At 37.1% G+C, this 42,997-nt stretch carries 42 protein-coding genes and 4 tRNA genes; 37 read left to right on the top strand and 9 right to left on the bottom strand.

Going from position 1 to position 42,997, the window contains the following annotated elements; genetic code table 11:
• Positions 1–794 precede the first annotated feature (794 nt).
• From rpmH to BAOM_RS23790, 11 genes are all read left to right on the top strand, one after another.
• Positions 795–929: a 50S ribosomal protein L34 gene (gene rpmH, locus BAOM_RS23840; RefSeq protein ID WP_019243402.1), complete on the top strand. Its 135-nt coding sequence runs from the start codon at positions 795–797 to the stop codon at positions 927–929.
• An 81-nt stretch (positions 930–1,010) separates the two neighbouring features.
• Entirely contained in the window at positions 1,011–1,367 is a 357-nt protein-coding gene (gene rnpA / locus BAOM_RS23835; RefSeq protein ID WP_127762389.1) for a ribonuclease P protein component, read from the top strand.
• A gap of 163 nt (positions 1,368–1,530) precedes the next feature.
• Complete coding sequence (gene spoIIIJ / locus BAOM_RS23830; RefSeq protein ID WP_127762388.1) at positions 1,531–2,319, top strand: YidC family membrane integrase SpoIIIJ; 789 nt, start codon at positions 1,531–1,533, stop codon at positions 2,317–2,319.
• A complete protein-coding gene (gene jag, locus BAOM_RS23825) occupies positions 2,316–2,936 on the top strand; it encodes an RNA-binding cell elongation regulator Jag/EloR (protein WP_127762387.1) in 621 nt (206 codons plus the stop codon). The genes spoIIIJ and jag overlap by 4 nt, the downstream gene beginning before the upstream one ends.
• A 517-nt stretch (positions 2,937–3,453) precedes the next feature.
• Positions 3,454–4,839: a tRNA uridine-5-carboxymethylaminomethyl(34) synthesis GTPase MnmE gene (mnmE, locus tag BAOM_RS23820; protein ID WP_127762386.1), complete on the top strand. Its 1,386-nt coding sequence runs from the start codon at positions 3,454–3,456 to the stop codon at positions 4,837–4,839.
• Between the two features lie 23 nt (positions 4,840–4,862).
• On the top strand, positions 4,863–6,749 hold the full coding sequence (gene mnmG / locus BAOM_RS23815; RefSeq protein WP_127762385.1) for a tRNA uridine-5-carboxymethylaminomethyl(34) synthesis enzyme MnmG: 1,887 nt from the start codon (positions 4,863–4,865) through the stop codon (positions 6,747–6,749).
• Positions 6,750–6,899: 150 nt separating this feature from the next.
• The gene (rsmG, locus tag BAOM_RS23810; RefSeq protein WP_127762384.1) at positions 6,900–7,616 is read left to right on the top strand and encodes a 16S rRNA (guanine(527)-N(7))-methyltransferase RsmG; all 717 of its coding nucleotides are present in this window, start codon (positions 6,900–6,902) and stop codon (positions 7,614–7,616) included.
• Positions 7,617–7,763: 147 nt separating this feature from the next.
• Positions 7,764–8,624 carry a nucleoid occlusion protein gene (gene noc / locus BAOM_RS23805; RefSeq protein WP_127762383.1) on the top strand — a complete coding sequence of 287 codons (861 nt, stop codon included), beginning with the start codon at positions 7,764–7,766 and terminating at the stop codon, positions 8,622–8,624.
• Positions 8,625–8,853: 229 nt separating this feature from the next.
• Positions 8,854–9,615 (top strand): ParA family protein, encoded by a 762-nt coding sequence (locus BAOM_RS23800; protein WP_127762382.1) that lies wholly within the window; start codon positions 8,854–8,856, stop codon positions 9,613–9,615.
• Positions 9,608–10,471: a ParB/RepB/Spo0J family partition protein gene (locus tag BAOM_RS23795; RefSeq protein ID WP_127762381.1), complete on the top strand. Its 864-nt coding sequence runs from the start codon at positions 9,608–9,610 to the stop codon at positions 10,469–10,471. The genes BAOM_RS23800 and BAOM_RS23795 overlap by 8 nt, the downstream gene beginning before the upstream one ends.
• Before the next feature lie 20 nt (positions 10,472–10,491).
• Positions 10,492–11,196, top strand: a complete 705-nt coding sequence (locus tag BAOM_RS23790; protein ID WP_127762380.1) for a DUF554 domain-containing protein — start codon at positions 10,492–10,494, stop codon at positions 11,194–11,196.
• 152 nt (positions 11,197–11,348) lie between these two features.
• Here BAOM_RS23790 and yyaC read toward each other — a convergent pair whose 3' ends face one another.
• Positions 11,349–11,978 (bottom strand): spore protease YyaC, encoded by a 630-nt coding sequence (gene yyaC, locus BAOM_RS23785; protein ID WP_127762379.1) that lies wholly within the window; start codon positions 11,976–11,978, stop codon positions 11,349–11,351.
• A gap of 278 nt (positions 11,979–12,256) precedes the next feature.
• On the opposite strand from yyaC, the gene BAOM_RS23780 reads away from it, so the two are divergent.
• The 24 genes from BAOM_RS23780 to rlmH all read left to right on the top strand — a co-directional run bounded on the left by BAOM_RS23780 (position 12,257) and on the right by rlmH (position 31,851).
• The gene (locus tag BAOM_RS23780) at positions 12,257–13,111 is read left to right on the top strand and encodes a mechanosensitive ion channel family protein (RefSeq protein ID WP_127762378.1); all 855 of its coding nucleotides are present in this window, start codon (positions 12,257–12,259) and stop codon (positions 13,109–13,111) included.
• A 2-nt stretch (positions 13,112–13,113) separates the two neighbouring features.
• Positions 13,114–13,311 carry a DUF951 domain-containing protein gene (locus BAOM_RS23775; RefSeq protein ID WP_119118368.1) on the top strand — a complete coding sequence of 66 codons (198 nt, stop codon included), beginning with the start codon at positions 13,114–13,116 and terminating at the stop codon, positions 13,309–13,311.
• Between the two features lie 116 nt (positions 13,312–13,427).
• Positions 13,428–14,528 carry a redox-regulated ATPase YchF gene (ychF, locus tag BAOM_RS23770; protein ID WP_127762377.1) on the top strand — a complete coding sequence of 367 codons (1,101 nt, stop codon included), beginning with the start codon at positions 13,428–13,430 and terminating at the stop codon, positions 14,526–14,528.
• A gap of 224 nt (positions 14,529–14,752) precedes the next feature.
• Complete coding sequence (gene rpsF, locus BAOM_RS23765; protein WP_119118357.1) at positions 14,753–15,040, top strand: 30S ribosomal protein S6; 288 nt, start codon at positions 14,753–14,755, stop codon at positions 15,038–15,040.
• 71 nt (positions 15,041–15,111) lie between these two features.
• Entirely contained in the window at positions 15,112–15,636 is a 525-nt protein-coding gene (gene ssb / locus BAOM_RS23760; RefSeq protein WP_127762376.1) for a single-stranded DNA-binding protein, read from the top strand.
• A gap of 39 nt (positions 15,637–15,675) precedes the next feature.
• The gene (gene rpsR, locus BAOM_RS23755) at positions 15,676–15,915 is read left to right on the top strand and encodes a 30S ribosomal protein S18 (RefSeq protein ID WP_119118359.1); all 240 of its coding nucleotides are present in this window, start codon (positions 15,676–15,678) and stop codon (positions 15,913–15,915) included.
• Between the two features lie 166 nt (positions 15,916–16,081).
• Positions 16,082–16,174 (top strand): YjcZ family sporulation protein, encoded by a 93-nt coding sequence (locus tag BAOM_RS23750; RefSeq protein WP_127762375.1) that lies wholly within the window; start codon positions 16,082–16,084, stop codon positions 16,172–16,174.
• Between the two features lie 227 nt (positions 16,175–16,401).
• Entirely contained in the window at positions 16,402–17,343 is a 942-nt protein-coding gene (locus BAOM_RS23745; protein WP_127762374.1) for a YybS family protein, read from the top strand.
• Positions 17,344–17,378: 35 nt separating this feature from the next.
• Positions 17,379–19,349, top strand: coding sequence for a DHH family phosphoesterase (locus BAOM_RS23740; RefSeq protein ID WP_127762373.1), 1,971 nt, complete (start codon positions 17,379–17,381; stop codon positions 19,347–19,349).
• On the top strand, positions 19,346–19,795 hold the full coding sequence (rplI, locus tag BAOM_RS23735; RefSeq protein ID WP_127762372.1) for a 50S ribosomal protein L9: 450 nt from the start codon (positions 19,346–19,348) through the stop codon (positions 19,793–19,795). The genes BAOM_RS23740 and rplI overlap by 4 nt, the downstream gene beginning before the upstream one ends.
• A gap of 360 nt (positions 19,796–20,155) precedes the next feature.
• On the top strand, positions 20,156–21,520 hold the full coding sequence (gene dnaB / locus BAOM_RS23730; RefSeq protein ID WP_127762371.1) for a replicative DNA helicase: 1,365 nt from the start codon (positions 20,156–20,158) through the stop codon (positions 21,518–21,520).
• A gap of 244 nt (positions 21,521–21,764) precedes the next feature.
• Complete coding sequence (locus BAOM_RS23725) at positions 21,765–23,051, top strand: adenylosuccinate synthase (RefSeq protein WP_127762370.1); 1,287 nt, start codon at positions 21,765–21,767, stop codon at positions 23,049–23,051.
• Between the two features lie 183 nt (positions 23,052–23,234).
• A tRNA-Lys gene (locus tag BAOM_RS23720) sits at positions 23,235–23,310 on the top strand.
• 13 nt (positions 23,311–23,323) lie between these two features.
• A tRNA-Glu gene (locus tag BAOM_RS23715) sits at positions 23,324–23,398 on the top strand.
• Between the two features lie 20 nt (positions 23,399–23,418).
• Positions 23,419–23,495, top strand: a tRNA-Asp gene (locus BAOM_RS23710).
• 134 nt (positions 23,496–23,629) lie between these two features.
• Positions 23,630–23,702, top strand: a tRNA-Phe gene (locus tag BAOM_RS23705).
• Between the two features lie 385 nt (positions 23,703–24,087).
• On the top strand, positions 24,088–24,795 hold the full coding sequence (gene yycF, locus BAOM_RS23700; RefSeq protein ID WP_127762369.1) for a response regulator YycF: 708 nt from the start codon (positions 24,088–24,090) through the stop codon (positions 24,793–24,795).
• A 6-nt stretch (positions 24,796–24,801) separates the two neighbouring features.
• On the top strand, positions 24,802–26,634 hold the full coding sequence (gene walK, locus BAOM_RS23695; protein WP_127762368.1) for a cell wall metabolism sensor histidine kinase WalK: 1,833 nt from the start codon (positions 24,802–24,804) through the stop codon (positions 26,632–26,634).
• Complete coding sequence (locus tag BAOM_RS23690; protein ID WP_164853324.1) at positions 26,631–27,953, top strand: YycH family regulatory protein; 1,323 nt, start codon at positions 26,631–26,633, stop codon at positions 27,951–27,953. Before walK ends, BAOM_RS23690 begins: the two co-directional genes overlap by 4 nt.
• On the top strand, positions 27,940–28,734 hold the full coding sequence (locus BAOM_RS23685; RefSeq protein WP_127762366.1) for a two-component system regulatory protein YycI: 795 nt from the start codon (positions 27,940–27,942) through the stop codon (positions 28,732–28,734). Before BAOM_RS23690 ends, BAOM_RS23685 begins: the two co-directional genes overlap by 14 nt.
• A gap of 8 nt (positions 28,735–28,742) precedes the next feature.
• Positions 28,743–29,537 carry an MBL fold metallo-hydrolase gene (locus BAOM_RS23680; RefSeq protein WP_127762365.1) on the top strand — a complete coding sequence of 265 codons (795 nt, stop codon included), beginning with the start codon at positions 28,743–28,745 and terminating at the stop codon, positions 29,535–29,537.
• A 163-nt stretch (positions 29,538–29,700) separates the two neighbouring features.
• Positions 29,701–30,933: a S1C family serine protease gene (locus BAOM_RS23675; protein ID WP_127762364.1), complete on the top strand. Its 1,233-nt coding sequence runs from the start codon at positions 29,701–29,703 to the stop codon at positions 30,931–30,933.
• Positions 30,934–31,116: 183 nt separating this feature from the next.
• Positions 31,117–31,278 carry a CxxH/CxxC protein gene (locus BAOM_RS23670; RefSeq protein WP_127762363.1) on the top strand — a complete coding sequence of 54 codons (162 nt, stop codon included), beginning with the start codon at positions 31,117–31,119 and terminating at the stop codon, positions 31,276–31,278.
• A gap of 93 nt (positions 31,279–31,371) precedes the next feature.
• A complete protein-coding gene (gene rlmH, locus BAOM_RS23665) occupies positions 31,372–31,851 on the top strand; it encodes a 23S rRNA (pseudouridine(1915)-N(3))-methyltransferase RlmH (RefSeq protein ID WP_119119023.1) in 480 nt (159 codons plus the stop codon).
• A 153-nt stretch (positions 31,852–32,004) separates the two neighbouring features.
• Here the strand turns inward: rlmH and BAOM_RS23660 are convergent, their stop codons facing one another.
• From BAOM_RS23660 to BAOM_RS23625, 8 genes are all read right to left on the bottom strand, one after another.
• On the bottom strand, positions 32,005–32,325 hold the full coding sequence (locus BAOM_RS23660) for a heme oxygenase (RefSeq protein WP_127762362.1): 321 nt from the start codon (positions 32,323–32,325) through the stop codon (positions 32,005–32,007).
• A gap of 19 nt (positions 32,326–32,344) precedes the next feature.
• A complete protein-coding gene (locus BAOM_RS23655) occupies positions 32,345–33,043 on the bottom strand; it encodes an ABC transporter ATP-binding protein (RefSeq protein ID WP_127762361.1) in 699 nt (232 codons plus the stop codon).
• Positions 33,043–34,164, bottom strand: a complete 1,122-nt coding sequence (locus BAOM_RS23650) for an ABC transporter permease (protein ID WP_127762360.1) — start codon at positions 34,162–34,164, stop codon at positions 33,043–33,045. The genes BAOM_RS23655 and BAOM_RS23650 overlap by 1 nt, the downstream gene beginning before the upstream one ends.
• A gap of 185 nt (positions 34,165–34,349) precedes the next feature.
• Positions 34,350–34,871: a PadR family transcriptional regulator gene (locus BAOM_RS23645; RefSeq protein ID WP_127762359.1), complete on the bottom strand. Its 522-nt coding sequence runs from the start codon at positions 34,869–34,871 to the stop codon at positions 34,350–34,352.
• Positions 34,872–35,310: 439 nt separating this feature from the next.
• Complete coding sequence (locus BAOM_RS23640) at positions 35,311–36,126, bottom strand: ABC transporter ATP-binding protein (RefSeq protein WP_127762358.1); 816 nt, start codon at positions 36,124–36,126, stop codon at positions 35,311–35,313.
• Complete coding sequence (locus tag BAOM_RS23635; protein ID WP_127762357.1) at positions 36,126–37,157, bottom strand: FecCD family ABC transporter permease; 1,032 nt, start codon at positions 37,155–37,157, stop codon at positions 36,126–36,128. The genes BAOM_RS23640 and BAOM_RS23635 overlap by 1 nt, the downstream gene beginning before the upstream one ends.
• Positions 37,154–38,188, bottom strand: a complete 1,035-nt coding sequence (locus BAOM_RS23630; protein ID WP_127762356.1) for a FecCD family ABC transporter permease — start codon at positions 38,186–38,188, stop codon at positions 37,154–37,156. The genes BAOM_RS23635 and BAOM_RS23630 overlap by 4 nt, the downstream gene beginning before the upstream one ends.
• Position 38,189: 1 nt before the next feature.
• Positions 38,190–39,263, bottom strand: coding sequence for an iron-siderophore ABC transporter substrate-binding protein (locus BAOM_RS23625; protein ID WP_127762355.1), 1,074 nt, complete (start codon positions 39,261–39,263; stop codon positions 38,190–38,192).
• Between the two features lie 342 nt (positions 39,264–39,605).
• Here BAOM_RS23625 and BAOM_RS23620 point away from each other — a divergent pair, with 342 nt between their 5' ends.
• The gene (locus BAOM_RS23620) at positions 39,606–40,292 is read left to right on the top strand and encodes a response regulator transcription factor (RefSeq protein WP_127762354.1); all 687 of its coding nucleotides are present in this window, start codon (positions 39,606–39,608) and stop codon (positions 40,290–40,292) included.
• Positions 40,267–42,351: a HAMP domain-containing sensor histidine kinase gene (locus tag BAOM_RS23615; protein WP_127762353.1), complete on the top strand. Its 2,085-nt coding sequence runs from the start codon at positions 40,267–40,269 to the stop codon at positions 42,349–42,351. Before BAOM_RS23620 ends, BAOM_RS23615 begins: the two co-directional genes overlap by 26 nt.
• The last annotated feature ends 646 nt before the right edge of the window (positions 42,352–42,997 follow it).

Here is a 42,997-nt window from a genome sequence, read left to right as displayed (position 1 = left end):
AGGACAAAATAAATGTATCGATTGCCGTGTCCTTCAAATAATTTTCGACATAGCAATCGATCATAACTAATCTCCGAAACGCTACATATAGTGTTGTACAACCTTTGTCCACCCTATATGTAGAATGAGAGAATTTATACGTATATTTATTCATCAACAGGCATTAAGCTATATATATTAATAAGGAAGAAAAGAAGATTTTCTACAATATCCACGCGTTGTGGATAACATTATATACACAGTTGGAATAAACTATCCACACTTTATCCACATTTTGTGGATAAGTCTAATCTGTTGATAAAGTTATTCAGAGTGAAAACACATATATAATATCAAAACTTTAGGCTTTGTGCAATGGTTTTCAAAACTTTATCCACAACTATATCAGACTGTGGGAAAAACTTTTCCACAGGGTATTATTATGTGTAAAAGTGTTGAAAAAAGTTGTGGATATTGTTAGAAACGCGAAAAAACTATCCACAATCATTATTAGGACAGGCACTGAAAGATTGACGCATCATTTTGTCTTAGTATTCGACAAATGTCTTTTCTTAATCTGTTATATTTCAATCATTTATTTCCATGAACAATACTTTTTAAGGATTTGGGCAAAATTTTCTATGTCGATTATGAGGAAAATGATTTACAATGGAGAAGAACGTTTAAAAAGACTCACTGGACAAATAGGTGTAAAAAGAAAAATTCAAAGGATGAGGTTGACATTTACTATACCTCATCTATATAATCATAAGGACTGTCTTTAACTGTTATTCCTCAGGGAGGTGTCATAGAGAATGAAACGTACTTATCAACCGAATAAGCGCAAGCATAGTAAAGTTCACGGATTCCGTGCCCGCATGAGCACAAAAAACGGACGTAAAGTATTAGCTGCACGTCGCCGCAAGGGCAGAAAAGTATTATCTGCATAGACCACTGAAAAGTCTCAGTGGTCTTTTTTCGCAAATAGACCGTCACTTAGGGATCCAATTCGTTTATTGAAGGTGTAGAAAATGAAAAAAAAGTTAAGGATAAAGAAGGATAAAGAATTTCAACTTGTGTTTAAAAAAGGGGAATCTTTTGCAAACCGTCAATTTGTAGTTTATGTCCTTGAAAAACCTGACCAAGATTGTTTCCGAATTGGCCTTTCTGTCAGCAAAAAAGTAGGCAATGCAGTCGTCCGGAATCAAGTGAAAAGATACATACGACAAACGTTTTTGGAATTAAAGAATGAAATTGATGTCGGAAAGGATTATGTCATTATTGCTCGTAAACCAGCCGCAGATATGGACTTCTTTCAAGTAAAGAGCAGTTTAATCCATGTGCTCAAACGTTCCAAATCACTAACTTTTAAACTGAAAAACAACTAGGGTATATATGAATAGATAGATGAAACAAGGATGCACTAGGAAGAATGCGCTTTCTTAAGGTAAGATATGAATTTCTGAATTGGATAATTTTTACTTGAAGTCTGCGTCTAAACAGTTCAAAATTGTTTCATAGAGATTGATTGTAGTCAGGAGGAAGTTACGGTTGAAGAAACGAATATTACCTATTATTGGATTGGCCTCGATTATGATGCTACTAGCGGGTTGTACAGAAATTAATGAGCCGATTACCGCAGAAAGTGAAGGATTTTGGAATTCCTATATTGTTTATCCGCTGTCATTGTTAATTATTTGGCTCGCTGAACATTTAGGCCATAGTTATGGATGGGGTTTAATTGCTGCTACATTAATTATCCGTACAGCTATTCTTCCACTTATGATTAAACAAGTAAAAAGCTCAAAAGCAATGCAAGCAATTCAGCCCGAAATGAAAGAACTTCAAGCGAAATACAGTTCGAAAGATCAGGCTACGCAACGACAATTACAGCAAGAAACAATGGCGTTATTTCAAAAGTATAATGTCAATCCGCTTGCTGGATGTTTACCAATAGTAGTGCAAATGCCAATTTTAATTGGTGTTTATCATGCGATTAGTCGTACGGGGCAAATCGCAAATGACAATTTCCTTTGGTTTGACCTTGGTTCACCAGATCCATTTTTTATTTTGCCAATTGTGGCAGGGATTACGACATTTATTCAGCAAAAAATGTCAATGGTTGGTATGAATACAAATCCACAAATGCAAGCGCAAATGACAATGATGCTGTATATTATGCCAATTATGATTATGATTTTTGCTTTTAATTTCCCAGCGGCTCTTTCGTTATATTGGGTAGTAGGGAACATCTATGGTATTGTTCAAACTTATTTTATTAAAGGCCCAGAGTTGAAAAAAGCAGCTGCAGAAAATGCAGGGGGAGCAAAGAAAAAGTGAAAAAGATAACTGCTACAGGACAATCTGTCGAAGCAGCAGTTGAATCAGCTTTAGCTCAGCTTAACAGCACAAGAGATCGCGTTGAAATTGAAATTGCAGATGAAGGCAAGAGAGGGCTATTTGGTTTATTTGGTTCTAGACAAGCTATCGTCCATGTAACGTTGTTAGCGGATCCTATCGAGGAATCTCTTCACTTTTTGAAAAAAGTAAGTGAAGAAATGGGAGTACAAGCTGATATAATGATTCAGCGACAAGGAAAAACAATTACGTTTCTTCTATCCGGAGAAAAAATTGCTTTAGTAATTGGAAAACGAGGTCAAACATTAAATGCTCTTCAATATTTGACTCAACTTGTGGTGAATCGACATGCTAAACAATATTTGAATGTTGTCGTTGATGCAGAAGGTTATCGAGAACGTCGAAACGAAACACTCATTTTGTTAGCAACGAGAATGGCTGATAAAGCAGTTAGAACAGGGAAAGCCGTGTCACTAGAGCCAATGCCTTCATATGAGCGAAAGGTGATTCATACTGCTCTTATGAATGACCGAAAAATTAAAACGACATCTCATGGTACTGAGCCTTATCGCTATTTAGTCATTACACCAATCCAATAAAGATAGAAAAAACCCTTCGTATGAATGAGACGAAGGGTTTTTTCTTATGCCGGGAGGAAACGATAAGAGATTTGGAATGATGAAGAAAAAGAACTAGCGCTGACTGATAAAGGATTTGTGTTTTTTTCAAAGATTAAAAAGGATAATAGCTTCAATAATCTAGTTGTTCTCTTCTTATATTGTTATTCACATGTGGATAAGTTAAAATAAACGTTACAGAATATAGCTTTGAAAGCTTGTGGATAACGGAAGGCAGGGAATAGTCTCTACTTTTTTTCACCTCTTTCCTGTGGTATTGTAGGTATTTAGGGACTTTATTGCAGATGAACGGGCCATAAGCCTTTCACTTTAGGACGGAGAGGAATCAATCACAGATAAGTGGGGAATAACTGCCCGTAAAGGCCTAATTCATTCAACGAACCATCAGTGGGGGAAACGGCCCATCCGTTGATGAAAGTTTCATTTTATTAGAATAGAACAATACACATAGAACGATTTCTAGGTAAGAGGTGAAAGCATGGAATTTGATACAATCACCGCTATTTCAACGCCGCTTGGCGAAGGAGCAATTGCTATTGTTCGTATAAGTGGGGATGAAGCAATTAAAATAGCTGATGGGATTTTTCGAGGTCCAAGCGGAAAAAGTCTTCTTCAAGTGAACTCTCATACGATTCATTACGGCCATTTAATAGAACCGAAATCAGGGGAGATCGTCGAAGAAGTCATGGTGTCCGTTATGAAGGGGCCAAAAACATTTACAAGAGAAGATGTCGTGGAAATCAATTGTCATGGAGGCATTGTTTCTGTGAATCGGGTATTACAGCTCATTTTATCACAAGGAGCTAGACTTGCAGAACCTGGCGAGTTTACGAAGCGTGCCTTTTTAAATGGGCGTATTGACCTTTCACAGGCAGAAGCTGTAATGGACTTAATTCGTGCCAAAACAGATAAGGCGATGAATGTTGCTTTAGGACAGATGGAAGGACGTTTATCAAAACTCATTCAAAAATTGCGACAGGAAATTTTAGAAACACTCGCTGTTGTCGAGGTTAATATAGATTATCCAGAGTATGATGATGTGGAGGAAATGACGCATCGTTTATTTTTGGAAAAAGGGAATTATGTAAAGCAGGAAATTGAAAAGCTATTAACAACATCACAGCAAGGAAAAATCTTACGCGATGGATTAGCAACGGTTATCATTGGCCGTCCGAATGTTGGAAAGTCTTCACTATTGAATAGTTTAGTTCAGGAAAATAAAGCGATTGTTACCGATATACCTGGTACAACCCGTGATGTCATTGAAGAGTATGTCAATGTTCGTGGTGTTCCTTTAAAGCTTGTTGATACAGCTGGCATTCGTGAAACAGAGGATATCGTCGAGCGTATTGGTGTCGAACGGTCACGTGCTGTTCTAAAAGAAGCAGATTTAATTTTACTTGTGTTGAATTATTCAGATGAATTAACAGCAGAGGATGAAAGTCTGTTTGAAGCGGTTAGTGGTATGGATGTTATCGTGATTGTGAATAAAACTGATTTACCGCAAAAAATTGATTTGGAACGTGTTTATGAATTAGCCAGATCGCATAAAGTTGTCACAACTTCCTTATTGGAGGAACAAGGTATTGATGAATTGGAAGAAGCGATTGCTGATTTATTCTTTGAAGGCTCACTAGAAGCAAGCGATTTAACGTATGTATCCAATACTCGTCATATTGCCTTGTTAGGGCAAGCTTTACAGGCTATTACGGATGCAATTGATGCGATTGAAATGGATACACCGATTGATTTAGTCCAAATTGATTTTACAAAAGCATGGGAATTGCTAGGTGAAGTTATTGGAGAAAGTGTTCAAGATAATTTAATTAATCAGTTGTTCTCACAATTTTGTTTAGGAAAATAAAAGTTAAGAGGAGACGTTTTTAAATGCAATATGAAGCAGGTAGTTATGACGTAATTGTCGTTGGAGCAGGGCATGCGGGCAGCGAAGCCGGTCTTGCAGCCGCTCGGGTCGGTGCGAAAACTTTAATGCTAACAATCAACTTGGATATGGTGGCGTTTATGCCTTGTAATCCTTCCGTTGGCGGTCCTGCAAAAGGGATTGTTGTGCGAGAAATCGATGCATTAGGCGGAGAAATGGGACGCAATATCGATAAGACGCATATTCAAATGAGAATGTTGAATACGGGGAAAGGTCCAGCTGTACGTGCTTTGCGTGCTCAGGCTGATAAATTTCTATACCAGCATGAGATGAAAAGAACGATTGAAAATCAACCTAATTTGACACTAAGACAAGGTATGGTTGAGCAGCTTATTGTTGAAGACGATATCGTAAAGGGTGTTATTACACAAACGGGCGCTATTTATCGTGCAAACACGGTCGTGATTACGACAGGGACGTTTTTACGAGGAGAAATTATTCTCGGAGAATTAAAATACTCGAGCGGTCCGAACAATCAACAGCCTTCGATTAAATTATCTGAGCACTTAGAGGAATTGGGCTTCGACTTAGTTCGTTTTAAAACAGGTACACCGCCAAGGGTTAATAGTTCTTCGATTGATTATAGTAAAACCGAAATTCAACCTGGGGACGATGTACCACGTGCATTTTCTTATGAAACGACGAAATATATTACCGATCAACTACCATGCTGGTTAACGTATACGAGTCTAGAAACGCATCAAATTATTGATGCTAACTTGCACCGCTCACCGATGTATTCAGGGATGATTAAAGGAACAGGTCCGCGTTACTGCCCATCCATTGAAGATAAAGTTGTTCGTTTTAATGATAAACCGCGTCACCAAATCTTCCTTGAACCAGAAGGCCGTAATACACAGGAAGTTTATGTACAGGGTTTATCAACGAGTTTACCAGAAGATGTTCAACGTAAAATGCTTGCTTCCATTCCTGGTTTAGAAAACGTTGAAATGATGCGTGCCGGTTATGCCATTGAGTATGATGCGATTGTTCCAACTCAACTTTGGCCAACATTAGAAACGAAAAAGGTGAAGAACTTATACACAGCTGGTCAGATTAATGGTACGAGCGGATATGAGGAAGCTGCAGGTCAAGGTCTTATGGCTGGTATGAATGCCGGATTAAGAGCCATCGGTAAAGAAGAAGTTATTTTAAGCCGCTCTGATGCTTATATTGGTGTTCTTATTGATGACCTTGTTACAAAGGGGACGAATGAACCATATCGCTTATTAACGTCTCGTGCAGAATATCGTTTGCTGCTTCGTCATGATAATGCTGATATGCGTTTAACGGAAATTGGCCATAAGATTGGCATGATTAGCAATGAACGTTATGAGCGTTTCTTAGCTAAGAAAGCGGCCGTTGAAGCGGAAAAAGAACGATTACAATCCATTATTTTAAAGCCATCTGAAGAAGTTCAATCAGTGATTAGAGAGAATGGCGGGACAGAGTTAAAAGACGGAATTCGCGTTGCTGATTTATTAAAGCGTCCTGAGATGAGTTATGTGCATATTCAACAATTAGCACCGAGCGAAATCGAGCTAGACGATGAAGTAATGGAACAGGTGGAAATCCAAATTAAGTATGAGGGCTATATTGCAAAATCCCTGCAACAAGTCGATCGTCTGAAGAAAATGGAGAACAAAAGAATTCCAGAAGATATTGATTATGATGCAATCGGTAGTTTAGCTACAGAAGCTCGTCAAAAATTGAAGCAAGTTCGCCCGCTTTCTGTCGCACAGGCCTCTCGTATCTCAGGAGTAAACCCAGCCGATGTTTCTATTCTGCTTGTGTATTTAGAGCAAGGTAAAATTGCCCGTATTTCACAATAGTCGAAACAAAAGTAATATTATTAAAGGCGGCGTGAACGGAGCGTGCACGAATAAAAGCCTTAAGTTTGATAAAGTAGTTCTCAAACTCAAGGTTAATCAAAAAAGTGTGCGGAGTTCCGCCCCTTTTCCTATAAAGGATGGAATAAATAGATGAATATTGAACAATTTCAGCAAGCATTAGAGGGGAAGGGGATTACCCTTTCGACACAACAGCTTGAGCAATTTGAAACATATTACAAATTGCTCGTGGAATGGAACGAAAAGATGAATTTAACGGCTATCACAGATAAAGAGGAAGTCTACTTAAAGCATTTTTATGATTCAATTAGTGCTTCTTTTTACTTTGATTTTAACAAGCCTTATCATCTTTGTGACGTAGGAGCTGGAGCAGGGTTTCCGAGCATTCCACTTAAGATTTGTTTCCCTAATATTCAGGTATCAATTGTCGATTCACTGAATAAACGTATTTCTTTTTTAGACCATTTGGCCAGTTCTTTAAAGCTAACAGGTGTGAAATTCTATCATGATCGTGCAGAAACGTTTGCCCAAAAAGCAGAGCAAAGGGAAACGTACGATATCGTGATGGCGCGCGCTGTTGCTCGAATGTCCGTTTTAAGCGAACTTTGTTTACCGCTTGCAAAAGTGGACGGAACCTTCATTGCGATGAAAGCAGCAAGTGCCAATGAAGAAATAGAGGTTGGAAAGAAAGCGATTGTTACACTTGGTGGAAAAGTCGAGGAAGTTCACTCCTTCTCTTTACCAGAAGAACATAGTGATCGGAATATTGTGATCGTTAAAAAGGTCAAAAATACACCAAAAAAATATCCTCGAAAGCCTGGTACACCAAATAAACAACCGATTGAATAAGCGGATTACTAGCAAATTTCAACGAATACAAGCCCCGATTTTTGTTAGCTATTAAGACAGGTCAATGGGAAATGACAAATTTATGCAGGACTTGTCAAGTTAATAGAGAATATGTTAATTGGGAGTTTTAAAAGGTGGTGTATGGAGATGAAGCATCCTTTTTCGCGGTTCTTTGGATTTGGTGAAAAGGAAGAACAACTAGAGATAGAGACACCTAGCAGTCAAGAAGGCATCAGGGAAATTTCCATTTCTGAGATTGTGCCTAACCGTTATCAACCAAGAACTGTTTTTAATGAAGAGAAAATTGCTGAACTAGCTCAAACCATTCATACACATGGGATTATTCAACCGATTGTTGTTAGAGAATATGAGCAAGGGAAGTTTGAAATTATTGCTGGTGAGCGTCGTTACCGTGCAATGAAGAAGTTAGGCTGGGAAAAAGCCCCTGTTATTGTGAAAGAATTTAATGATGCTGAAACAGCCTCCGTTGCTTTAATTGAAAATTTACAACGTGAAGAATTAACACCAATCGAAGAAGCTATTGCCTATGGTAAGCTAATTGAATTACATAGTTTAACCCAGGAAGCATTAGCTCAAAGACTTGGTATCGGGCAATCTACAGTTGCGAATAAGCTCCGACTACTTAAGCTTCCACAAGAAGTTCAAGATGCTCTTCTTCAAAAACAAATTACTGAACGGCATGCCCGCTCGTTAATCCCTTTGAAAAATCCGATGATGCAGGTAAAGCTTTTAGAGGAAATTATCGAAAAGGGTTTAAATGTCAAGCAAACAGAAGAATGTGTAGTTAAACTACTCTCCAATTCTGATCAAAAACCAAAGCCAAAGCCAAAGCGTAAAGCTTTTAGTAAAGATATGCGAATTGCGGTCAACACGATTCGCCAATCTTTAAATATGGTCACAGATAATGGCATTAATGTAGATACAGAAGAAGAAGATTTCGATGAGTATTATCAATTTACGATTAAAATACCGAAGAAAAGACCTTAAATAGCGAGTGGCTTGGTAATCTTGGATTGCCAAGCTTCTTTTTCATTAACCACGCACTGTAGCATAATGTCGTTTTTTAGTATAGCGAGGAAAGGGTCATTAAAACAAATCTACCTGAAAAGGTAATCTAACAAATAACCAATATTTATAAGATTTTAGTAAATTATTCATGATAAAATAGATAATAGATAGAGAGATAGATAGATTTGTGTCGAAAGTAGGTGACTTTGTGGGTAGGATTCTTGCCATTGCGAATCAAAAAGGCGGTGTCGGAAAAACGACAACAACCGTTAACCTTAGTGCTTGTTTAGCCTATATAGGAAAAAAAGTGCTGCTTGTAGATATTGATCCGCAAGGAAATTCAACAAGTGGTGCAGGGATTGATAAATCGGATGTGGAACAATGTATTTACGATGTATTAGTGGATGATGTGGAAGCAAGTGCTGTCATTAAAGAAACGAAGATTGAAAATCTAGATGTCATTCCAGCATCGATTCAGTTAGCAGGAGCTGAAATTGAACTTGTGCCAACCATTTCAAGGGAAATTCGTTTAAAGCGGGCTTTAGAAGAGGTTGTTCATCAATATGATTATATTTTGATTGATTGTCCGCCATCATTAAGCTTGCTTACGTTAAATGCACTTACTGCTGCGGATGCTGTCTTAATTCCTGTACAATGTGAATACTACGCCTTAGAAGGTCTAAGTCAGCTGCTTAACACGGTTCGAATTGTGCAAAAGCATTTAAATCAGGATTTGAGAATTGAAGGTGTTTTACTCACTATGTTTGATGCTAGAACAAATTTAGGTATTCAAGTCATTGATGAGGTAAAGAAATATTTCCAAGATAAAGTCTATCGTACGATTATTCCACGGAATGTTCGTTTAAGTGAGGCGCCAAGCCACGGAGAACCGATTATTATATATGACCCAAAGTCAAAAGGGGCGGAGGTTTATCTAGAATTGGCAAAGGAAGTGGTAGTAAATGGCTAGAGGACTTGGCAAAGGGATTAATGCATTGTTTAATAATGTTGAAAAGGTTGAAGTCGAAAAAGATGAAATCATTAAAGAAGTGAAGTTACAAGAATTAAGACCGAACCCTTACCAGCCAAGAAAAATATTCGATGGAGAGGCAATTGAAGAACTAAAGCAATCTATTCTTGTACATGGTATTTTGCAGCCCATCATTGCCCGAAAAAGTATTAAAGGCTATGAGATTGTTGTCGGTGAAAGGCGATACCGTGCAGCAACGGAGGCCGGTTTAAAAACTGTACCTGTTGTGGTGAGGGAATTTAGCGAGCAGCAAATGATGGAGCTTGCTATTTTAGAAAATTTGCAAAGAGAAGATTTAAATCCAATTGAAGAAGCATTTGCTTATCAACTATTACTAGAGCGATTAAATATCACTCAAGATGAACTGGCAAAGCGTCTTGGGAAAAGTCGTCCCCATATTACCAATCATGTTCGACTACTAACATTGCCGGAAGAAATTCGAAATTATATTTCAGAAGGCAAGATTTCAATGGGACATGGACGAGCCTTGCTTTCTTTAAAGAAAAAAGAGAAATTAAATATAGTTGTTTCAAAGGTGATGCAAGAAAAGATGAATGTTCGTCAACTAGAACGATACATTCAGCAATTAAATGAGGGCGTTTCACGTGAAACAAAGAAGAAAGAGCAAACGAAAAAGGATATTTTTATCAAAGAGTATGAAACGAATCTTCGTGAGAAATTAGGGACAACCGTGACAATTAAGCAAAGTAAGAAAAAAGGAAAAATTGAAATTGAGTTTTTCTCTCAAGAAGATTTAACTCGTATATTAGAATTAATTAATCAAGAGAATGGATAATAACAACTGGCGGAGAGATTATGGTCTTATTAGGAACATTAGTGAATGCAGCATGTATTGCTATTGGAGCAATTGTTGGTAGGTTTCTACAAAATATCCCTGAAAAAGTGAAAGAAACCGTGATGAGTGGGATTGGTTTAGCGGTCGCTGTTATGGGATTACAAATGACCTTTAAAAGTGAACAATATTTAATTGTTATTTTAAGTATTGTAATCGGAGCGGTCATTGGAGAATGGATTGATATAGAGAAGCATTTAAATGCGTTAGGAAAATGGATTGAAAGTAAAATGAAACAAACAGAGGGAACGTCTATTTCACAAGGGTTTGTGACAGCAACGCTCATCTTTTGTATTGGAGCCATGTCTATTTTAGGCGCCTTAGATAGTGGAATTCGGAATGATCATACAGTGTTAATTACAAAGGCCATTATTGATGGCTTTACAGCGATTATTCTTTCGAGTACATTAGGGATCGGCGTTTTGTTTTCAGTCATCCCTATTATTTTGTATGAGGGGGTTATTGCCCTTTTAGCAACACAAATTGATCGGTGGATTCCATCTGGGTTGATGGACATGTTTATTGCTGAAATGACAGCTACAGGCGGATTAATGATTGCTGTTATTGGACTGAATATTATGGGATTAACCAAAATTAGAGCCGCTAACCTGTTACCTGGAATGCTAGTCGTTGGTATATTTGTATCGTTTGTTTATTTATTTTTATAATATGAAAAAGGTTCTGTAAAAAAATGTATCAATCAACAATATTCATTAATGATAGCCATGAAAAAAAGGAAAGACGGGGACTTCCCACGCCTTCCCTTTTTGGAATCATTGAATGTGTTACGTGAGTGGGTAAAACTGCTCACGTTTTTCGTTTATAACGTTTTTTCTTGATTGATGGACCAAGGAAGTGGTTGAAAATTATGTTTGAGGTTGAATTGAAGATGGGTGGAGTGAATGCCATCTGCAATTGTTTTAGCCATATTTAGTACAAGGTTTAAGCGGGTATTTTGTAAAACCATGAACTCCATAAACCCACTAACATTTACGATTCCTGTAATATGGGCATGACCGACAGATGGTAGCTCCTTATTAACTCCAGCCCCTGGTTTAACAGGCCCCTCTCCAATTTGGACGATGCCAACACTTCTTACTTTACCGAGACAAGCGTCAATTCCAATAATAAATGGATTAGTATGCAACTTCTCAATTTCCGCTAACTTTTCCTCTAAATTCATGGCATGAATGGGTTCTGCTAACGTACCGTATACATAGAAGGAAGAGGTAGACGTCTTTTTTTCTTTTAAAAGTGTGCCAACTAGTGGGCCAAGAGAATCACCTGTTGAACGATCTGTACCGATGCATACAAAGACAATGGGTTGGAGTTTTTCTTTAGGAAGAAGATTTAGTAATTCTTTTGATATTTTGTATGATGCATCTGAGTCCTCGTGTAGAATGCGGCTCAGTCTATTGTCATGATTAAATATACTAGAATTTATCGTCATAGGCCCCACTCCTTTCTAAAATGATTAGTAATCAGTATACGGTAGAAAATGGAAAATTATACGTACAAGTAGTTAAAATGAGGGATGTTAAGTAGAAGTGTATGTTCTTTATTAAGAATATCCTATAATATATATTAAAGAAAATCCTGATATATTCCTGCGTGCTTATAAAAAAATATCGTTTTACTATGTTATTGTGTATAGCTTTTTGTAGAAAAAGAGTTTATTGATGATAAAATAATATAGATCGTTTTATTGAAAGAGATAGGTGGGAATGTATGGATTATTCAGTGCGTATGTATAATCAATTTATGGATAAAATTTCAAACGAGGCGACATGGATAGCCCTAACAGACACGATTATTAAAATTATCCTTGTATTGGTGTTATCAAAGGTCATAATTACAGTGGCAAAAAAGACACTTCGTAATATTTTTCTTGTTCGAGCAAAAAGTCCACTTCGGACAAATGAACGAAGAGAAACGACGTTATTAAAATTACTAGAAAATATTATTACATACATAATTTATTTTATATCTGCCATTATGATTCTAGAGTACTGTGGATTTGCTGTAAAAGGATTGCTTGCCGGAGCGGGGATTGTTGGACTTGCTGTTGGTTTTGGGGCGCAAAGCTTGGTCAAAGATGTAATTTCCGGTTTTTTTGTTATTTTTGAAGATCAATTTTCCGTAGGAGATTATATTAAAATTAATACGTTTGAAGGTGAAGTCCTTGAAATCGGACTGCGAACGACAAAGTTGAAAAGTAAGACAGGAGAGTTACATCTTATTCCGAATGGAAGTATCCTTCAAGTGACGAACTACTCGATTTTAAATAGCGTGTCTATTGTAGATATGACTATCGTGAATGATGATCGGCTTGAATTAGCTGAGAAGCTTATATATGAGAAATTAAGTCAGTTAGAAAGAAAAGCAGATGAAATTGTGAAAGTACTGGAGCTTGAAGAAAGTGAAATACTTGAATCGGGTGAAATTGTTCTTAGAATTACTACGGAAACGAAACCAACCAAGCAAGATGAAGTAAGTCGTTTGATTAGGAAAGAATTAAGGCCTGTTTTAGATGAGTTTGGCATAAAATCGACGTTAAATAGTGGCGAGGAAGGATCGGTGTGAGCATGGAAGAGAAAGAATTTGCACTATATGATGTTGTAGAAATGAAAAAGCCACACCCTTGCGGTGTGAATAAGTGGAAGATTATCCGTTTAGGAATGGACATTCGTATAAAGTGTGAGGGATGCGGCCATAGTGTAATGCTGCCAAGACGAGAGTTTGTTAAAAAAATGAAAAAAGTTTTATTGAAGCATGAGGAATAATCATGCTTTTTTTATGGAGATAGTGTAGTCTACCCTAGGAATAGGGTTGTCTTTTTATAATGTGAAATCTATAATTGGGAAAGGTTTAAGTTCGTAATTTAGAGGAGTGAAGATAAATGGCTTTAACAGCTGGTATCGTTGGTTTGCCGAACGTAGGTAAATCGACATTGTTTAATGCAATTACACAAGCAGGTGCAGAATCTGCTAACTATCCTTTTTGTACAATCGACCCAAATGTCGGTATTGTAGAAGTACCTGATCATCGTTTACAAAAACTAACGGAACTTGTACAACCAAAGAAAGTTGTACCAACTGCTTTTGAATTCACGGATATTGCTGGGATTGTAAAAGGAGCAAGTAAAGGGGAAGGACTAGGAAATAAATTCCTTTCGCATATTCGTCAAGTGGATGCGATTTGTCAGGTTGTTCGTTGTTTTGCAGACGAAAATATTACACACGTATCAGGTAAGGTTGATCCAATTGATGATATTCAAGTTATTAATCTTGAGTTAATTCTTGCTGACTTGGAATCTGTTGATAAACGAATTGAGCGAGTAGCAAAAATGGCAAAGCAAAAAGATAAAGATGCTATGTTCGAGCATGAAATTCTTGTTGCTCTAAAAGAAGCGCTAGAGGCAGAAAAGCCAGCTCGTACGGTCGAGTTTACAGAAGAGCAATCAAAAGTGGTTAAAGGAATGCACTTATTAACAATCAAACCAATGCTATATGTGGCAAACGTAAGTGAAGATGAAATTGCTGATCCGTCTGAAAACGAATATGTACAGCAAGTTCGCGAATATGCAGCTAATGAAGGTGCAGAAGTAATTGTAGTTTGTGCAAAAATTGAAGAAGAGATTTCAGAGCTTGATGGGGAAGAGAAAGCGATGTTCTTATCTGAGCTAGGCATTGAAGAGTCTGGTTTAGATCAATTAATTCGTGCTTCCTACCATTTGCTTGGTCTTGCAACATACTTCACAGCTGGTGTACAAGAGGTTCGTGCATGGACATTCCGTAAAGGCATGAAGGCTCCACAATGTGCTGGTATTATTCATACAGATTTTGAACGTGGATTTATCCGTGCAGAAACGGTTGCTTACGAAGACTTGTTAGCAGCGGGCAGTCACAATGCGGCAAAAGAAGCAGGAAAAGTTCGCTTAGAGGGTAAAGATTATGTTGTTCAAGACGGCGATGTCATCCATTTCCGTTTTAACGTTTAATAACTAGATAAAAATGGATTTCCTTTTTGGGGAATCCATTTTTGATTCTTGTATTAATATGAATGTAGAGGTAAAAACATAGTATCGATTCGTCTAGTTTGAGCACTTTCACTTTTGTTCGTTGCAAAGCCTGAAAAAACATGCTATAATCTTATCTTGTGAGTAATTATAAATAATTGCTCCTTGCCCAATTGGGCCGCTTAGACCAAAAGGAGGTGACAGTGATGAGAAAATACGAAATTATGTACATCATCCGTCCAAACATTGAGGAAGAGGCTAAAAAAGCTTTAGTTGAACGTTTCAACACAATCCTTACTGACAATGGAGCGGAAACAGTAGAAGCTAAAGAATGGGGTAAACGTCGTCTTGCTTACGAAATCAATGATTTCCGTGACGGTTACTACGTACTTGTTAAAACTGATTCTAATGCAGCTGCGATTCAAGAATTTGATCGTCTTGCAAAAATCAGCGAAGACATCATTCGCCACATGGCAACAAAAGTTGAAGCTTAATTTAACATTTAATATAAATTCCACAATATGTTTCACGTGAGGCATATTCGGTAATGTAGGGGTTGATTCTGATGATGAATCGCGTAGTTTTAGTAGGTCGCTTAACGAAAGATCCTGATTTGCGATATACACCAAATGGAGTACCTGTAGCTACCTTTACTTTAGCTGTTAATCGAACGTTTTCGAACCAGCAAGGTGATCGTGATGCGGATTTCATTAATTGTGTAGTTTGGCGTAAACCTGCAGAAAATGTAGCAAACTATTTGAAAAAAGGTAGTTTAGCTGGCGTGGATGGACGTATCCAAACACGTAATTATGAGGGACAAGACGGCAAACGCGTATATGTAACAGAGATTGTAGCTGATAGCGTTCAATTCCTTGAACCACGAAGCAGTTCAGCGGGTGGAAGAAATGAAGGCGGTTCTTACGGATCTCAAAGAAGTTATAACGATAACAACTATGATAATCCGTTTGGAGGAAATTCAAATCCAAATCAGAATCAACGCAACAATGATAACTTCACTCGTGTAGATGATGATCCATTCGCAAATGACGGTAAAACAATCGATATTTCCGATGATGATCTTCCATTCTAATACATTTGAAGATACTAAAATTTGAGGAGGGAAATGAACATGGCAGGTGGACGTAGAGGTGGACGTGCTAAACGTCGTAAAGTTTGTTATTTCACAGCAAACGGAATCACTAACATTGACTACAAAGATGTAGATTTACTTAAAAAATTCGTTTCAGAACGTGGTAAAATTTTACCACGTCGTGTAACAGGTACAAGCGCTAAATACCAACGTAAATTAACGATTGCTATTAAACGCGCACGTACTATGGCATTATTACCATATGTATCTGGTGAATAATTCAAATAAAAAGGCACATTGGGAGTTTTCCTAATGTGCCTTTTTTTATAAGCTAAGATTTGTTAAATCATATTGTGTACATGCAGGTGTGATATTTATCTAGGTAAAGCATAACATGATACAACCTATAGTAAATACCTCCTTAAAAACAAGGAGATGATTTACTATGCCAAATGGTAATAGCTTTGGAGTTGGCGGAGGTTTTGCATGTGTAGCTGTTTTATTTATCCTCCTAATCATCGTTGGAGCTAATTTTTGAGGAGGATATGGTGCTTCCTAATCAAATCATCAATTTGAATACAATCAAATTATGCGGTTCTCTTTTTAGAATGTTTTATCGCTTAAGCCCTCTTATCAATAAAATTATGGAATCAAGTTATGGTTTAAAAAAGGGGAATATAAGCGATGTTTGAAATTCTATAGTAGAAACAGCTACAATAAAAGCGGTACATAAGAAAATATGTTTGATGGAGAGGATGTGAAGGATTGAATAAAGGAAAGAAAATTGCTGAAGGCGGTATGCTTTTAGCTCTGTACAGTATTTTATTATTTATAACGATACATATCCCGTTCCTAGGAATGATTACTTTTTTCTTGTTACCCATCCCTTTTGTATTAGTAATGATTAAAGAAAGCATTTCTTGGTCAATCGGATTTTTAGCTGTGGCCTCTGTACTGGGGATCATTATTGGAACTATTTTATCCTTGCCTACCGTTTTGTTAACGGGAGTAATGGGAATCGTTATCGGATATCATGTAAAACATAATAAATCAACGATTCAGATGTTTATTAGTTCAGTTCTTGCTTTTACAGCCGGGAGTTTACTCATCCTTATTGCCACGAATATCATATTAGACATGAATGTAGTAGATGAAACGTTAACGATGGTTGAGGAATCGATGGAAACATCCTTTGATATGATGGATATGCTTGGGCAAAATGTAACAGATGATATGAAGCAGCAAATGCGTGATTCGATTGAGATGATTCCAATGATGATTCCAAGTATGCTAGTTATTTCTGCCATGGTAATGGCGTATATATTCATTCTAGCTTCTCAACCGTTTATCAAGCGATTTAGTGACAAAGTGGTGAAATGGCCGCTTTTTCGTGAACTTCGTCTGCCCAAAAGTATTTTATGGTATTATTTAATTATACTTGTAGCTACTTTTTTCATGAATACGGATGATCATAGCTATGTGAATATGGCGATATTAAATTTGATGTTTATTTTGCAATTATTTATCCTTTTACAAGGCTTTTCACTTATTTTTTATATAAGTTACGTGAAAGGTTGGGGAAAATTTGTACCTATTTTAATTACCGTTGTATCGTTACTAAATCCGATTTTCCTTACTATCGTCCGGATATTAGGTATAATAGATTTAGGATTTCCATTTCGTGAGGCAATTACGAAGTCGAAGTAGCCTTAGTAAACCAGATGCTTTTAGGAGCTGAAATTATGCCATCTTTTTTTAAGGAGCGTTCGATACGATCTCCATTGTATGGGCTGTTTATTGTCGCTGTTTTATGTATAGGTATGTTTGCGTATTATAATTGGATAATCGCAGCTATTGGAGTAGTTGTCGTATCAGGCTTATTTTATTTGACGATAAAAAAAATGATTCTGCATCAACGTCGAACAGAAGAGTATATTACAACCTTATCTTACCGATTAAAGAAAGTCGGTGAGGAAGCCTTATTAGAAATGCCGATTGGGATTATGTTAATTAATGAAGATTATTATATCGAATGGACAAATCCATTTTTAGCGTCTTGCTTTGCCGAGGATTCGCTCGCAGGAAGGTCGCTGTATGATGTCGCAGAGTCTCTTGTCCCGCTTGTAAAGCAAGAAATTGAGATGGACATAGTGACATTAAACGAGCGTAAATTTAAAGTCATTCATAAACGAGATGAACGATTACTGTATTTCTTCGATGTGACAGAGCAAGTAGAAATAGAAAAAACGTATGAAGATGAAAGAACGGTTATTGCAACGATTTATTTAGATAACTATGATGAGTTAACACAGGGCATGGACGACCAACGTAAAAGCAGCTTGAATAGTTTAGTTACTTCTTTGCTTGATAAGTGGGCAAAAGAAAATGGCGTGTTTTTGAAACGAACATCATCTGAGCGTTTTATAACGGTCTTTAATGAAAATATTCTTCATCAGTTAGAAAAAGGAAAGTTTACAATATTAGATGAGATTCGCGAAACGACAGCGAAGCAAAATGTTCCGCTAACTTTAAGTATTGGTGTTGGTTCTGGAGTTTCATCTTTACCTGAGCTAGGGGCCCTTGCTCAATCAAGCTTAGATTTGGCATTAAGCCGTGGTGGAGACCAAGTTGCAATTAAGCAGTCAAATGGAAAAGTAAAATTCTTTGGCGGTAAAACAAACCCGATGGAGAAGCGCACAAGAGTGCGGGCTCGCGTTATTTCTCACGCTTTAAAGGACATGGTACTTGAAAGTGATAAAGTGATTGTTATGGGCCATAAAAATCCCGATATGGATGCAATTGGATCAGCGATTGGGATTTTAAAAGTAGCTCAAATGAATGAGCGCGATGGATATATTGTCATTGATCGACAACAGCTCGATAATAGTGTTCGTCGTTTAATGGCTGAAATTGAAAATAAGCCGGAATTATATACACGCTTTATTTCACCAGATGAAGTATTAGAGATGGTTACGGATGAAACATTGCTTGTTGTAGTGGATACACATAAGCCATCGATGGTGATGGATGAGCGCGTGTTAAACCGCATCGATAAAGTAGTTGTGATTGATCATCATCGTCGTGGCGAAGAGTTCATTAATCATTCTTTACTTGTTTATATGGAGCCTTATGCATCTTCTACAGCCGAGCTTGTGACCGAATTACTTGAATATCAACCAAAACGAAGTAAAATTGATATGCTGGAGTCAACAGCGCTGCTTGCTGGAATCATTGTGGATACGAAAAGCTTTACACTTCGCACAGGCTCACGTACGTTTGATGCTGCGTCTTATTTGCGGGCACGTGGAGCGGATACTGTTCTTGTGCAAAAGTTTTTAAAGGAAGATGTTGATACGTATATTGAACGAGCAAAGTTGATTAAGGAGGTTTCCTTTTATAAGCAAGGGATTGCGATTGCCACCTCTAAAGACAATGCCATTCATAATCAAGTATTAATTGCGCAAGCAGCCGATACACTTCTCTCAATGGATGGAGTATTAGCATCATTTGTGATAGCAAAACGTTCTGAAGACACAGTTGGGATCAGCGCCCGCTCACTTGGTGATATTAACGTTCAAGTGATTATGGAAATGTTGAATGGAGGCGGCCATCTTACGAATGCAGCAGCTCAGCAAATTGGCTCTGTTGAAGAAGTAGAAAAAAGATTGCTTGAAGCCATTGATGAATACTTAGAAGGAGGACAAAAAGAATGAAAGTTATTTTTCTAAAAGATGTAAAAGGTAAAGGGAAAAAAGGAGAAGTGAAAAACGTAGCGGACGGCTATGCACATAACTTCTTATTAAAGCAAGGATTAGCAGTAGAAGCGAATAATGCAAATATCAAAACATTAGAGGCACAACAAAATAAAGAGCAAGTGCTGGCTGCAGAAGAGTTACAACAAGCAAAAGAGTTAAAAGAAACGTTAGAGAAATTAACAGTTGAGCTTTCTGCAAAGGCAGGAGAAGGCGGTCGATTATTTGGATCGATTACAACGAAACAAATTGCTGATGAACTTCAAAAGAAACATGGTATTAAAATCGACAAACGTAAAATGGATTTAGCAGATGGCATTCGTTCTTTAGGACATACGAAATTCCCAGTAAAACTTCATCATGAAGTAACAGCTACACTAACTGTTCATGTAAAAGAAATTAAGTAAATCTAGTGTAATTTTAAGTAGTAGAAAATTTTACTCCTATCTTATCTGTAGAAAATTGATAAAATAGAGATAGACGAAAAAAATGTGATTGGGCAATACGTCCTTTCACTTTTTTTCTTTTTCTATGAATAGTAGATAAAATTGTTATCGTGCCTTACGCTTATTGTTAATAAGGTAAGAGAGTATAAAATTTTCGATATGTTTTGGTGTCTAGCTCCGGGTGCTATCGGTTCTATGGTCTAGACGAGCACTTCAGAAGGCAAAGAACGCCCTTAGCGCTTGTCATTATGCTTATTGCCGATAACGAACGGGCGCCTTGGGCTTTTCTTAATAACCTCTGAGAATAGGAGGCTCTTAAATATGAATGAACAATTTCAAGATCGTATCCCGCCGCAAAATATAGAAGCAGAGCAGGCAGTGTTAGGTGCGATTTTTCTAGAACCTTCGTCGTTGACAGTTACGTCTGAGGTATTAATTCCGGAAGATTTCTATCGTAGCGCACATCAGAAAATCTTTAATGTAATGCTTAAGTTGAATGATGAAGGAATGGCTGTTGACTTAATTACTGTAACAGAAGAATTGGCAGCCACTAAAAGTTTAGAAGAAATCGGCGGAGTTACGTATTTAAGTGAACTAGCTGGTTCTGTGCCGACTGCGGCTAATGTCGAGTATTATGCACGTATCGTTGAAGAAAAGTCATTGCTGCGTCGCTTAATTCGAACAGCAACGAATATTGCTCAAGAAGGATATAGTCGTGAGGATGAGGTAGAGGATTTACTTGGTGAAGCTGAAAAGAATATTATGGAAGTCGCCCAGCGTAAAAATAGTGGTTCATTCCAAAATATTAAAGATGTGCTTGTGCGTACCTACGATAATATTGAAGAACTAACAAACCGTAAAGGTGATGTCACAGGGATTCCTACCGGATTTGCTGAATTAGATCGAATGACAGCTGGGTTCCAGCGTAATGATTTAATTATTGTTGCGGCTCGTCCATCTGTTGGTAAAACTGCATTTGCACTAAATATTGCTCAAAACGTTGCAACGAAAACAGATGAAAATGTTGCAATCTTTAGCTTGGAGATGGGAGCAGAGCAGCTTGTTATGCGTATGCTTTGTGCGGAAGGAAACATTAATGCGCAGAACTTAAGAACGGGTGCTTTAACGGATGAGGACTGGCGGAAGCTCACGATGGCAATGGGAAGCTTATCTAATGCAGGTATTTATATTGATGATACACCAGGTGTTCGAATTGGTGAAATTCGTTCCAAATGTCGCCGCTTGAAGCAGGAGAATGGCCTTGGAATGATTTTGATTGATTACTTGCAGTTAATTCAAGGGAATGGCCGCTCAGGTGAAAATCGTCAGCAAGAAGTATCAGAAATTTCACGGTCGCTTAAAGCGTTAGCTCGAGAGCTAGAAGTGCCTGTAATTGCCTTATCACAGCTTTCACGTGGTGTAGAGCAACGTCAAGATAAGCGCCCAATGATGTCGGATATTCGTGAATCAGGAAGTATTGAGCAAGATGCTGATATCGTTGCGTTCTTATATCGAGACGACTACTATGATAAAGAATCCGAGAATAAGAATATTATTGAAATTATTATTGCTAAACAAAGGAATGGTCCAGTAGGTACTGTCTCGCTTGCTTTTGTTAAGGAATATAATAAGTTCGTTAATCTAGAACGTCGTTTTGATGACTCTAATATGCCGCCAGGAGCGTAGAATAATCCTCGCCTCACGTTTAGTGGGCGGGGGTTATTTTATATAGTGAGTAAAAGTTCAAAGGAATCGAAAAAGACGGGCAATGATAGAGGCATTACCCTCTATTAATATAGAAATATACGAACAAATATTTTATAGGATTTTATAATGTTCGGAAGTTTGTTGACTTTCCATTTCTCTTCTTGGTAAAATAGGTTTGTTTGATAAGGAATAGTTAGTGAACCTTTGGAGGTGCTTTAATAAAATGTCATCAGTTGTAGTCGTTGGTACACAATGGGGAGACGAAGGTAAAGGTAAAATTACAGATTTTCTATCCGAAAGCGCGGAAGCCGTTGCACGTTATCAAGGTGGTAATAATGCAGGGCATACGATTAAGTTTAACGGAGTAACATATAAACTTCACTTAATTCCATCAGGGATTTTTAATAGTGATAAAATCTGTGTCATTGGTAATGGGGTTGTAATTGACCCAAAAGCTCTTGTCACAGAGATTGCTTACCTGCATGAGCATGGAATTAGTACAGATAATCTTCGTATTTCTAATCGTGCGCATGTGATTCTTCCATATCATATTAAATTAGATAGAGTAGAGGAAGATCGCAAAGGTGCAAATAAAATTGGAACAACGATAAAAGGGATCGGACCTGCATATATGGATAAAGTCGGACGTGTTGGTATCCGTATGGCAGACCTTCTAGATCGTGAGATTTTTGAAGAAAAATTAACGAAGAATCTTGTTGATAAAAATCTCCTGTTTGAACGTTTTTATGAAACAGAAGGATTTAAAGTTGAAGATATTTTAGATGAATATTATGAGTACGGACAACAAGTTAAACAATATGTTTGTGATACATCTGTTGTTTTAAATGATGTACTTGATGAAGGAAAACGCGTATTATTTGAAGGTGCTCAAGGAATCATGTTAGACATTGACCAAGGTACATACCCATTTGTTACTTCATCTAACCCTGTAGCTGGTGGTGTAACAATTGGTTCTGGTGTTGGTCCAACAAAAATCGACCATGTAGTAGGTGTATGTAAAGCTTATACAAGCCGTGTTGGAGATGGTCCATTCCCAACTGAATTACATGATGAAATTGGCCACCAAATTCGTGAAGTAGGCCGTGAATATGGTACGACAACAGGAAGACCACGACGCGTAGGTTGGTTTGATTCTGTCGTTGTTCGTCATGCTCGTCGTGTAAGCGGTATTACAGATCTTTCTTTAAACTCTATTGATGTATTAACAGGGCTTGAAAAAGTGAAAATCTGTGTTGCTTACAAATATCGTGGCGAAACAATCCAAGAGTATCCTGCAAGCTTAAACGCAATTTCAGAATGCGAACCAGTATATGAAGAGCTTCCAGGCTGGACAGAAGATATTACAGGATGTAGAACACTAGAGGAGCTTCCAGCTAATGCACGTAACTATGTAGAGCGTGTATCTGAATTAGTCGGTGTTCCATTAGCTACTTTCTCTGTAGGTCCTGATCGTACACAAACAAATGTTGTAAATAATCCTTGGAGATAATCATTGCATAGATTGCAAAAGGCTGGATATCCAGCCTTTTGTCATCTAGTAAATAGAGGTTTATGCTGCTTAATAAATAAAAAAATATTTTTATGAAAATTTATATAGAAATAGTATTGCTTTTTTATATAATATCATGATACTATAATAAGCGTCGTCAGAAAAGAAAACAACTTAGAAAATGAGTCATTAGCTCAGTTGGTAGAGCATCTGACTTTTAATCAGAGGGTCGCAGGTTCGAATCCTGCATGACTCACCATTTTTTAAATTAGGGCCCCTTGGTCAAGCGGTTAAGACACCGCCCTTTCACGGCGGTAACACGGGTTCGAATCCCGTAGGGGTCACCATTTTTTAGATTAATCTATTTGGTCCGGTAGTTCAGTTGGTTAGAATGCCTGCCTGTCACGCAGGAGGTCGCGGGTTCGAGTCCCGTCCGGACCGCCATTTTTCATCCTTGTACCTAGGTGCAAGTTTATATAGATGTTAGATTTTTTATACTCAATGAGCTGTATCTTGAAAAGGCTTTAGAGTTGGGAAAAAGATAAGTAGTTTTTATGTTAGAGAGAGTAACTATATACGGCTCAGTAGCTCAGTCGGTAGAGCAAAGGACTGAAAATCCTTGTGTCGGCGGTTCGATTCCGTCCTGAGCCATCTTCAAAAAAACGCCATAATGGCGTTTTTTTGTTTTGATAGAGAATGTAGTTACATGATATTAGCAATCAAGTTAAATCGTTATTACTTACTTGTAATAATTGATACAATTTTATTACAGTATAAAGTTTAATTCTGAAAAAATAGTATTATATGATAGAGTAGTGAAGGGGAGGAATGTTCCCTTTCTAATGGATAATACTAGTGCTTTAAGTAGCTATTGAGGAAGCCTTCGGAATAAATTCGAAGGCCTTTTACGTACAATGAGTGAAAGACTTATTAGGCTTGTAATAATAGGAAAAAGATGATTTAAAGCGTTTTAAATGATACAGTATAATAAAGATATCTATGCTTAATAGGTCCTTTTGGGAGGGTGATTTAAAAAATGGATAAGAGAATTTTGGTCGTGGATGATGAAAAACCAATTGCAGATATATTACAATTTAATTTAAAGAAAGAAGGCTATGATGTTCATTGTGCGTATGATGGCAATGAGGCTCTAAAGATGGTAGAGGAGCTACAGCCCGATTTAATCCTGCTTGATATTATGCTTCCACAACGTGACGGTATGGAGGTTTGTCGTGAAGTTAGAAAAACATCGGAGGTTCCGATTATTATGCTAACGGCTAAGGATTCTGAAATTGATAAAGTGCTTGGACTTGAACTTGGTGCAGATGATTATGTAACAAAGCCATTTAGTACCCGGGAAATAATTGCGCGTGTAAAAGCGAACTTAAGACGTCAGCAAGTCGTGGCAACGCCAGATCCTGAAGAGGAGACAAAAGAAATTACAGTTGGTACATTAGTGATCCATCCGGATGCTTATGTTGTATCAAAACGTGGTGAGATGATTGAATTAACACATCGTGAATTTGAGCTTCTTCATTATTTAGCGAAGCATATTGGACAAGTGATGACACGTGAGCATTTATTGCAAACGGTTTGGGGATACGACTATTTTGGTGATGTCCGTACAGTAGATGTAACAGTCCGACGTCTCCGTGAGAAGATTGAAGACAATCCAAGTCATCCAAGTTGGATTGTAACGAGAAGAGGAGTAGGTTATTACTTGCGCAACCCTGAACAGGAGTAATCATTTATGAAAAAGGTTGGTTTTTTCCGCTCGATACATGTTAAATTGGTTCTAATTTATGTATTGCTCATTTTTGTAGCCATGCAGATTATTGGCGTGTATTTTGTTGGGAAATTAGAAGATAATCTTGTTAGTAATTTTAAAGATTCCATTAAAGGTCATATTAACTTGCTTACTTACAGTATTGGTGAGGAAATGATAAAAGAGCGAGATGAAGATGATCCTACTTTGGAAGAAGCGATTAATACCATTTTGAAAGATAAAGATAACACATCAAAGGATATCTCTGAAGTACGAGTCATAGATATTCGCAGTAGTCGTGTGATTGGGACCTCCGATTCTGGAAACCAGGAAATTATCGGAAGGAAAACAACAGAGATTACAGTGAAGCAAACGCTAGGTATAGGGGAAGATGATGAAGGGATATATCGTGACCCGGAAACAGGAAGACGCGTGTGGGTGCTTTCGACACCAATTGAGGCAAACAGCGAAGTTATTGGTGCTATTTACTTAATTGCAGATATGGAAAATGTTTTTGAACAAATGTCTGAAATTAATAATATATTCATTAAAGGAACCGCTATAGCCTTAGGTATTACTGCTCTCTTAGGAATCTTACTTGCACGAACGATTACAAGGCCGATGGCAGATATGCAAAAGCAGGCTTTAGCAATGTCTAAAGGAAACTTTTCTCGAAAAGTTAAAATATATGGTGATGACGAAATTGGTCAACTAGCAGTGACATTTAATAATTTAACGAAAAAGTTACAAGAGTCGCAGTCGAGTACAGAAGGTGAACGGCGCAAGTTATCGTCTGTTTTGGCAAATATGACAGATGGAGTTATTTCTACGGATCGACGTGGCCGCGTCAATTTAATCAATGAACCAGCTGCAAAGTTGCTAAACGTTACACGTGAAACTGTATTAAATCAACCAATTATCGAATTACTCGGCTTGGAAGAGGAATATACATTTGATGATTTACTTGAACAAAGGGAATCCATCATTCTTGACTATAGTACGAAAAAAGAGGCTTATATTTTACGGGCAAACCTTTCTGTTATCCAAAAGGAAACAGGGTTTGTTAATGGTTTAATTACAGTTTTACATGATATTACGGAGCAGGAAAAAATCGAAGAAGAACGCCGTGAATTTGTGGCGAACGTATCTCACGAGCTGCGTACTCCATTGACGACGATGCGGAGTTATTTAGAAGCACTTGCTGATGGAGCCTGGGAGGATAAAGAACTTGCTCCTTCATTTTTGAATGTTACACAAAATGAAACAGAACGAATGATTCGACTTGTTAATGACTTACTTCAGCTTTCGAAGATGGATAGTAAAGATTATCGATTATCCAAAGGCTGGGTTAATTTTAATAAGTTTTATGATCACATCATTGATCGCTTTGAAATGACCAAGAATGATGATATTACGTTTGTCCGTGATATTCCAAACGAAAATTATTATGTTGATATTGATGAAGATAAAATTACACAAGTACTCTATAATATTATTTCCAATTCGTTAAAGTATTCACCTGAAGGCGGGCAAGTCACCTTCCGTATAGGGACTGTAGAGAGCTTTATTGTCGTTAGCATTAGTGACCAAGGTGTAGGGATTCCGAAAAATGTAATTGATAAAATTTTTGATCGCTTTTATCGAGTGGATAAGGCAAGGTCACGAAACCTTGGTGGTACAGGTCTCGGTTTGGCTATTGCAAAAGAAATGGTAGTAGCCCATGGTGGTAGAATTTGGGCAGAAAGTATGGAAGGCAAAGGGACAACTGTATTTTTTACTCTTCCATATGAGCAAGATGAAGAGGATGAATGGTCATGAATTTAGAGCGTGCAAAAAGTATTGTGCTATTCCTATTGATTGCAATCAGCACCTATTTAACATGGAGCATTTGGACGTACAAACCTGAACTTGAAAAGATTGATCAAGGTCCATTCTTAGTGATTGACCGAGAAGAAAAAACAGCGGGTGATGTCATTGAACCAAGCAACATTCTTATTCATCGGAATAGGCAACATTACCAAACCTCTAGTCCTGTTGATTTAGAAAAGGCATCGGTGCAAATGAATAAGTGGAATTTGTATAATGCTAAAAAGCTTTCTACTCATATGACAAAGAAAGAAATGAATGACTTTATGCATGAGGATGGAACAGTGGAAATTATATTTCCCGATGATGTGCCATTCCAATTGTATAAAAATGTTGTTGGTATGGTGAATAGAGAAGTGCCTACTTTTTCTTTTGATCGAATTTTATATAAGCAAAAAGATATACAGAGTAAGGAAAGTGTCTTATACTTTGTTTCTTCTCAAGAATTAAGTATTTTAGAAGCTTCAATTCAGACGAAAAGGTTGAGTGCCTTCCATACCACCTTTTTTCAAAAAGCGAATACCTATCCAGAATATGTTCCACATGCTGTTAATAATCAGCATGAGGTGTTTGTTTCTAAAGATGAAATATCGCTGCCTCGCTATAAATATTTAATTGATTATTTAAATATTAAAAATTTCAAGAATGCGTTATTTGCTGATCCAGTAAATGTTCGCCATGAAACAGTCGTGAGCGGTGATGAGTATACGGATAGTACGAGGCTGCTCTCGGTCGATAAAACGACCCATATGCTTTCTTATATTAATACGTCTCAAAAAAGTAAGATGTTAAGCAGTTCAAGTGATTTACTTAAAAAAAGTATTGAGTTTGTTAATAATCATGCAGGATGGAAAGAAAGTAATTATCGTTTTGCTTATATGGACGAGAAGGATCAACGTGTAATCTTCCGTTTATATCATGATGGTTATCCTGTATTTAATCATTTAGGGATGTCTGAAATTGAGGAAATTTGGGGGAAGGATGAAATGTATAGTTATCAACGTCCGTATTTCACCTTTCAAACTGCCGATCCTTTTGAACAATCTTTCGTGTCCCTGCCATCTGGAGAAGAAGTATTGGACCAATTGAAGACGATGCGTAACTTTGATTACTTTAATTTAGAAGATATTACGATTGGATACAAACTATCGATGGCGCCTTTAGATGACAATCTTATGTTTCTAGAGCCTACCTGGTATTATCGTTCTGGAGGGGATTGGTTAGCAGTTCCATTCGATGAGGCAGGAGGAGAAATGAATGGATTGGAGTAAGACAAAATCCATCTTTATCATGGTGTTTTTTATATTGAACATTTTTCTACTCTATCAATATTTAGAGAAGAGAGATAATAATCAATATGAATTGATTACGGAAGCATCTATTGATGAAATGTTAAAAGGAGACGAAGTCACATATGATCCGCTTCCGAAGTCAACGATGAAAGAGCAATTTTTAATCGCCCAGAGTAAAGTTTTTACGAAGGATGATACTAAAAAATTATCGAATCAGCAGATAAAAATGAATGATCCAACGAAGCTCGTTGGTATTTTTGATAAACCATTGTCTATTAGTCAGAGCGTTCAATCAGCAGAATTAGAGCAGTTGTTAAAGGATTATATTTGGAATGGCAGTGACTATCAATACTGGAGCTATGATGAACAAAATAGCACCATTGTCTTTTACCAGCACTGGGACAAGAAAATGTTTTTTAATAATAGTAAGGGGAAAGTTACTTTATATTTAAATAAGAATCAGCAAGTGATTTCTTATGAACAAACTTACTTAGAGAAAATTGAAAAGTTTAAGAAGCCGAAAGAGTTAGTATCAGCTATTAAAGCGATTGAAACTCTATATATTAATGGTGATATCCAGCCAAAGAGCCATATTACGAAAGTAGAGCTGGGCTATTATAATTCTTTACAAACAACGTCTGCTACGCACTTGCTTGCTCCAACATGGAGAGTGGTTGTGAATGATAAGTTAGACTTATTTGTTAATGCTTTTGATAAGAGTGTGATTGAGTTAAATACGGAAGAAAAAATATTGGAGTGAGTGTTCATATGGCGATGCATTTTAGTGTACTCGCAAGCGGAAGTACAGGAAATGCTTTTTTTATTGAGACAGACAAGCATGCCTTCCTAGTTGATGCGGGATTGAGCGGTAAAGCAATGGAAGGGTTATTTAGTGAAATTGGACGAGATATGTCTAAGCTGACAGGCATTCTTGTTACCCATGAACATAGTGATCACATTAAAGGGTTAGGGGTAGTTGCTAGAAAATATAAGCTGCCGATTTATGCGAATGCAAAAACGTGGCAGGCGATGGAACGTTCTATTGGTGAAATTTCAACGGAGCAAAAATTCCTGTTTGAAATGGAACAAGTAAAAACATTCGGGGATTTAGATATTGAATCATTTGGTGTATCTCATGATGCAGCGGAACCTATGTTTTATGCGTTTCATCATGAAGGAAAGAAAGTGGTAATTATCACAGATACAGGTTATGTGAGCGACCGCATGAAAGGTATTATTTCAAATGCCGATGCGTATGTATTTGAAAGTAATCATGATGTATCTATGCTTCGAATGGGGAAATATCCATGGAGCATAAAACGGCGTATTTTAAGCGATGTTGGGCATGTATCGAATGAGGATGCAGCCCTTGCGATGTATGATGTAGTTGGTGATAATACAAAAAGGATTTACTTAGCACATTTAAGTTTAGATAATAATATGAAAGATTTAGCACGAATGTCGGTTGAACAAACGTTGAAATCAAAAGGCGTTGTTGTTGGAGAACAATTTTCATTATTTGATACAGATCCAAAAAAACCGACTGAGCTTGTTACGCTATAAAGAATAAATAGGCAGCAACTACATATTAGTTGCTGCCTATTTGTATTGGTTGTATAGGTACTTTTTTTTAGATATTTTCTGCCGAAAGCGTATAATTAAGGATATATTAACCAAACACTAGTAATTGCAATTATTCATTCTAAAAGGAGAGGATGGAGAGGTTTTGGAATCAAATGAACCAAATTATGGGGAACGAACTCAACAGAAAAAGCGTAGTCGCTTTAGCTACTTTTTCTCTGGGTTAATTGGAGCAATTGTGGGTGCTCTAGTCATTTTATTCGTATTTCCGGAAGTAGGAATTCTTGAGGGGAATGAATCAAATAATACTGAGCAGTCCATAGCAGACAATAATCAAAGTGCAGTAACGAAGCAAAAGGTGGCCCTGGATGTAACAACGGCTGTAACGGATGCTGTTGATAAAGCCGGAGATGCTGTTGTTGGAATCACTAATATTCAAAAAACAGATTTTTGGGGAATGGGCGATCCAAATAATGATGGTCAATCAGCTGAGGCAGGGACTGGGTCAGGTGTTGTATATAAAAAAAGCGGAGATAAGGCATTTATCGTGACAAATAACCACGTAATCGAAAATGCTTCAGAGCTTGAAGTGACGTTGAGCGATGGGACGAAATTACCGGCTACATTAATTGGGAGCGATCCTTGGACGGATTTAGCTGTTATTGTTGTTAAAGGTAGTAAAGTAAAAACAATTGCTGAATTTGGGAAATCAGAATTATTAAAGCCAGGGGAGCCGGTCATAGCAATAGGAAATCCGCTCGGTTTACAATTTTCTGGTTCGATTACTCAAGGGATTATTTCAGGTTTAGAACGGACAATTGAAGTGGATATTAATGAAGATGGTCAAGTTGACTGGAATGCAGAAGTTATTCAAACAGATGCGGCAATTAACCCTGGTAACAGCGGAGGGGCATTAATAAATATGGCAGGACAAGTAATCGGAATTAACTCGATGAAAATTGCTGAAAATGCAGTTGAAGGTATAGGGCTTTCTATTCCAATTGATTCTGTCATTCCAATTATTACAGACATTGAAGAATATGGTGAGGTAAAACGACCATACTTAGGTATCAACTTAGCATCAGTTGAAGAGATTTCTCAATATCATCAAGAGAATACGTTGAAGCTGCCGTCTGATGTCAAATCAGGAGTTGCCATTACTGGTGTAGAAGCAGGATCACCTGCTGATAAAGCAGGGGTAAGAGAATTTGATGTAATTGTTGAAATGGATGGAGAATCTATTCAAGATGTTGTAGCATTACGAAAATATTTATATAATGAAAAGCGCATTGGTGAAAAAGTGAAATTGGGCATTTATCGTGACGGTAAAAAACAAACGGCAACAGTCACATTATCAACAGCGGACCAACAAGAATAATAAAAGAGAAGCAGGGAGGACAGTTCTCCCTGCTTTTTTTTGCATAAAAGCTATTGTGATTACTTGCGCTTTTTTAGGAATCTGTTACGATAACTGTGGATAAAAAAGAGGTTGAAATGAAAGGATATAGTTTGTGGATAAATAGTATGAGCAACTTATGCACAAAAAGGAGAGTCGAAACGAATGGTACTGTATTGTTGTCAAGAACATGTTGAAATGGCACTAGATGAAATTGTATATGAGTGTGAAACATACCCTAATTTAACGAGTGTAGCAGAGGAAAAACAATTATCAACAACCTGTGAATATTGTCGAAATAGCGCAATATATATGGTGGCGAACTAATATTCTTATACAAGATGTGGATGAATAATGTGGATATGTGGATAAGTTATGTGGATAACCTGTTCTTAACCTGTTTGTAAAGTGAGGATAAAAATGAATATAACGATTGTTACAGTTGGGAAATTGAAAGAAAAATATTTAAAACAGGGGATTGATGAATATTTAAAACGATTAACGGCCTATGCCAAAGTCGATATTATTGAATTACCGGACGAGAAAGCTCCAGAAACATTAAGCGATGTAGAAATGCTTCAAATTAAAGAGAAAGAAGGGGAACGGATCCTATCTAAGATTAACCCAGATGCACATGTTATTGCACTAGCAATTGAAGGAAAAATGAAAACATCAGAAGAATTAGCAGATACAATTGAAAAGCTTGGTACCTATGGTAAAAGCAAAGTGGCCTTTATTATTGGCGGATCACTCGGATTAAGTGCAGCGGTTATGAAGCGAGCGGATGAAGCACTCTCTTTCTCCAAAATGACATTCCCGCATCAGCTCATGAGATTAATTTTGGTAGAACAAGTATACCGAGCGTTTCGGATTATGAGGGGTGAACCGTATCATAAATAGAGGCGGTCTTTTACATGAATTCCATTGATGGATCGGAAGATTTGTAGAAAGGTATAGGCTAAACAAGATTTATTATTTATGACATACTTGTTTAGCCTACCTATTTTGTCTAGTGTGCCAGAGGAACTGACTATAAGTTACCAAAAAAGGTCATCATGTATTTGATTCTAAAGTCGAAGCAACCTCAGAAATAATGATTTCACTTCCCAAGATAGGTGAATCTTGTCCACCATTAGTTGGGCCTTTATGGGCTTCTTTGAAAGCATCGCTGTTTTGCCATTGGGCAAAGTCTTCCATAGTGTTCCAATACATATTTACATTGAGCTCATCATATTCTGAAAGGTTTTTAGTAATTAATACTTCAACTTTTACAAAACCATCCATTTTCTGTAAGGCACCTGGTCTTGTGAACATTGGAGCCATTTTTTCAGCAAAACCTAATTTCGTTTTAATTCTGTTTGTTACAATAATCATTGATTATTCCCCCTGCTTGTCATTTTAGATTTTCTAAATGAAAACTAGTCGGCTTAAGTTTACCGTCTTCCATTCGATATACTTTGTCACAGTATTTTAGCATTCGTTCGTCATGGGTCACCATAATGGCTGCCTTATTTCTAGATTTCACCTCCCTCGCAATAAGTTGGACGACCTCATGGGCTCTTTGAGTATCGAGGCTTGCCGTTGGTTCATCAGCCAAAATAATCGAAGGATTATTCATAAAGGCACGAGCGATAGCTGTACGTTGACGTTCTCCTCCAGATAAATGTTCCGGGAGTTTTTTCATTTTTGTTTCCAATCCGAGATTTTGAAGTAATTCTTTAGCAGTTTCTTTATCTCTTTTTGTCACTTTACCAGCCATTTTTTTTACAACCAGTAATTGGTCGAGAACATTTAAGTAAGGAATTAGATTGCTTGTTTGTAATATAAACCCTATTTCCTCAAGGCGTACTTTTGATAAATCTTTCTCTTTTAAATCCCCTATTACTTTTCCATTCAGGTTTACTTCCCCTTCTGAGGCTTGTAGTAAGGCCCCTGCGATGGAAAGAAAAGTACTTTTACCTGAACCTGAGGGACCGATGACGGCAATAAATTCTCCTTGTTCGACGGAAAGAGAAACATCATTAAGAGCAACAACTTGATTTGCCCCTTGTTGATAGTATTTAGATACATGATTGAACTTTATTCCTGACATTACTCTATCCTCCCAATTGCCTGAAGTGGGTCTATTTTTGTAATTTTACGAATGGAAATCAGCGAGCTTAATATTGATATAACTAGCAATAAAATAGCATAAATGACGACAAGTTTAATATCTAGTGAAAATGGCATTCCATCTGGAAGAATTAAAGCTGTTCCATATGTTAAGAGTATTCCAACAACAATACTAATGAATGAAAGTAGAAATACTTGTGACATAATTGTTTTGCCTAAAAAAGCATTACTTGCACCAATCGCTTTTAAAATGCCAAATTGATTGGATTTTTGCAAGGTAAGTACATAAAAGAAGACAGCTAGTACAAAGGCTGAGATTGCTAAAAGGAAGGCCAACATCATCATAATCGTGCCATTTTCCTCTTTATATCCAGGCATTCCTTGTATCGCCGCAGCCTTTGTTACTGTTTCTGTGTTATGGAAAAGATCATTTAATTTCTGCGGATCAATATCTTCTCCTTGAAGCATAATACCATTCACTGGATTTTTAATACTATTATCAGAACCAGGTGCTGCAAACTGAATTGAGCGCCATTTATCTAGTGTAGTAAAAATAGCGGGTAAATGATTGTATGTTTCATTTTCTACAAATCCAATAATTTTCATTTTCTCTAGAGACCCTTCTATTGAGAGTGTGTCTCCAATTTTAAATCCTTTATCTTTTAAGGTGTCATTAGCGATAACTTCTAGTGATTTATCATTATTGAGAGGGTTTCCTTCAATGATGCTTGGTTCTAAAAAACTTCCCGCAGTGATACCTAAAATAGCAATATCTACTTTTTCACTATCTTTGGAAGGAGTTGATTTTAAAACCGTAGCCATTGTGGCTCCCATCGGTGCTGCTGAGGAAACATTATCTTGCTTTTCTAGTTCATCCACGAATGATTCAGTTAATAGTGAACGGCTCATCGAGGCTCTAAATCCTTCCTCAAAAGTAACGTAATCTGCTTTCATATTTTTAAATGTTGCGGCGCTTAGTGTGGAAAGCCCATTTCCTAAACCTGATAGGATAAAGACTAGCCAAGCAATAAGGACGGTTATGATTCCAATCATAAGAAAACGAAATTTGCCATGTTTTAATTCTTTTAAAGCCAGAAACAATGGAAATCCTCCCTTAAATTAATATGATTAGTCAATGATGACTAATTTAATATGATTATATTATTATATTTATGATTAGTCAATCGTGACTAATTAAGGGCAGGGTGGCGGATTTTATAATGTATAAATAGGAAAAGGAAACCTATTAACAAGGTTTCCTTGAATTTAACACTACTGTAGAAGAATTATTCCGAATAAAGAGAAAGATTTCTTATGGACTTTTCAAGAAATGCAACCTCTGCTTCTAACATGGTAATTTTGTGTTCTACTGCAAGATTGACTCCAGATCTTACTCCGTGGGATGGGGTTTGTTTCATGACTTCTAATAATTTCTTACTATTGTTTAAACGTTCTTCCAATGCAGGTATTGTTTTTTCTAAAGGGAGAAAATCAATAAACATTAATCCAATATCTCCTTGATAATTCACCCTTTCAGCTGAAGATAAATTATTCAATAATAATTGGTAAAAATATTGCTTGCCACTATCATTTATGGAGTACACTTTTCGGGTCGGTCTGTTTCCTTCTTGCTCCAACTGAATGTCAATATATCCGTTTTGACTGAGTTTATCTAAAGTTGCATAAGCGGTAGGTTTTTTCATATCGGTAACTGCACTTAAATTTCTCTCTATAAATTCATTGATTTGGTATCCATGTTGACTTTGACTCATGAGTAATCCAAGTAAAATAAGCGAGCGTTGTTCCATTGAGATCCGCCCTTTCTGCTATTATCTCTTGTCTTATATTTTCTCGTATATTTTATTTGTAGTCAATTGAGGGCTTACCAACAACTATAGAGGGAAAGTTTTAATCTCCCTATCTTAAGTAAACGACGAGTGAAGCCGTCTTTTTGAACCCTCTCAAAAAATCAATTCATGAGTTGTTTTCTTAGCTCCAGATGTGCAGCAACCATTAGTGTTGATGGGATTGGCGGAATAGGCGGGTGTAACATCTCCAAAGTATGTTTTTAAATTAAAGCTTCTTTTTTATAAGGGGTTGTAAAAAACCGCTAGTTAAGTCGATGCGGTGAACCGTATCATAAGTAAATGAGAAGCATAGGCCCGTAAGTCCGTCATAGGTCATGAGAAGTAAATCCTTTCCACGACCTATACGGAAAATTGCTGTGCAGAAAAATACTAGTCTTTATTAAGAATACATTCTTAATTTATTATGATGTCGCCCGATTGGTACCATAAAAGGAGAGTCCGAAACAGGGTCCTTTATTACGTTACAATGGAGTCCAAAAATATCTTCAATCAATGTACTTGTAATAACCTCTGAGGGCTCTCCCTCAGCGACAAGCTTTCCGTTATGCAAAGCAAAAATATGGTCTGCATAACGTGCTGACAGGTTGATATCATGAAGAACCATGACAATGGTTGTTCCGTATTTTCGGTTAAGGTCTGTTAGCAGGTCGAGAATTTCGACTTGATAGGTAATATCTAAATAAGTTGTTGGTTCATCGAGAAATAGTATGTCTGTTTGTTGTGCCAGAGCCATAGCAATCCATACACGCTGTCTTTGACCGCCTGAAAGCTCGTCAATATGTCGATCGGCAAATTCCGTGATGTTCATGATTTCCATTGCCTCTGCAACGGCTTCATAATCCTTTTTTGTCCAACCTTTTAGAAATGTTTGATGTGGATACCTTCCTCGTCCAACTAAATCCGCAACAGTTATTCCCTCAGGGACAATAGGGGATTGAGGCAAAAGACCTAATACACGAGCCAACTGCTTTGGTGGTATTTTATAAATGGGTTTCCCTCCCAAGGTCACTTGCCCGGAAGTAGGTTTAATAAGCCTAGCCATCGTTTTAAGTAATGTAGATTTACCGCAACCGTTTGAACCAATAATAATGCTTATTTTATTACTTGGAATTGAAAGACTTACATCATGTAAAATCGTTTTATTATCGTATCCAGCAGTGATTCCTTTAGTTTGAAAAGCATGTGTTGGTTTCATTATAAATCCCCCTTTCGATTCATTCGGATTAGCAAGTAGATCAAGTATGGTGCTCCAAGAATGCCTGTAATAACACCTACAGGGTATCTAGCAACGAATGCAAATTGTCCTACAAGATCTGATGCTAAAACTAAAATGATGCCAACAAGACCTGCTGGGATAATGCTTGAAAACCCGACACCAACTAGTCTTTTTGCGATAGGTCCAGAAAGAAACGCAACAAATGCGATAGGTCCTGTTGCAGCGGTAGCTAAAGCAATGATAAGTACCGAACTAATAATAAGTACAAGTCGTGTTTTATCAGTATCAACTCCAAGTGAAGTTGCTGTTTGCTCCCCAAGTTCTAACATATCCAATCGTTTTCCGAGAACAATGATAATGGGTGCGAAAATAAGTACTGTAACCATAAGAGGATAAAGATTTTCCATTTTAGCACCGTTTAGACTGCCACTGAGCCATCTCATGGCAGTAGGAATATCATGTTGCTGACCGATAAGTAATAAATAAGATATGGCAGCATTTAGCATGGCTTGAATGCCAATTCCTATTAATATTAATCGACCAATTGAAAAGGAAGTACTTCTTGATAATAGAAAAATAACGATTACTGTAGCAAGTCCACCAATAATAGAAGCAATAGAAACAAAGGCATTACTTGCATGAAGAACGATGATACAAAAAACAGCAGCAGCACTTGAACCAGCTGTTATTCCGATAACATTTGGATTTGCTAGGGGGTTACGAAGCATCGTTTGAAATACATGTCCAGCAACACCAAAAGCAAATCCAGCCAAAACACCTGCCACCATTCTAGGAAAACGTATCGTTCCCACTGCAAAAGATGCACCTTTCACTTTCTCACCTAGTAGAACCCTTATGACATCTGAAACAGGATAAATCGTGTTTCCTAGCATAAGCATCGTAGAGCAAAGTGCAAAGGCAATGATTGCAAGCAAAGAAGTCACGAGGATAAAACGGCGACGTCTTTTCATTCTACCTATCATTATAAGATTCATAGATTCATTTATCATAACGCACGCATTTTCGCTTTCATAGTTATTAAGATTAAAATAGGAGCCCCAATAAATGCTGTAACTACACCAACCTCAAGCTCACCAGGACTTCCTAAAATCCGACCGCATACATCTGATATGGTTAATATAATGGCACCTGATAACGCTGACATTGGGATAATGTATCGTAAATCAGGACCAATAACGAGTCGAATCACATGTGTTGCTAATAAACCTATAAAGCCAATAGGACCTGCGAGTGCTGTTGCTGTACCGCACAACAGCACTCCTCCAAAGGCAGAAACAAGCCTAAGTGTTCCTGTACGTACACCTAATCCTGTAGCTGCTTCATCACCTAATGCTAATGCATTGAGTGCTGGGGCAGTGAATAGGGCTATTAATATTCCAACAATAAGAAAGGGAATAAAAAGAGAGATAGAGCTCCAATCCCCTGCTCCAACACTACCTACCTGCCAAAATCTAAATTGATCCATAACGTTAGAGCGAGGAATCATAATGGCCATTACGAGAGATGATAATGCAGCACTCGTAGCAGCACCTGCTAAAACAAGTTTAAGGGGCGTGGCACCGCCACTCCCCATTGAACCAATTCCGAATACAACAATGGCAGTTACGATTGCTCCTGCTAATGCAAGCCAAACGTATTGACTAGCAGTACCCATATTAAAAAAGGAAATTCCGCAAACGACGAATAGTGCTGCCCCTGTATTAACTCCTAAAATGCTAGGGTCTGCGATAGGATTACGAGTAACTGATTGCATTAGAGCCCCAGAAACTCCTAATGCAGCACCACACATCAAACTAAAGACAGTTCTAGCAATTCTTTGGCGAACCACATTTGCTCCGTGGGACTGTACTTCAGGATGGAATAGGCCATCCATTAGTTCATTCCATCCAACTGTACGGGATCCAAAAGCAAGAGAAGCCAATACACATATACCGAGTAAGACAATAGAAAGTATAAGAACTTTTATGAAGTTTTTCGGTAAAAGTAACTGCTTATTTTCTGAAACGGATGTATGATTCATCTTATTGAACTTTGCTAACGGCTTCTGAGATTAAAGTTAAGTACTCGTCAATTGAGTATTCAATTGAAAGTGGGCTTGGAGTTCCTGCTGCTGCAAGTGGAGTATTATCTCCAATAATTACGACAGAACCTCTCTCTACCGCTGGGATTTTTCCAAGGATTGGATCAGCTTGTAGAGCTGCAAGTGTATTTTTGTTACCATATGATACCAAAATCTCAGCATCGTTAAGCATATCTGCATTTTCAGCACTTACTTCCATATAGAAACTATTTGGATCAGTGATTTGACTTGTAATACTTTCAGGGTATTCCATCCCTAACTCAGAAAGGAATGCACCACGTGGATCTTCTGGTGTGTAGATGTAGAACTTAGATAAATCATCGGCACTAATACTTACGAATGCAGCCTTTTTACCTTTAATTTCAGAGTGTTCATTTACTTTTTCTTCAATTAGTTTCTCTGTATCGGCAATAAGTTGTTTACCTTCTTTTTCCATCCCTATACCCATTGCATTGTACGTAACTTGTTCACGCCATGAAGCTACCCAAGGGCTAGTTTGATAGGCAACAACTGGAGCAATTTCACTTAATGTATCATATTCTTCTTGAGTAATACCTGAGTATGCTGCAAGAATAACATCTGGATTAGCGTCAGCAATTGCTTCAAAATCTAAACCGTCAGTATCTTGGAAAATAGTTGGCGTTTCTGCACCAAGTTCTTCTAATTTATCTGCAGTCCAAGGTAACATTCCGCTATCATCTTGAACACCATAGTTTGCAGCTGAAAAACCTACAGGCACAACACCAAGAGCAAGAGCAACGTCATGGTTTGACCATTGAATAGTAACAACGCGTTCAGGTTTTTCTTCAATTGTCGTTTCTCCAAGTGCATGTTTAATCACAATTGGATATTCAGTTGTTGTTTCCTCGGATTCCGCTGTTTTCTTATTAGATTCTTCAGTTGAAGTTGCTTCAGATTTTTTATCTGTTTGCTCACTTGAACAACCGGCTAATGCAATCATAAGCATCACAATTAGTAATGTTAAGAATAATGATATTTTTTGTTTTGTAATCATTTTGTATATCCTTTCTTAATATAAGAATAGTTGATAATAATTATCACTATCATTAATGTAAATCTCCTTTAATAGGTTGTCAATGAAATATTTAGATATAACAAGGTGAACCGTATCATAAATAGCGGCAGTTTTACCGCCTTTATAAGGATTCTGGGGAACAAATTATTATAATAGGATTAACTTTCATTAGCCCGCTTAACGCGGGCTTTTTTTAATACTAAGAAAATCTTAAGATTTATACCCGGAGTTTATTAAGATTTAATTGGTATCATTACCTTAAACGAATAAATAATAGGAGTGATATCATATGTTCCGATTCATATACAGGAGTGAATTTTTATGAATATATTAGTTTGTGATGATGATAAGGCCATTGTAGATGCTATAGGAATTTACTTAGAAAATGAAGGTTATAAAGTTCTCAAAGCGTCTAACGGAATAGAGGCTATCGAAATAATCGAAGATCATGAGATCCATCTGATTATTATGGATATTATGATGCCTAAGATGGACGGCATAACAGCTACTATGAAAATCAGAGAAGACAATAAAATACCGTTGATTATGCTTTCTGCCAAGTCTGAGGATTATGATAAGATATTAGGATTAAATTTAGGAGCAGATGATTATATCACCAAACCATTTAATCCTTTAGAGCTCATAGCAAGAGTGAAGTCACAGCTAAGAAGGTATACCACATTGGGAAGCCTTGAAGCCAAGAACCATGTCTATCAAACTGGGGGACTTATCATTGATGATGAAAGTAAAGTAATCACTGTTGATGGAGAGGCAGTTCATCTTACACCGGTACAATATAAAATATTAAAGCTTTTGACTGTCAATGCTGGGAGAGTTTTTTCTATAGAGGAGATCTATCAGAAGGTATGGAATGAAACACCTGTTAATCCGGAGAATACGGTAGCCGTTCATATAAGAAAAATCAGAGAAAAAATAGAAATCAACCCGAAAGAACCAAAATATTTAAAGGTGGTGTGGGGAATTGGATACAAAGTTGAAAAATTATAGCCACTCAATCATAACGAAAATTATCGTTTTTGTTATGGTGATCACATGTTTTACGGGTGCTCTAACATCATTTGTACATACAGTAATTTTAAGTGATGGTGATTTTGGAATCATTTCTGAAGACAACTACTTTCAAAGCAAAGCCTATGTACAGGAAAGTAAAAATCTTGTAAGCAACCTAACCCAACTAATAGGAGAATATAAGAATGAAGAGCATATTTTAAAAGGCAGGAGTATCAGTGAGGAAGAATTAAGAAGCGAAGAGGGAAACTTATACTCAGACTTTCAATTCCAATCTAAGAGCTATAATCCTAACTTGAGTGAAGAGGAAAACTATAAGAAGTTCAAAAAAGTATATAAAGATAAGATTTCTCAAGCAAAGGATAGGCTGATTAAGAATGATTTAAGAGCATTTCATTTAATGAAGCAAAATCTAGAAGGTTATGAAGGTCTAGTTTATTATGCAAGCAATGGTACCAATGTATTTACGAACAGTACAAAAAAAGAACAAGCTCAATTTAAAACCTATCCTTCTTATATGATTTTTGAGAATTATAAAAGAGAGATTTATCCGAATGAAGTAGAAGATAATGAACATTTGTATGGGATTACAGGACAAATAGATGGATTGGATCCAGAAACTACTGTGATTTATGTGGCTTTTACGGAAGAATTTTTAAATCTCAAAATAAAAGAATGGAAGGAAGACAAGGTAGCAGCGACCAATAACTTATATAAAGTAGTAGGATTTTTAGTAGGGCTTATTTTATCCTTTCTATATTTATTACTCATAATTGGGAGAAAATCTTTTGACGATAAAGAAGTACACTTCCATGCAATAGATAGATTATATAATGATCTTAACCTAGTGTTGTGTCTAGGGATGATAATGCTTTGGGTTACATTGTTGGATAGGGTAGGTTTTGAAAACGCCCATCAAATGTCTATTCCAATTACAGCCCCAATTGCCACAGCAGGCCTCATACTCGTTTTATCACTTGTGAAGCAGTTCAAGAATCGAACTCTCATCAAGCATACCTTGCTCTATAGGATTTTCTATAAGCTGTTTGTATTTGTACGGAATGTATATGATAGTGGAAGTGTTGGCGTAAAGACTGTATTACTAGTCATCGGTTATCCTATATTGGTTGTAATAACGTTTTTCATGTTCCCGGTAACCATAGGTGTAGCTGCCTGGTTTGCTTTTAAAAAGGTGAAATCTTTCCATGCTATACAAGAAGGGGTTGAGAGAATAAAGGACGGGGACCTTCGTCATCGAATCGATGTGGAGGGAGAGGGAGAGTTTGAAAGGCTTGCTGATAATATAAACAGCATTACAGATGGTTTGAAAAAAGCCGTTGATAGTGAGCTAAAAAGTGAACGGTTAAAAACAGAGCTCATTACTAATGTATCACATGATATCCGAACACCTTTGACTTCGATTATTACTTATGTCGACTTATTGAAAAAAGAAAAGGATTCTTCCAAGGTAGAAGAATATATCGAGGTACTGGATCAAAAATCGAAAAGGCTCAAAGTGCTAACAGACGATTTATTTGAAGCGGCTAAGGCCTCAAGTGGAGATATTCCGGTTCAATTAGATAAAATTGATATCGTATCTTTAATCACCCAGGGGCTGGGAGAGGTAAATGACAAAATTGAAGCCTCAGATTTAGAATTTAAGATGAATCATCCCGAGGATAAAGTATATATGAAAGCAGATGGAAGATTACTGTGGAGATCGATAGAAAACTTATTATCCAATATATTTAAATATGCTTTAAAGGGGTCAAGGGTCTATATTGATATTGAAGATACGGGCAGCGAAGTCCTTCTCACCTTCAAAAATATTTCAGCTTATGAATTAAATATTTCAGCAGACGAATTAATGGAGCGTTTTAAAAGGGGCGATGAATCCAGATTTAGTGAGGGAAGTGGATTAGGACTATCAATTGCAAGAAGCCTTATTGAGCTACAAGATGGGACATTTTCTATTCAAGTTGATGGAGATTTGTTCAAGTCGATGATCTGTATACCTAAACATCATAACAATGACTGACTCGTATTGGTTTTTTAAAATTAAATGATTATTAGGAATAGGATATCAAAGCGGTATCCTATTTTTTTGCATAGCCTTTAATAAGTTGTGCCAAATAAATCAGCCCTTTTTCTAATTGTTCAATTGAAGTGTAAGAATAGGGTATGTGAAGGTGCGGATAATCCTTTTTTATACACACTTCCTAGATACAAGACTAAAGGTAAGTTAAAGGAACTATTTGACTTGCTGCTGAATTTCCCCCCTACCAGAGCGACATCTTCCGTTTCCGTTTTTTCGGACTTTTATATTAGTTTATTCCGCAAAACAGGAATTTTCCGCTTTTACGGAATATTATTTTACTATTTATAGTTATATTACCTAGTAATTCCAAGTTGGCACGATACTTGCAGATAATAGATTGAGAGAATAAATGAAGTCTTATCGATCATCTCAGGGGGTGCTGGAAAAGTGAATGAACTTGTTTCTATGGAAGACTAATTTTTACTAGACTACATGAAAATCTTCTAAGATTCCGGAAATTAACATTGGTATTTTCCATTATTAACAAAATTAGAATATTCATTGTGCTAGTAACAAGGAGTTATTAATTTCTACAAATACTAGCATAAAACGTGAAAAGGGTATAAATGTGAAGATCATTTACAAA

Origin of the sequence: Peribacillus asahii, from assembly GCF_004006295.1 — a bacterium.
Classification (GTDB): Bacteria; Bacillota; Bacilli; order Bacillales; family DSM-1321; genus Peribacillus; species Peribacillus asahii_A.
This window is presented reverse-complemented; position numbering and strand designations above follow the sequence as displayed.

Bases quoted from the DNA above. Each gene is read 5' to 3' on its own strand.
- rpmH (WP_019243402.1), top strand. From the start codon at position 795: ATGAAACGTACTTATCAACCGAATAAGCGCAAGCATAGTAAAGTTCAC.
- rnpA (WP_127762389.1), top strand. From the start codon at position 1,011: ATGAAAAAAAAGTTAAGGATAAAGAAGGATAAAGAATTTCAACTTGTG.
- mnmE (WP_127762386.1), top strand. From the start codon at position 3,454: ATGGAATTTGATACAATCACCGCTATTTCAACGCCGCTTGGCGAAGGA.
- mnmG (WP_127762385.1), top strand. From the start codon at position 4,863: ATGCAATATGAAGCAGGTAGTTATGACGTAATTGTCGTTGGAGCAGGG.
- rsmG (WP_127762384.1), top strand. From the start codon at position 6,900: ATGAATATTGAACAATTTCAGCAAGCATTAGAGGGGAAGGGGATTACC.
- noc (WP_127762383.1), top strand. From the start codon at position 7,764: ATGAAGCATCCTTTTTCGCGGTTCTTTGGATTTGGTGAAAAGGAAGAA.
- BAOM_RS23795 (WP_127762381.1), top strand. From the start codon at position 9,608: ATGGCTAGAGGACTTGGCAAAGGGATTAATGCATTGTTTAATAATGTT.
- BAOM_RS23790 (WP_127762380.1), top strand. From the start codon at position 10,492: ATGGTCTTATTAGGAACATTAGTGAATGCAGCATGTATTGCTATTGGA.
- yyaC (WP_127762379.1), bottom strand. From the start codon at position 11,978: ATGACGATAAATTCTAGTATATTTAATCATGACAATAGACTGAGCCGC.
- BAOM_RS23780 (WP_127762378.1), top strand. From the start codon at position 12,257: ATGGATTATTCAGTGCGTATGTATAATCAATTTATGGATAAAATTTCA.
- BAOM_RS23775 (WP_119118368.1), top strand. From the start codon at position 13,114: ATGGAAGAGAAAGAATTTGCACTATATGATGTTGTAGAAATGAAAAAG.
- ychF (WP_127762377.1), top strand. From the start codon at position 13,428: ATGGCTTTAACAGCTGGTATCGTTGGTTTGCCGAACGTAGGTAAATCG.
- rpsF (WP_119118357.1), top strand. From the start codon at position 14,753: ATGAGAAAATACGAAATTATGTACATCATCCGTCCAAACATTGAGGAA.
- ssb (WP_127762376.1), top strand. From the start codon at position 15,112: ATGATGAATCGCGTAGTTTTAGTAGGTCGCTTAACGAAAGATCCTGAT.
- rpsR (WP_119118359.1), top strand. From the start codon at position 15,676: ATGGCAGGTGGACGTAGAGGTGGACGTGCTAAACGTCGTAAAGTTTGT.
- BAOM_RS23750 (WP_127762375.1), top strand. From the start codon at position 16,082: ATGCCAAATGGTAATAGCTTTGGAGTTGGCGGAGGTTTTGCATGTGTA.
- BAOM_RS23740 (WP_127762373.1), top strand. From the start codon at position 17,379: ATGCCATCTTTTTTTAAGGAGCGTTCGATACGATCTCCATTGTATGGG.
- rplI (WP_127762372.1), top strand. From the start codon at position 19,346: ATGAAAGTTATTTTTCTAAAAGATGTAAAAGGTAAAGGGAAAAAAGGA.
- dnaB (WP_127762371.1), top strand. From the start codon at position 20,156: ATGAATGAACAATTTCAAGATCGTATCCCGCCGCAAAATATAGAAGCA.
- BAOM_RS23725 (WP_127762370.1), top strand. From the start codon at position 21,765: ATGTCATCAGTTGTAGTCGTTGGTACACAATGGGGAGACGAAGGTAAA.
- yycF (WP_127762369.1), top strand. From the start codon at position 24,088: ATGGATAAGAGAATTTTGGTCGTGGATGATGAAAAACCAATTGCAGAT.
- walK (WP_127762368.1), top strand. From the start codon at position 24,802: ATGAAAAAGGTTGGTTTTTTCCGCTCGATACATGTTAAATTGGTTCTA.
- BAOM_RS23690 (WP_164853324.1), top strand. From the start codon at position 26,631: ATGAATTTAGAGCGTGCAAAAAGTATTGTGCTATTCCTATTGATTGCA.
- BAOM_RS23685 (WP_127762366.1), top strand. From the start codon at position 27,940: ATGGATTGGAGTAAGACAAAATCCATCTTTATCATGGTGTTTTTTATA.
- BAOM_RS23680 (WP_127762365.1), top strand. From the start codon at position 28,743: ATGGCGATGCATTTTAGTGTACTCGCAAGCGGAAGTACAGGAAATGCT.
- BAOM_RS23670 (WP_127762363.1), top strand. From the start codon at position 31,117: ATGGTACTGTATTGTTGTCAAGAACATGTTGAAATGGCACTAGATGAA.
- rlmH (WP_119119023.1), top strand. From the start codon at position 31,372: ATGAATATAACGATTGTTACAGTTGGGAAATTGAAAGAAAAATATTTA.
- BAOM_RS23660 (WP_127762362.1), bottom strand. From the start codon at position 32,325: ATGATTATTGTAACAAACAGAATTAAAACGAAATTAGGTTTTGCTGAA.
- BAOM_RS23655 (WP_127762361.1), bottom strand. From the start codon at position 33,043: ATGTCAGGAATAAAGTTCAATCATGTATCTAAATACTATCAACAAGGG.
- BAOM_RS23645 (WP_127762359.1), bottom strand. From the start codon at position 34,871: ATGGAACAACGCTCGCTTATTTTACTTGGATTACTCATGAGTCAAAGT.
- BAOM_RS23640 (WP_127762358.1), bottom strand. From the start codon at position 36,126: ATGAAACCAACACATGCTTTTCAAACTAAAGGAATCACTGCTGGATAC.
- BAOM_RS23635 (WP_127762357.1), bottom strand. From the start codon at position 37,157: ATGATAAATGAATCTATGAATCTTATAATGATAGGTAGAATGAAAAGA.
- BAOM_RS23630 (WP_127762356.1), bottom strand. From the start codon at position 38,188: ATGAATCATACATCCGTTTCAGAAAATAAGCAGTTACTTTTACCGAAA.
- BAOM_RS23625 (WP_127762355.1), bottom strand. From the start codon at position 39,263: ATGATTACAAAACAAAAAATATCATTATTCTTAACATTACTAATTGTG.
- BAOM_RS23620 (WP_127762354.1), top strand. From the start codon at position 39,606: ATGAATATATTAGTTTGTGATGATGATAAGGCCATTGTAGATGCTATA.